The sequence below is a fragment of the Thermococcus gammatolerans EJ3 genome (assembly GCF_000022365.1).
Taxonomy (GTDB): Archaea; Methanobacteriota_B; Thermococci; order Thermococcales; family Thermococcaceae; genus Thermococcus; species Thermococcus gammatolerans.
In genome coordinates this window covers 112,483-168,069 of record NC_012804.1, presented here as the reverse complement: position 1 = coordinate 168,069, position 55,587 = coordinate 112,483, and the positions used below count along the sequence as shown (strand labels likewise).

Annotated in this window: 54 protein-coding genes and 2 tRNA genes (2 of these 56 cut by a window edge); 34 read left to right on the top strand and 22 right to left on the bottom strand. The window is 52.7% G+C overall.

Features of this window, described 5'->3' with window-relative positions; all coding sequences use genetic code 11:
• Positions 1–16, bottom strand: the start of a protein-coding gene (locus TGAM_RS00880) for a hypothetical protein (RefSeq protein ID WP_015857795.1). It extends 863 nt beyond the left edge of the window; only the first 16 of its 879 coding nucleotides appear in the window; its start codon is at positions 14–16; the stop codon falls past the left edge of the window.
• Positions 17–92: 76 nt separating this feature from the next.
• Here TGAM_RS00880 and TGAM_RS00875 point away from each other — a divergent pair, with 76 nt between their 5' ends.
• Together TGAM_RS00875 and TGAM_RS00870 are read left to right on the top strand one after the other, a co-directional pair.
• The gene (locus TGAM_RS00875) at positions 93–536 is read left to right on the top strand and encodes a molybdenum cofactor biosynthesis protein MoaE (protein WP_048810972.1); all 444 of its coding nucleotides are present in this window, start codon (positions 93–95) and stop codon (positions 534–536) included.
• Positions 537–631: 95 nt separating this feature from the next.
• Positions 632–1,579, top strand: coding sequence for an SPASM domain-containing protein (locus TGAM_RS00870; protein ID WP_048810971.1), 948 nt, complete (start codon positions 632–634; stop codon positions 1,577–1,579).
• Here TGAM_RS00870 and TGAM_RS00865 read toward each other — a convergent pair.
• A complete protein-coding gene (locus TGAM_RS00865; RefSeq protein ID WP_048810970.1) occupies positions 1,576–2,490 on the bottom strand; it encodes an Lrp/AsnC family transcriptional regulator in 915 nt (304 codons plus the stop codon). The genes TGAM_RS00870 and TGAM_RS00865 overlap by 4 nt on opposite strands.
• A gap of 57 nt (positions 2,491–2,547) precedes the next feature.
• Between TGAM_RS00865 and TGAM_RS00860 the strand changes: the two genes are divergently transcribed.
• The 7 genes from TGAM_RS00860 to TGAM_RS00830 all read left to right on the top strand — a co-directional run bounded on the left by TGAM_RS00860 (position 2,548) and on the right by TGAM_RS00830 (position 5,346).
• Entirely contained in the window at positions 2,548–3,036 is a 489-nt protein-coding gene (locus TGAM_RS00860; RefSeq protein ID WP_015857791.1) for an adenosine-specific kinase, read from the top strand.
• Between the two features lie 41 nt (positions 3,037–3,077).
• Positions 3,078–3,632, top strand: a complete 555-nt coding sequence (locus TGAM_RS00855) for an XTP/dITP diphosphatase (RefSeq protein WP_015857790.1) — start codon at positions 3,078–3,080, stop codon at positions 3,630–3,632.
• Between the two features lie 58 nt (positions 3,633–3,690).
• Positions 3,691–4,143 (top strand): Lrp/AsnC family transcriptional regulator, encoded by a 453-nt coding sequence (locus TGAM_RS00850; protein WP_048810969.1) that lies wholly within the window; start codon positions 3,691–3,693, stop codon positions 4,141–4,143.
• Between the two features lie 145 nt (positions 4,144–4,288).
• Positions 4,289–4,462 carry a zinc finger domain-containing protein gene (locus tag TGAM_RS00845; protein ID WP_050003902.1) on the top strand — a complete coding sequence of 58 codons (174 nt, stop codon included), beginning with the start codon at positions 4,289–4,291 and terminating at the stop codon, positions 4,460–4,462.
• Positions 4,463–4,479: 17 nt separating this feature from the next.
• Entirely contained in the window at positions 4,480–4,755 is a 276-nt protein-coding gene (locus TGAM_RS00840) for an elongation factor 1-beta (RefSeq protein WP_015857787.1), read from the top strand.
• Positions 4,756–4,835: 80 nt separating this feature from the next.
• Complete coding sequence (locus tag TGAM_RS00835; protein WP_238516225.1) at positions 4,836–5,132, top strand: DUF4258 domain-containing protein; 297 nt, start codon at positions 4,836–4,838, stop codon at positions 5,130–5,132.
• Positions 5,122–5,346: a DUF2283 domain-containing protein gene (locus TGAM_RS00830; protein WP_048810968.1), complete on the top strand. Its 225-nt coding sequence runs from the start codon at positions 5,122–5,124 to the stop codon at positions 5,344–5,346. The genes TGAM_RS00835 and TGAM_RS00830 overlap by 11 nt, the downstream gene beginning before the upstream one ends.
• On the opposite strand, the gene TGAM_RS00825 is transcribed toward TGAM_RS00830, so the two are convergent.
• A complete protein-coding gene (locus TGAM_RS00825; protein WP_015857784.1) occupies positions 5,343–6,365 on the bottom strand; it encodes a tetratricopeptide repeat protein in 1,023 nt (340 codons plus the stop codon). The genes TGAM_RS00830 and TGAM_RS00825 overlap by 4 nt on opposite strands.
• A 299-nt stretch (positions 6,366–6,664) precedes the next feature.
• Here TGAM_RS00825 and TGAM_RS00820 point away from each other — a divergent pair, with 299 nt between their 5' ends.
• The 5 genes from TGAM_RS00820 to TGAM_RS00800 all read left to right on the top strand — a co-directional run bounded on the left by TGAM_RS00820 (position 6,665) and on the right by TGAM_RS00800 (position 13,437).
• The gene (locus tag TGAM_RS00820; protein WP_048810967.1) at positions 6,665–8,509 is read left to right on the top strand and encodes an anaerobic ribonucleoside triphosphate reductase; all 1,845 of its coding nucleotides are present in this window, start codon (positions 6,665–6,667) and stop codon (positions 8,507–8,509) included.
• Between the two features lie 21 nt (positions 8,510–8,530).
• Entirely contained in the window at positions 8,531–9,271 is a 741-nt protein-coding gene (locus tag TGAM_RS00815; protein ID WP_015857782.1) for an anaerobic ribonucleoside-triphosphate reductase activating protein, read from the top strand.
• Between the two features lie 104 nt (positions 9,272–9,375).
• Positions 9,376–11,016: a thermosome subunit beta gene (gene thsB / locus TGAM_RS00810; RefSeq protein ID WP_015857781.1), complete on the top strand. Its 1,641-nt coding sequence runs from the start codon at positions 9,376–9,378 to the stop codon at positions 11,014–11,016.
• A gap of 143 nt (positions 11,017–11,159) precedes the next feature.
• Entirely contained in the window at positions 11,160–12,227 is a 1,068-nt protein-coding gene (locus tag TGAM_RS00805; protein ID WP_048810966.1) for a DUF1464 family protein, read from the top strand.
• A 91-nt stretch (positions 12,228–12,318) separates the two neighbouring features.
• Complete coding sequence (locus TGAM_RS00800) at positions 12,319–13,437, top strand: hypothetical protein (protein ID WP_015857779.1); 1,119 nt, start codon at positions 12,319–12,321, stop codon at positions 13,435–13,437.
• A 10-nt stretch (positions 13,438–13,447) separates the two neighbouring features.
• On the opposite strand, the gene TGAM_RS00795 is transcribed toward TGAM_RS00800, so the two are convergent.
• Complete coding sequence (locus TGAM_RS00795) at positions 13,448–14,818, bottom strand: DNA methyltransferase (RefSeq protein WP_048810965.1); 1,371 nt, start codon at positions 14,816–14,818, stop codon at positions 13,448–13,450.
• Positions 14,819–14,947: 129 nt separating this feature from the next.
• Here TGAM_RS00795 and TGAM_RS11095 point away from each other — a divergent pair, with 129 nt between their 5' ends.
• On the top strand, positions 14,948–15,163 hold the full coding sequence (locus tag TGAM_RS11095) for a hypothetical protein (RefSeq protein ID WP_148206239.1): 216 nt from the start codon (positions 14,948–14,950) through the stop codon (positions 15,161–15,163).
• A 10-nt stretch (positions 15,164–15,173) separates the two neighbouring features.
• Here TGAM_RS11095 and taw3 read toward each other — a convergent pair whose 3' ends face one another.
• Positions 15,174–15,758, bottom strand: coding sequence for a tRNA(Phe) 7-((3-amino-3-carboxypropyl)-4-demethylwyosine(37)-N(4))-methyltransferase Taw3 (gene taw3 / locus TGAM_RS00790; protein WP_048810964.1), 585 nt, complete (start codon positions 15,756–15,758; stop codon positions 15,174–15,176).
• 68 nt (positions 15,759–15,826) lie between these two features.
• Here taw3 and TGAM_RS00785 point away from each other — a divergent pair, with 68 nt between their 5' ends.
• The 5 genes from TGAM_RS00785 to TGAM_RS00765 all read left to right on the top strand — a co-directional run bounded on the left by TGAM_RS00785 (position 15,827) and on the right by TGAM_RS00765 (position 20,765).
• Positions 15,827–16,738, top strand: coding sequence for a radical SAM protein (locus tag TGAM_RS00785; RefSeq protein WP_015857776.1), 912 nt, complete (start codon positions 15,827–15,829; stop codon positions 16,736–16,738).
• 88 nt (positions 16,739–16,826) lie between these two features.
• The gene (locus tag TGAM_RS00780; RefSeq protein WP_015857775.1) at positions 16,827–17,852 is read left to right on the top strand and encodes an ABC transporter permease subunit; all 1,026 of its coding nucleotides are present in this window, start codon (positions 16,827–16,829) and stop codon (positions 17,850–17,852) included.
• Positions 17,845–19,215 (top strand): ABC transporter permease subunit, encoded by a 1,371-nt coding sequence (locus TGAM_RS00775; protein WP_015857774.1) that lies wholly within the window; start codon positions 17,845–17,847, stop codon positions 19,213–19,215. Before TGAM_RS00780 ends, TGAM_RS00775 begins: the two co-directional genes overlap by 8 nt.
• A 20-nt stretch (positions 19,216–19,235) precedes the next feature.
• The gene (locus TGAM_RS00770) at positions 19,236–19,898 is read left to right on the top strand and encodes a hypothetical protein (RefSeq protein WP_015857773.1); all 663 of its coding nucleotides are present in this window, start codon (positions 19,236–19,238) and stop codon (positions 19,896–19,898) included.
• 36 nt (positions 19,899–19,934) lie between these two features.
• A complete protein-coding gene (locus tag TGAM_RS00765; protein ID WP_015857772.1) occupies positions 19,935–20,765 on the top strand; it encodes a 7-cyano-7-deazaguanine synthase in 831 nt (276 codons plus the stop codon).
• Here the strand turns inward: TGAM_RS00765 and TGAM_RS00760 are convergent.
• Genes TGAM_RS00760 through TGAM_RS00715 form a run of 10 tightly spaced genes read right to left on the bottom strand, consistent with a single transcriptional unit; the run spans position 20,762 to position 30,711 of the window.
• Positions 20,762–21,979 (bottom strand): alanyl-tRNA editing protein, encoded by a 1,218-nt coding sequence (locus tag TGAM_RS00760; protein WP_015857771.1) that lies wholly within the window; start codon positions 21,977–21,979, stop codon positions 20,762–20,764. The genes TGAM_RS00765 and TGAM_RS00760 overlap by 4 nt on opposite strands.
• Before the next feature lie 38 nt (positions 21,980–22,017).
• On the bottom strand, positions 22,018–22,662 hold the full coding sequence (locus tag TGAM_RS00755) for a V-type ATP synthase subunit D (protein ID WP_015857770.1): 645 nt from the start codon (positions 22,660–22,662) through the stop codon (positions 22,018–22,020).
• A 24-nt stretch (positions 22,663–22,686) separates the two neighbouring features.
• On the bottom strand, positions 22,687–24,078 hold the full coding sequence (locus TGAM_RS00750) for an ATP synthase subunit B (protein ID WP_015857769.1): 1,392 nt from the start codon (positions 24,076–24,078) through the stop codon (positions 22,687–22,689).
• 5 nt (positions 24,079–24,083) lie between these two features.
• On the bottom strand, positions 24,084–25,841 hold the full coding sequence (locus TGAM_RS00745) for an ATP synthase subunit A (RefSeq protein ID WP_015857768.1): 1,758 nt from the start codon (positions 25,839–25,841) through the stop codon (positions 24,084–24,086).
• 6 nt (positions 25,842–25,847) lie between these two features.
• Positions 25,848–26,156: a V-type ATP synthase subunit F gene (locus TGAM_RS00740; RefSeq protein ID WP_015857767.1), complete on the bottom strand. Its 309-nt coding sequence runs from the start codon at positions 26,154–26,156 to the stop codon at positions 25,848–25,850.
• Positions 26,153–27,253 (bottom strand): V-type ATP synthase subunit C, encoded by a 1,101-nt coding sequence (locus TGAM_RS00735; protein ID WP_015857766.1) that lies wholly within the window; start codon positions 27,251–27,253, stop codon positions 26,153–26,155. The genes TGAM_RS00740 and TGAM_RS00735 overlap by 4 nt, the downstream gene beginning before the upstream one ends.
• A 5-nt stretch (positions 27,254–27,258) precedes the next feature.
• Positions 27,259–27,852: a V-type ATP synthase subunit E gene (locus tag TGAM_RS00730; RefSeq protein WP_015857765.1), complete on the bottom strand. Its 594-nt coding sequence runs from the start codon at positions 27,850–27,852 to the stop codon at positions 27,259–27,261.
• A 37-nt stretch (positions 27,853–27,889) separates the two neighbouring features.
• On the bottom strand, positions 27,890–28,375 hold the full coding sequence (locus tag TGAM_RS00725; protein ID WP_015857764.1) for a V-type ATP synthase subunit K: 486 nt from the start codon (positions 28,373–28,375) through the stop codon (positions 27,890–27,892).
• Between the two features lie 15 nt (positions 28,376–28,390).
• On the bottom strand, positions 28,391–30,397 hold the full coding sequence (locus tag TGAM_RS00720; protein WP_015857763.1) for a V-type ATP synthase subunit I: 2,007 nt from the start codon (positions 30,395–30,397) through the stop codon (positions 28,391–28,393).
• 2 nt (positions 30,398–30,399) lie between these two features.
• The gene (locus TGAM_RS00715; protein ID WP_015857762.1) at positions 30,400–30,711 is read right to left on the bottom strand and encodes a V-type ATP synthase subunit H; all 312 of its coding nucleotides are present in this window, start codon (positions 30,709–30,711) and stop codon (positions 30,400–30,402) included.
• Positions 30,712–30,856: 145 nt separating this feature from the next.
• Here TGAM_RS00715 and TGAM_RS00710 point away from each other — a divergent pair, with 145 nt between their 5' ends.
• Entirely contained in the window at positions 30,857–31,744 is an 888-nt protein-coding gene (locus TGAM_RS00710; protein WP_015857761.1) for an ADP-dependent ribose-1-phosphate kinase, read from the top strand.
• Between the two features lie 58 nt (positions 31,745–31,802).
• Positions 31,803–32,090, top strand: a complete 288-nt coding sequence (locus TGAM_RS00705) for a hypothetical protein (RefSeq protein ID WP_014122826.1) — start codon at positions 31,803–31,805, stop codon at positions 32,088–32,090.
• 2 nt (positions 32,091–32,092) lie between these two features.
• On the opposite strand, the gene TGAM_RS00700 is transcribed toward TGAM_RS00705, so the two are convergent.
• The 3 genes from TGAM_RS00700 to TGAM_RS00690 all read right to left on the bottom strand — a co-directional run bounded on the left by TGAM_RS00700 (position 32,093) and on the right by TGAM_RS00690 (position 34,786).
• Positions 32,093–33,367: an amidohydrolase family protein gene (locus tag TGAM_RS00700; RefSeq protein ID WP_048810963.1), complete on the bottom strand. Its 1,275-nt coding sequence runs from the start codon at positions 33,365–33,367 to the stop codon at positions 32,093–32,095.
• Positions 33,368–33,435: 68 nt separating this feature from the next.
• A complete protein-coding gene (locus TGAM_RS00695; protein ID WP_238516224.1) occupies positions 33,436–33,903 on the bottom strand; it encodes a thermonuclease family protein in 468 nt (155 codons plus the stop codon).
• 109 nt (positions 33,904–34,012) lie between these two features.
• Complete coding sequence (locus TGAM_RS00690) at positions 34,013–34,786, bottom strand: S-methyl-5'-thioadenosine phosphorylase (protein WP_015857758.1); 774 nt, start codon at positions 34,784–34,786, stop codon at positions 34,013–34,015.
• 151 nt (positions 34,787–34,937) lie between these two features.
• Here TGAM_RS00690 and TGAM_RS00685 point away from each other — a divergent pair, with 151 nt between their 5' ends.
• From TGAM_RS00685 to TGAM_RS00675, 3 genes are all read left to right on the top strand, one after another.
• On the top strand, positions 34,938–36,218 hold the full coding sequence (locus tag TGAM_RS00685; RefSeq protein WP_048810962.1) for a hypothetical protein: 1,281 nt from the start codon (positions 34,938–34,940) through the stop codon (positions 36,216–36,218).
• Between the two features lie 95 nt (positions 36,219–36,313).
• The gene (locus TGAM_RS00680) at positions 36,314–37,039 is read left to right on the top strand and encodes a proteasome assembly chaperone family protein (RefSeq protein ID WP_015857756.1); all 726 of its coding nucleotides are present in this window, start codon (positions 36,314–36,316) and stop codon (positions 37,037–37,039) included.
• A 9-nt stretch (positions 37,040–37,048) separates the two neighbouring features.
• Positions 37,049–37,432 carry a DUF473 domain-containing protein gene (locus TGAM_RS00675; RefSeq protein ID WP_015857755.1) on the top strand — a complete coding sequence of 128 codons (384 nt, stop codon included), beginning with the start codon at positions 37,049–37,051 and terminating at the stop codon, positions 37,430–37,432.
• Here TGAM_RS00675 and nucS read toward each other — a convergent pair.
• The 3 genes from nucS to TGAM_RS00660 form a co-directional block, all read right to left on the bottom strand.
• Positions 37,429–38,178, bottom strand: coding sequence for an endonuclease NucS (nucS, locus tag TGAM_RS00670; protein ID WP_015857754.1), 750 nt, complete (start codon positions 38,176–38,178; stop codon positions 37,429–37,431). The two genes, TGAM_RS00675 and nucS, sit on opposite strands and share 4 nt — an antisense overlap.
• Positions 38,179–38,218: 40 nt before the next feature.
• Complete coding sequence (gene radA / locus TGAM_RS00665) at positions 38,219–39,277, bottom strand: DNA repair and recombination protein RadA (protein ID WP_048810961.1); 1,059 nt, start codon at positions 39,275–39,277, stop codon at positions 38,219–38,221.
• Positions 39,278–39,458: 181 nt separating this feature from the next.
• The gene (locus TGAM_RS00660; protein ID WP_015857752.1) at positions 39,459–40,478 is read right to left on the bottom strand and encodes a potassium channel family protein; all 1,020 of its coding nucleotides are present in this window, start codon (positions 40,476–40,478) and stop codon (positions 39,459–39,461) included.
• Positions 40,479–41,394: 916 nt separating this feature from the next.
• On the opposite strand from TGAM_RS00660, the gene TGAM_RS00655 reads away from it, so the two are divergent.
• The 5 genes from TGAM_RS00655 (at position 41,395) to TGAM_RS00635 (ending at position 50,069) form a co-directional block, all read left to right on the top strand.
• Complete coding sequence (locus tag TGAM_RS00655) at positions 41,395–42,639, top strand: ORC1-type DNA replication protein (RefSeq protein ID WP_048810960.1); 1,245 nt, start codon at positions 41,395–41,397, stop codon at positions 42,637–42,639.
• Positions 42,639–44,621, top strand: a complete 1,983-nt coding sequence (locus TGAM_RS00650) for a DNA-directed DNA polymerase II small subunit (protein WP_015857750.1) — start codon at positions 42,639–42,641, stop codon at positions 44,619–44,621. The genes TGAM_RS00655 and TGAM_RS00650 overlap by 1 nt, the downstream gene beginning before the upstream one ends.
• The gene (locus TGAM_RS00645) at positions 44,622–49,001 is read left to right on the top strand and encodes a DNA-directed DNA polymerase II large subunit (RefSeq protein WP_015857749.1); all 4,380 of its coding nucleotides are present in this window, start codon (positions 44,622–44,624) and stop codon (positions 48,999–49,001) included.
• 39 nt (positions 49,002–49,040) lie between these two features.
• On the top strand, positions 49,041–49,727 hold the full coding sequence (locus TGAM_RS00640) for a hypothetical protein (RefSeq protein ID WP_015857748.1): 687 nt from the start codon (positions 49,041–49,043) through the stop codon (positions 49,725–49,727).
• 266 nt (positions 49,728–49,993) lie between these two features.
• Positions 49,994–50,069: transfer RNA gene (locus tag TGAM_RS00635), tRNA-Gln, on the top strand.
• A gap of 759 nt (positions 50,070–50,828) precedes the next feature.
• On the opposite strand, the gene TGAM_RS00625 is transcribed toward TGAM_RS00635, so the two are convergent.
• Positions 50,829–50,968 (bottom strand) — tRNA-Trp (locus TGAM_RS00625).
• Between the two features lie 78 nt (positions 50,969–51,046).
• On the opposite strand from TGAM_RS00625, the gene TGAM_RS00620 reads away from it, so the two are divergent.
• From TGAM_RS00620 to TGAM_RS00605, 4 genes are all read left to right on the top strand, one after another.
• Positions 51,047–51,295 (top strand): hypothetical protein, encoded by a 249-nt coding sequence (locus TGAM_RS00620; RefSeq protein ID WP_048810958.1) that lies wholly within the window; start codon positions 51,047–51,049, stop codon positions 51,293–51,295.
• 110 nt (positions 51,296–51,405) lie between these two features.
• Positions 51,406–52,533, top strand: coding sequence for a fructose-1,6-bisphosphate aldolase/phosphatase (gene fbp, locus TGAM_RS00615; RefSeq protein ID WP_015857746.1), 1,128 nt, complete (start codon positions 51,406–51,408; stop codon positions 52,531–52,533).
• A gap of 135 nt (positions 52,534–52,668) precedes the next feature.
• Entirely contained in the window at positions 52,669–54,627 is a 1,959-nt protein-coding gene (gor, locus tag TGAM_RS00610; protein ID WP_015857745.1) for a glyceraldehyde-3-phosphate:ferredoxin oxidoreductase, read from the top strand.
• Between the two features lie 45 nt (positions 54,628–54,672).
• A protein-coding gene (locus tag TGAM_RS00605; protein ID WP_015857744.1) for a phytoene desaturase family protein crosses the window boundary here: on the top strand, positions 54,673–55,587 show its 5' portion. The gene runs 348 nt beyond the window's last position; 915 of the gene's 1,263 nt are visible here — the first part of the coding sequence; the start codon lies at positions 54,673–54,675; its stop codon lies off the right edge, out of view.

Here is a 55,587-nt window from a genome sequence, read left to right as displayed (position 1 = left end):
TCACTTTATCACCCATTAAACCTCTCCCCCGACCTCAAAAATGTTGTGGGCAAATACTTAAAGGGAAAGACAAAGGTAAAACGGTGGTTGAGATGAGCAAGGTCAAGATCACGGGAGAGCCCTTCAGCGTTGATGAGGCCATAAAGCTCGTGGAGAGGGACGAGGCCGGTGGATACGTTGTTTTCCTTGGAAAAGTCAGAAACGAGAACAGGGGAAGGAGAGTGCTAAAACTTATCTACGAAGCGTACGAGGAGATGGCCCTGAAGGAGATGGAAAAAATCCGAAAAGAGGCCCTCGAGAAGTTCCCCATCCTGGACATGCTGATATGGCATCGCGTCGGTGAGCTGAAGGTTGGAGAGGACACCATCCTGATTGTGGCCAGCGCCAAACACAGAAGTGAGGCCTTTGACGCGTGCCGATGGGCAATAGACGAGGTGAAAAAGAGGGTCCCGGTGTGGAAGAAGGAGGTTACCGAGGAGGGCACCTTCTGGATCGAGGGCGAGCAAACGATTCCCGAGGATTACCACAAAGCTTAGTTTTCCAATTTTTGCTAACTACTTCTAGTAGTGTGCGAAATCTGCATAGAAAAAGTATATAACTCTTGGACGCGTACTCTTCTACGGTGGTGTTGATGGAGGAGATCGTGAAGGTTAGCACCATCTCCACACAGGAGATCAAACCGAGGGTAGAGGACATAGTCGTTGGAAAGCCCCCGTGGAGCGAGACACCCCACGCCGGAAGCGTCGAGAGGCTTATTCTTCAGCTCGGTGCTGGCAGAGGCAGGTTCAATGAGCTCTATGGGATTCCGCGCTCAATAGGCTGCATCGGGAACAACAGGTTCGTCCTGAGAAGGAAGAAGCTGGGGAGGGAGGAGATAGAGAAAATTCTCCGGGACTTCAAATCCATGGGTGGGACCGAGGTATGGATCACCAACTACGACTCCCCAGAGGAGCTTAACGAGGCCGTTGAGATGGCCTTCAAGGTTGGCATCGAGGAGATAAGGGCCGTCTTTCTCTTCGAAGACGCTGAGAAAATCCGCCCCCTTGACGGTGTGGAGTACATAGCTGAGCTCGAATACGACCCCGAAGCCATCATCTCTGCCGCCATGAGGCTCTGGATTCGGGGGATCCTTGTTATGGTGACCCCGGATAAGGTGAACGAGGCAAAGGAGTTCATCCAGAAGGTCAAGGGGGATGGTGACTTTAAGGCCTACGTGGACGTTCTCTATCCAAGATCCCTCCGGCACCTTGACTTCAACACCATAGAGCTCAGAAAGATAAACAATCCGACCACCAGCAAGTACCACGACTGCCTGGCAGGCACCGTCGCGGTCAGCGGGGACGGCTTCGTACTTCCCTGTCCTCTCCTCAGGAACCTGGTCGTCGGCGACGTCAGGGAAAAGAGCTTCAAGTGGATCGTTGGGAGGAGCAAAAAGCTTAGGGAGTTCTGGACCATGACTAAGGACAAAGTTGATGGCTGTTCAACCTGCCCGCTGAGGTATATCTGCCACGACTGCAGGGCCCTCGAATACCAGGCCAGCGGCGATCTAAGGGGAATCGAGTACTGCCCGCTGCTCTAAAATTCAAGTATGGATCTGTATCCCTCGCCGTCCTTTCTTACCATCCTTCTAAGCCTCTCCTTGGGGTACATCTCCTTTATGTCCGCTAGGAGGTCAAAGTACTCAATGCCAAGCTGCTCCACGTAACCGCTGAACTCAAAGAGCTTCTGGGCAAGATCCTCCTTTGATGAGAAGTACCACTCAAGGAGATACCCTCTGCCAACGAGTACGCCGACGTTTATCTCGTAATCTTTGAATTTCTCGAGAACCTCCTCGTTTAATTCGCTCGTTATTCCAGTCACCCCCCGATCGTGTTCAGTGTTCTCGATGGTGGCAATATAGCCGAGCAGAATGCCCCTGTGCTGGAGTGTCCTGATCATGAAGCGCACCGTTGGCCTGCTCTTCCCGAGCTCCCTTGCGATCTCTGAGAGCGGCGTTCTGGCGTCCCACTTGAGTATGTCCATTAAAATAGCGTACTGGTACGGAAGGTTCCACTCTCCAAAATTGTCATCGCCAGAAGGGGGGTAAGCTCGGACCTCGTAGTACTCGTAATCGTCGGAATACTTCTCCATCACCTGATCGAGGAGATCAACCTGTTCCTTGGGGACGTAAACGATTGCCGTAATGCCATTTTTAAAACCGAACATTGCGGTAATGTCAACAAAGAAGGGGTTTTGTTTCATCCTCAGGGCGACCTCACGAAGCCTCTCCCTGGGAACGGACAGGTAAGCGATATAACTCTTCAGGCCAATCTTTTTGATATCGTACATCGCGTTAACGAAAACGTACTTACCATAATACTTGTCATAGATCCGAGTGAGTTTGTGATAGTCCAGTCCCTCAAGTTCGGCTATCTTCTTCAGACTCTCTACGGGATACTTGTTCAACAGCTCAACGAGCAGTTCTATTTCATCAGGATTGACATCCTGCATACCCAACCACAAAAAAGTTAAATCAATGGGGCGTTAAATCTTTATCGGTGATGAGGCATGGTGAAGATAGAAGTCGTCGACATAGAAAAGCCAGAGGGAGTCGAGGTCATCATCGGACAGGGCAACTTCTCGATATTCACGGTCGATGACCTTGCCAGGGCTCTTCTCACAGCCGTTCCCGGGATAAAGTTTGGGATAGCAATGAACGAGGCAAAGCCACAGCTCACGCGTTACACAGGTAACGACAAGGAGCTCGAAGAGCTAGCAGCCAGGAACGCGGTCAGGATAGGGGCAGGGCACGTCTTCGTGATACTCATGAAGAACGCCTTCCCAATAAACGTGCTCAACACCATTAAGAATCATCCAGCCGTTGCCATGGTTTACGGGGCCAGCGAAAACCCATTCCAGGTAATCGTTGCCGAAACCGAGCTCGGGAGGAGCGTTCTTGGAATAGTGGACGGTAAAGCAGCGAACAAAATAGAGTCCGAAGAACAGAAGAGGGAGCGCAGGGAGCTCGTTGAGAAGATAGGGTACACGATTGACTAAACCTTTTAATGCCCAATTTTTCTCTATTCTCAGGTGGTTTAATGAGGCTCGCCTTTATTACCTCCAACCCCGGCAAGGTTGAGGAAGCAAAAAGATACTTCGAGCCACTAGGCGTTGAAGTTTACCAGCTCCACATGAGCTATCCCGAAATACAGGCGGATACGCTCGAGGAGGTCGCGGAATACGGGGCAAGGTGGCTGGCCGGGAGAATAGATGGGCCCTTTTTTCTCGACGACTCAGGCCTCTTCGTTGAGGCCCTCAAGGGCTTCCCCGGCGTTTACTCGGCCTACGTTTACAAGACGCTTGGCTATTGGGGCATCCTCAAGCTCCTCGAAGGTGAATCCAACAGAAAAGCCTATTTCAAGAGCGTTATCGCCTACTGGGACGGAGAGCTTCACATATTTAGGGGTAAAGTGGACGGGAAGATAACGGAAGAGCCCCGGGGAAGCGGCGGTTTTGGGTTCGATCCCGTTTTCATACCCGAAGGCTTCGACAGAACCTTTGCCGAAATGACAACCGAGGAGAAGAACGCGATCTCCCACAGGGGAAGAGCGCTGAAGGCCTTTGCCACTTGGCTCAAAGAAAACCTTAAATAACAAAGAGCGACCAAGATACAAAGGTTCAAGTTGTACAAATGACGGGGAGGGTAAGGGAATGCCCGGACTGCTCGACGACATAGACATGAAGTTGCTCGAAGAGTTAAGGAAGAACGCCAGGGAGAACATAGCGACCCTGAGCAAAAAAATCGGCATACCGAGGACGACGGTGCACTACAGGATAAAGAAGCTCGTTGAGGAGGGAGTTATAGAGAAGTTCACGATAAAGCCCAACTACAAGAAGCTCGACCTTGGAACCACTGCCTTCATACTGGCAAGGTACGACCCAGAATCAGGAATAAACCAGAGAGAAGTTGCCAAACGCGTTGCAACGCTCGATGGAGTCTATGAGGTGCACATAATCACGGGAGAATGGGACCTCCTGATAAAGGTCAGGGCAAAGAACTCGGAGGAGATCGGAAAGATCGTCATCGATAAACTAAGGGAGATAAAGGGGATCGGGCAAACGGTTACGATGGTTTCGTTCGTTTCGGTTAAGGAGGAGATCTGAAGGAGAGGGCGATGATTGGCGTTCTCCTTTCTGATTTTATGATGACGCGAGGTTTCCTGAGCCCTTTCGAAAGATTTATAAAAGATACCTTGAAACGGTGACCAGTGGGTAAAAACCACCTTTCTTGGAGGTGTTCGCAGTGGAGATGAAGTTCGAGATACCCGTATGCACCTCATGCGGAAAGGAAATAACCCCAAGGGAGCACGCCACCCACTTCGTCTGTCCGAACTGCGGTGAGGCGATAATCTGGCGCTGCGAATCCTGCAGGGTCCTCAGCGTTCCCTACAAGTGCCCCAAGTGCGGATGGGAGGGGCCGTGAATTAGGAGGTGAAGAAGATGAGCGACTACAATATGGTTGCGGTTGTTAAGGTCATGCCGACCGACCCCGAGGTCAACCTCGACGAGCTCGAGGCAAAGCTCAAGGAGGTTCTTCCCGAGAAGTTCGGTCTCGCCAAGGTCGAGCGCGAGCCCATAGCCTTCGGTCTCGTCGCCCTCAAGTTCTACGTCCTGGCCAAGGACGAGGAGGGCTACGACCTCGACCAGGTTCTCGAGGCCTTCAGGCAGGTTGAGAACGTCGAGTCAGCTGAGGTCGAGACCGTTTCGAGGATTTAAAACCTCTTTGTTCTTCTTTGTTATCACATTCTCACAGAACTTAGCGAAAATATTTTTAGAAGTGGGGTTAAACTTTGTTGATGTCAAAGATTATACTAAGTGAACACGCGAAATTGCGATTAAGGGAGCGCAAAATTGAAATCGACGAAGTACATAACGTCATGGAGTTCCCAGAGATGAAGTTCTATGATTTGAAATCCGGTCATTTTATCGCAATTGGTCGGAGGAGTGTCCCTAATCACTGGCTAATCCTTGCGTACGATGACTACGGAGATGTAATTGAGGTCATTACAATAATCGATACGAGCAAAAGTCTAGAAAGGGGATTGTTGAGAAAAGGACGTCGTCTAGGAGGTGGATTCGAATATGAAGATTAGATATGACCCCAAGGCGGACATTCTCTACATTCTCCTCAAGGAGGGCCCGGTAGCGGATACCGATGAAGTAGATGAGGACATCTGGTTCGAGTACGATGAGCAGGGAAACGTAATCGGAATAGAGATTTGGAACGCCGGCGAGAACGTAATTCGGAGGAGTCTCCTTGAGATAGAGCGTTATGCAAAGGGATTAAAAGAAGAGGCAAAAACCTAAAGCCCCAAACTCAAACTCAGCTTCGGCCTCTTCCACTCGTCGAGTATCGAGCGGAGCTCCTCGTTTTCCACCTTCGTGTAAAGCTCGTCGAAACGCTTCTTTGCTTCGTCGTCTCCGGCACGCCAGCGCGCCAGCTCGGCTATCGCCCTGAAGAAGTACGCCGTATCGTCCTCGAAGAGCTCGGCAAAGGCCTCCATGTTCCTCGCTATCGTGTCGTATTCCCCCTCATTGAACAGTCCCTCGATGAAGTCAACCAGCGTGTCGAAGACGACCCCGAAAATGTCGTCGCTCACGTTGATTGCCTTGAGCAAGGCCTCGCGGAGGGCCCTGAAAGCTTTGTCGTAGTCTTCTCTACCCGCGTGAATCTCGGCCTCGACCAGCTTGGCGTTTATCTCAATCTCGTCGTCGCGCGGGTTTCTGAGAACCTCATTAATCAGCGCCTCAGCGGTGTCGTAGTTCCCGAGCTCGTAGTGGAAATGAGCTAAGTCGAGGAGGCTTATGAGTCTGTTCTTCTCATCGCCGATGCGCTCGAATATCTCTTTCGCATGCTCCATCAGCTCTATGGCCTTCTCCGTTTCGCCGAGCTCGTCGTAGTTCACCGCGAGGTTCGCCAACGTCAGCGCTATCTCCTTGTCGTTCTTCAGGACGTTCTCTTCGTGCTCAAGGAGTTTCTGGTACGTCTCTATCGCCTTCTCGGGCATTCCGAAGTGCTCGTAGGCATCGGCAAGGTAGTAGAGCGCCGTCGCGTACTCCTCGGGGTCGTCCTTCTTCCTCTCGACAACCCGCCTGTAGAGTTCAATCGCGCTCTCGACGTCGTCGAGGTGAGCGTAAACGTGTCCAATCTCGTGGAGCAGGTCGTAGGGGTCGTCGCACTGAACCGCCACTTCTCCAAGCCTCTTGAGCTCTTCCCTGAGCTCTTCCTCGGTCTCTATCGCGTCAATGTAATCGTCAAAGAGCTCGAGCAATTTCTCGCAGTCCTTCTCGCTCAAAGCCCGTTCCCACTCTTCCTTGACGTTCATTTCACATCACCGCCCTTCGGTTGGCCGAACGGGTTAAAAAGATATGGTCAACACTTAAGTGTCTAAACGTTCAATTTTATGGTCTAATCTCGTCTAAATGACTAATATTTGTCACTATTTCTCTCCCACGCTGTCTCAATTGTCAGTATGGTGGTCATATGTTCATAATAGTTTGTTTATCTCGTTTAGCTGCCAAATTATCCTCCTTAAATGTTGCACAAACGACAGATGGTTCAAAGGGAAGTGTTATATCTTCCGCTATCCTTTTCACTGTTGGATAATTTATCCAGGTGGTTGAAATGGAGACTATGAAGCGTGACATCATTCAGGAGTACGCTGGCTGGAGCAGTCTGGACGTTCTTGAGAACGCGAACCGCTATCCCGGTCCGACCGGTTTCTTCGCCTATGTGATGGAGGAGGCATTGAAAGAGAGCCTCTCGCTCGTCCCAAAGGAGGGCAGGGAAGCGCACTTCTCTGGAGACATTTACATCCACAAGCTCCCTTACAGCCTCTACATCCCATACTGCACAGGCCACAGCACGGCAAGGCTCCTCGAAAAGGGTCTCAAGACTCCAACGATTGTCTCCCGACCGGCCAGGCACTTCGATACCTACGTCGACCACATAGCGAACTACCTCATTACGATGCAGCACTACTTCAGCGGTGCCCAGGCTTTGAGCTCGGTCGAGTGGTACGCGGGGCCTTTCATAAGGAAAGAGGGCTTGGACAGGCGTAAAATCAGACAGCAGATTCAGAGGCTGGTTTACAACCTCAACTACCCGAGCAGGGTGGGAATGCAGACTCCATTCACCAACTTCACCGTGACGCTCGACGCTCCCAAAAAGATGCTCGAGGGCGACCACGCGGTTTACGCTGGCGAGAGGGTTGAACCCCTCGGTGAGTACGAGAGGGAAGCTAAGGACTTCTTCATCGCCCTGACCGAGGTTCTCCGTGAGGGGGACGCCCTCGGCCAGCCATTCACCTTCCCGATTCCGACGCTGATGGTGACCGCCAAGATGCTCTGGGACGACCCTGAAATATTTGAGGCGGTCTTTGCGACGGCGTCGAAGCGCGGGAGCTTCTACTGGCTGAACACGAACGTTGTGGACCCCGACGCGAGCTACGCGATGTGCTGCAGGATTGCCATTGACAAGACTGAGATGGCGTTCGCCTTCGGCGTCTCCGGGAAGAGCGCCGAGGAGGAAGCGCTGGAAAGGCTTGAAAGGGGACGTTTCGGCGGGCTCTGGGCGATGCCCGACGTCACCGGCTCGGTGAACGTCACGACCGTGAACCTCCCGAGGCTCGCCCTTAAGGCCAGGGGAAACGACGATAAGTTCTGGGAGGAGTACGAGAAGGTTCTCGGGGTCGTGAGGAAAACAACCGACTGGTTCAGGGAGCGCTATGTGAGGCTTATCACGTCCTACAAGCACATGTACAGCATGATTCACCTCTACCTCGAGGAGTTTCCGGGGAGTCATTTCAACACCGTAGGAATCCTCGGCCTTCCGGAGGCGGCCTCGATTTACCTCAACGAGCCGAAGCTCTGGGAGGAGGGAACGAGAAAGGACTGGCTGAGAGCGGCCGAGCTGATGAAAGAGATGGTAGAGTTCGCGACGGCCAAAGCTAGGGAGTGGATGAGGGAAACCGGAACGCCCTGGAACGTTGAGGAGGTTCCTGGGGAGAGCGCCGCGGCGAAGCTCGCCATAAAGGACATGCGCGAGTTCCCTGAGCTTAAGGAGTACCTCAGCGACCCTGAGAACCCGATTTATTCGACCAGCGTGGCGCCATACTATGGAGCACTTGAGCTGGCTGACAGGATAAGGGTCGAGGAGAAGGTCCAGAAGAGCTTTACCGGCGGAGTGATGATGCATATCTTCCTCGGCGAAGAACCTGACCCCGAGGCGCTGGCAAAGCTCACGAAGAGGCTCATGAGGACAGAGCTGGTTTACTGGAGCTACACCCCAGCGATAACCGTCTGCAACGCCTGCGGCTACTCAACGACTGGTCTGTATACGCACTGTCCAAGATGTGGAAGTGAGAACGTCGAAGTGTGGAGCAGAATAATCGGCTACTACAGACCGCTCAAGAACTGGAACCCCTTCAGGAAGAAGGAGTTCTGGACGAGGAGGCACTACTCCTCTTGATTTCTTTTTGGAGGTGGTTGAATGCTCACGAGCGGGTGGAAGAGCGTCAGCATGGTCGACGTTCACGGAAAGGTTACCTTCACGCTCTGGCTCTGCGGGTGCAACCTGAGGTGCCCCTTCTGCCACAACTGGCGCATAGCTGAAGGTCTTGACTGCTTCCCCCTAGATGAAAAAGCCCTCCTCGACGAGCTTGAGGCGAGCGCGTTTCTCATAGACTACTTCCACGTCACGGGTGGGGAACCGCTGGTGCAGTGGAGAGAGCTGGGATCACTCTTCGCTGGGGTTAAGCTCCTCGACGTTCCCATAAGCCTCAACACGAACCTAACCCTCGTTGGACCCCTTGAAAAGCTCCTGAAGGCTGACCTGGTGAACCATATAGCAACCGACCTTAAGGCTCCTACTGCACTATACGGGCTCCCTGAAAAAGCTTCGCTAACGCTCTGGAAGCTCTTCCTGAGGGGTCTCGAAGTTGTTTCTGACTATGGAGTTCCGCTTGAGCTTAGAATTCCAGTGGCAAGGAATCTTGAGCAGTGGCCGTACATCGAGGAGGGTCTAAGAAGGATTAAAACGGACTTCTACGTGGTCTTGAACCCGCTCGTTGGGAGACCACTGACGAATCCAAGAAACGAGGCATGGTGCTCGGAACACTGCTGGCCAGCAAAAGAAGTCGAGGAACTGCGGGAGAAGCTTGAGGGACTCGGCATTGAGGTTTACGTGAACCAGTTTGGAACACCTAATGATACCAAGCTCAAGGGGATATGACCGAAAACTTTATAAATAGGCCAAAGGAATGATAACGCGGAAGCACTTAAGGTTACTAAAAGACCTCATCCCGTGAAAAAGAAAAAGGGAGGGGGTGAGGGGAGATGGCCCAGCTCGCTGGACAGCCGGTCGTTATTCTGCCGGAGGGAACCCAGAGGTACGTCGGAAGGGACGCTCAGAGGCTCAACATCCTCGCCGCCAGAATCGTTGCCGAGACCATAAGGACCACCCTCGGCCCGAAGGGTATGGACAAGATGCTCGTCGACAGCCTCGGCGACATCGTCATCACCAACGACGGTGCCACTATCCTCGACGAGATGGACATCCAGCACCCTGCTGCCAAGATGATGGTTGAGGTTGCGAAGACTCAGGACAAGGAGGCCGGTGATGGTACCACCACCGCCGTTGTCATTGCTGGCGAGCTTCTCAAGAAGGCTGAGGAACTGCTCGACCAGAACATCCACCCGAGCATAATCATCAAGGGTTACGCTTTAGCTGCCGAGAAGGCCCAGGAGATTCTTGAGGGCATGGCCAAGGACGTTAGCCCAGAAGACGTCGAGACCCTCAAGAAGGCCGCCGTCACGGCCATCACCGGAAAGGCTGCCGAGGAGGAGCGCGAGTACCTCGCCGAGATTGCCGTCGAGGCCGTGAGGCAGGTCGCCGAGAAGGTCGGCGACAAGTACAAGGTCGACCTCGACAACATCAAGTTCGAGAAGAAGGAGGGCGGAAGCGTCAAGGACACCAAGCTCATCAGGGGTGTTGTCATCGACAAGGAGGTCGTTCACCCCGGTATGCCGAGGAGGGTTGAGAACGCCAAGATTGCTCTCATCAACGAGGCCCTCGAGGTCAAGGAGACCGAGACCGATGCCGAGATCAGGATTACCAGCCCGGAGCAGCTCCAGGCCTTCCTTGAGCAGGAGGAGCGCATGCTCAAGGAGATGGTCGACAAGATCAAGGAGGTTGGAGCGAACGTCGTCTTCGTCCAGAAGGGCATCGATGACCTCGCCCAGCACTACCTCGCCAAGTACGGCATAATGGCCGTTCGCAGAGTCAAGAAGAGCGACATGGAGAAGCTCGCCAAGGCAACTGGAGCCAAGATCGTCACCAACGTCCGCGACCTGACTCCTGAGGACCTTGGTGAGGCGGAGCTCGTCGAGCAGAGGAAGGTCGCCGGCGAGAACATGATATTCGTCGAGGGCTGCAAGAACCCGAAGGCGGTAACCATACTCATCAGGGGCGGAACCGAGCACGTTGTCGATGAGGTCGAGAGGGCCCTTGAGGACGCCGTCAAGGTCGTCAAGGACATCGTCGAGGACGGCAAGATACTTCCGGCCGGCGGAGCTCCCGAGATTGAGCTCGCCATCAAGCTCGACGAGTACGCCAAGGAGGTCGGCGGCAAGGAGCAGCTCGCCATCGAGGCCTTCGCAGAGGCCCTCAAGGTCATCCCGAGGACCCTGGCAGAGAACGCCGGTCTTGACCCGGTCGAGACCCTCGTTAAGGTCATCGCCGCCCACAAGGAGAAGGGTCCGACCATCGGTGTCGACGTCTTCGAGGGCGAGCCGGCCGACATGATGGAGAAGGGTGTCATCGCTCCGCTCAGGGTCACCAAGCAGGCCATCAAGAGCGCCAGCGAGGCCGCAATAATGATACTCAGAATCGACGACGTCATCGCCGCCAGCAAGCTCGAGAAGGACAAGGAAGGAGGCAAAGGCGGAAGCGAGGACTTTAGCAGCGACCTCGACTGAAGGCGCTGAGTTTTGACCCTTCTCACTTTTCTAATTCTGTTGATTTTCTGACTGATTGTGAGTGTTCTGCGTTCTGGGAGCAATTTTTTAAACTGTTTTCGTCGTCTGAATATGATCAAAAAATACGGGACGGAGGGTTTCTAGTGAGGGTCATAGGTGTTGACCCTGGAACCAAGAGCTTCGATGTTATAGGCCTTGAAGATGGAAAGATAAAGCTCGATTTAACGTTTCCGAGCGAGGTCGTTGCCGAAGACCCAGGGAAGATCGTTAAGGCCATCGAGGACTTCAACGCCGAGCTCATAATCGGCCCCTCGGGCTACGGGGTTCCTCTGAAGCACATAAGCGAGCTGACCGAGAGAGACCGCTTCGAGATGACCCTCGTTAGAGAGGAGGAAATGAAGGAAATCCCCGTTCTCCTCGGACTGCAGGAGATGGTCGACCAGATGGCACAGAAGGGCATGAACGTCTGGTTCATTCCAGGGGTCATTCACCTTCCGACCGTCCCCGAGTGGAGGAAGTACAACAGGGTGGACATGGGGACGGCCGATAAAATGGCGATAACCGTGCTCGGCATCTACGACCAGGCAAAGAGGCTTGGACTTGAGTACAGCGAGGTTTCCTTCGTCCTCCTCGAGGTGGGCTTCGGCTACAACTACGCGGGAGCCGTGAAGGGAGGAAAAATCGTTGACGGCATCGGCGGGACGATATTCCCTGGCCCAGCTTATGTAAACAGCGGTGCCCTCGACGGGGAAGTAGCTTATCTGATGGGGAGGATAAAGAAGTGGCACCTCTTCTGGGGCGGGGCAACGGTGATAGCGGCCAACGAGATACTTCCACCGGAGGAGTTTGCCAAGCGTCTCGACGAGGAGCCCTTCTCAAAGGCCTGGGAAGCCATGAAGGACGGTTTTATCAAGGCCGTTGCCTCAGAACTTGCCGTCGTTGGGGACGCTAAGGAGATAATCCTCTCGGGCAGGCTGATGCGCATAGACGAGCTCCGGAAGGACGTGGAAGACACATTCGAGGAGCTCTTTGACCTTCCCGTCGTCAGGCAGAGGGGCCTTGAGGGTAAGGCCAAAGAAGCCGCCCAGGGGAGCGCTATAATCGGCGACGGCCTCGTGGGGGGCCAGTTCAGGGAGCTCGTGGAGCACGTGGAGATAAAGAAGAGCCGCGGGAGCGTCCTCGACTACGTAAAGCTCCCGCTCGATGTTTAAATTGGCTGGTTTGGTATCCCTTCGGTTTATGGAGCTTGAGGGGTGAGCTTTTTAAGTATATTTGCCAATTAGTCCATAGGGATGTCTTACAATGAGGGGGTGTTATGAAGAGGTTAGAGAGACTCTTGAAGAAGCTATTAGCAAACTAAATAATAAAAATATCCGTATTAATAAAGATCCCCCTTGGATCATTGTCTCTTTACGAAGTCAACCAAAAGCATATCTTTATGTTAATTGTAATAAAGAGATACTCAAAGTATTTCTATGCCTCAATAAAGAAAAAACTCCAGATTGTATACTTGTATATGATACAAAATCTGAAGTTAATAAAGAAGTACTTAGTAACAGGCTTAAAATTTTACTTAAAGTTGCAACTAATAGCAACTATGCTTCTACACTGGGAGAAGATTTAGGTAGAATACTTGAAGATTCTATTCATGAAATATTATTGGAGTTTTCCAAGAAACATAAAAATGTTAAAGTGTCAAGAGAAGAAAAATGGAAAGACCGGGATGGCGATGAGCATAAGTTGGATTTTATAATATATGTGAACAATAAGCCTGTTGTTGTTTTAGAATCTAAATTCCTTAGATATAAAAAGCATATGCGAGATAAAGGTAGTAGAGTAATAGACTCTTTGACTGAAATTCGCAAACGGTATCCTTCTATTGCTATGGCTATTGCAATATTAGTTGGAAATTGGACAAAAGGATCACTTAAAGCTATGGATCATAAAAAAATAAAAACAATAACACTTCCTCTTGAGAAATTTTCTGAAATCTTCAAAAAATTCAAAATAGAAATTAACTGGGATGAAAAAGACAGAGTTACCCCTTTTTTATCTCTCTTAAAGCTTAAGATGATTTTAAACAAAGAAGAATTTTCTGATGTAGTACTACTGGATAACATCTCCTATACCTCTGATCCCTTAACAAATATCAAAGAAGATATTAAAAAACAGATCAGTAAGCCACTTTTTAAATTATTAGACGAAGCAATCAACCCAGATAACGAAAAAATTGAAAAAATAAATATTGATATATATACTAACATTGGTAGGATAATCTCGTTGGATACCCAAAATATCAACGAAGCTAGGATGTTTCTTGATTGTATTGCAGACACTAAAAACATTTCCTCTCTTATTGATAAAATAACCAAGCAAAAATTAAAAACTCAACAAGAAAAAATTGACAAATATCTAAAATAAAAAAGCTATTCTATTTTTTTAGCACTACCATGTATTCTCCTAAATCTATGTTGTGCCTCCGTATACCCTTAATTGCTTTCCATCTTTTGCCCCTTTCTCGTAGTAGTAATATCCTATAGTCAGAGAAACCTACAAACTTGGATATTTTTGCTATATATTCATGTGTAGGAATATATACCCCATACGGGGCAGAATCTCCAACAATGATTACTGCGTATTTTTTGGGTTTTAATACTGCATACATCTGAGATAGAATTCTAGATATATCATTAAAATATCCAAGTACCATGAGATCATAGTCTTTTTTACCACTTCTTTTTTCTCGTTCTTGAGCCAGCTGACTTATTTTTTCATTTAGTTCATCTGTAACTTCTGGAGGTATCAGACCACTTAGTTTTATATTTCTCATTTTTGATCGCTGAACTTGTGTGGTGGCCGCTATCATTAATCTTCTCCTAATTTTCTCAGTTATATCTCTCCAACTAGTACACCATCCCAAAAAATACAGCTCAAGTCGTGTTCTATCAGCATAGTCATAATTGTTTAAATAAGGAGGAGAAGTAAAAATAAAATCAATGCTATTTTCGTTTATTATTTTGGCCAGAAATCGAGAATCAAAGTTATATATTTCTGCCATTGCCGGGTTCTGTACTTGTTCTTTGACTTCCTTTAGATCATGGTACATAAGAAGAACTCTTTCCCTAAATGCTTCCATTACAGGTTTTGCTATTCTTTTTTTCTTCTTGGGCAAGATATATGGCCATCCAACATCGACATCTGTAACTTCTCTCAAAATACCTAATAGTGCCAACAGTAAAAAGTCTCTAATGTGATCGTCAATATTAGTATGTGTTATGTAGTCTCTAATAAAATATAATCTTGCTAAAGTTTCAGGAGGATATACTTTTAGCAATAATTTTGGGGATTTCATTATCTGATCTTCATAATCATGAAGTATGCGTTTAGAGTTTAATTTTCGTTCAATGTCATTTATAATTGAAGTAACATGAGTGTATAATTCTTTTGGCTCAAATTCCCAATAAGTCTTTATCTGGGCAATTTTAGCTACGAGAGGATGTGCCTCAACACCAACAGAAGTTATTCCGAGTCTCTTCGCTTCTACATTTACAGTTCCAGAACCTGTAAAAGGATCAAGAATAGTATCTTTAGATGTGATTCTAAAAATATTAATAGAATTTCTCACTAACGACGCAGAAAATCCTGCAGGAAATTTAAACCATCTATGAATGGGTTCATTAGCATTGTTAACAAAAGTAACTTTTTGAGAAACTTTCCTAGATAATTCCGTCAGAATACTATCAATGTCTTTTTTTTCACTAACGGAGGATGACTTAAAGTGAATCCATTTATCTAGTGTCATTGTTTCCCACCTTCCTCTTAGATGCAATCTTTTATATTTTTTGGATGTGCAGCCTTGTTGTTAAGTATGGTTAAATATATTTAAAATTTATGGTTACCTTTAAATCATCAATTAATTGACTTGATTATGGTGAATGACAACATGACGCGAACCTCTAAGAAAAACAATGTAGTTCTCGGAACTCAAGTTCCCTCAAAATGGGTTGATATAATAGAAAATGAGCTCATTGGAAATGAATACGTAAGTATAAGTGACTACATTCGTTCATTGATAAGAAAAGATTTAACTGAAAGAGGATTGCTAAGCAATGTACAAAAATCCAAAAAATCAAGCACCAAGCACTAATTCTACTTCTCTATTCAATTTCTTCCTCCAGCCTCTTCAGCTTTCTCTTAAACCTTCTCAGCTGGTCGTTCGCTATGGTAACGATTTTCTCGATGTAGGCCTCATCGACCCAGAGCTCCCCATCAGAGCCGAGCGGAACGTCCATTCTCTCCGTCGAGCGTATCTCAACGAGGAGCTTCTTATGGCTCACGCTTTTAATGTTCGAGTACTTGAAGCCCAGCCCTATCGCGAGGTTGAGCAGTTTAACCGCGTCCTCCAGAGTTCTTGCGCCGACGTGAAGGATTGGGCTCCTGACCAAGAACCAGAGCTGACCCTTGGAGTGCCTCACAACCGCCTCAAGAACCTCCTCGACGGTGACTTCTCTGTGCCACTTGCCGAGCCAGACTGAATTAACCTTGTCGCCGAAGTGGGGCATCTCCATGACCGAGATTCTGCCCGAGCATGAGGAGGTTGTGAAGTAGTTCTCAAGCGCGTTGATTTTCTCGAGCAGGGTTATTATGTCCTCATCAACCTTCCCCTCTTCTAGGGCCCGCCGGAGGCCCTCCATTGCTCTGGCCTTCTGCTCGTCGAAGTTCTTGATGTAGAGGAAGCCCATGTTCTCACTTCCCACATCAGTCCAGCCAACCTTTTAAAGAGCTTTTCGATTCGGGTGTAGGTGGTGACATGGGCATAAAGATGAGCTGGGAAGACTTTGCGAGAAGCATGGGTGTAGAGCCTCAGATCCTCGAGAACAAGGAGGCAAGGCTTCTCAAGAAGTTTGTTATGGATCTAAAAATTCCAACCCACTGTCAGGGCTGTCAGGGCCTCGATCTGAGCAATCCAAACCCGGTTCATCATCCGAGCTACGAGCTGACCCCAGCGTGCAACCACGACTGCATATTCTGCTACTCGAACGTCGCTGTGAAGCTTGGAAAGGCTCCAAAGCCCGGCTACTACGGCTGGGAGAACCCGAAGGCAATAACAGTCTCGCAGTACGGGGAACCCCTTCTCAGCCCGCGCATCGTTGAGGTAAACAAAATGCTCCGCGAGCGCTTTCCAGAGGCGAGACTTGACCTCCAGACCAACGGCTCGCTTTTGACCGAGGAGCTGTGGGAAAAGCTCGACTTCGACCTCGTCATGATAAGCCTCGACGCTTCAACCAGAGAAAAGCACCTCAAAATAACGAACGCAGATACCTTCGACGCCGTTGTGAATGCACTGAGAATAGTTGGCTCGGACGAGAGCGTTCGCTCGGTCGTTAGAACGATCTTCATGCCCGGGATAAACGACGAGGACATACCTAAAATAGCCGAACTTGCATCTTCCCTTGGCGTCGACGAGATGATGCTCCAGCCCCTCACGATCCATGAACTCAACGTGGAAAGGCTGAGGAAGGCGGGCCTCGACTTCGATAGGGCTGAGAGCGTGAGGGAGTTCTTGAAGGCCGCGATGGAGGCCAAGAAGTACATCGACGTTCGCATAAGCGGCTGCCAGCTAGTTTTGTACCAGAAGATGGATCACCTCACCCTCTTCAGCGCGCGGCGTGTCGCGAGGGACGTTGTTCCGCTGGTAAAAAGGGAACGAAATGTAACGTGATGTTACACATAACTTCATTTTATCAAGATGTTCCCATTTTCTACAAAAATTTATAAATTTTCAACCGCATTTCTTCAAGGGTTGAATTATGAGGATCGTTAGGGACCTCCTGTTCAACCTCGTTCTGATATCACTGGCACTCCTGCTCACGGCGACTGTGGTTGCCATCGCAGAGGAAAAGGCAGACAGAGTGACATTAAACACACCCGTTGATCTGAAAACACTGTCGCCCGAAGAAATGGCCCAGTACGAGAAGTACGTTAACGAGATAACAGAGCTTAAACAGAGGATGGACATCGAATCAATAAAGACGAGGGTTAGGGCCTACTTCAGATACTTAATCAAAGAGTTCAGGGGAAAGAAACTCTGGAAAACCCTGAAGACAATCGGACTCAGCTTCGCGGTTCTGACTATGACCACGCTCCTGATATTTGCCTTCGGCCTCTACTGGGGTCTGAAAGCTGGTTACAAAGGAGGGTTCTGGGATAGGGTTCTGTCGGCACTGGCACCCCTCTTCTCCGGAATTCCAGCCTGGTTCTGGGCCCTGCTCTTCGTGTGGACGCTGTGGTGGAAGTGGGACATAGGTGACATCAGCTACACAAACTCCCTGATGAGGGCAAAGGCTTACGGGGGAGCTGGGATCATGGCATACCTGAACGCCCTCCTCCTGCCGGTTATAGCGCTGACGCTCTCAAACGTCGTCGTTTACGCCTTCAACGTCAGGAACCTGGTCAAGAGGGAGGCCTTCGAGGAGTACTTCTTCATCGACGGACTCAAGGGACTGCCGGACAGGAGGATCATGAGAAAGCTTCTGAGGACCGTTTTACCCTCCTTCCTGACCTTCACGAGCTACAACTTCCTCAACCTTATGATGAGTGCTATGGCCGTTGAGAAGCTCTTCGAGGTTCCCGGGATTGGAAAGGTTCTGGCGGATTCGGTCGAGGTTATATACCTCCCAAACGAGTTCGGGGAGCCGAAGATACCACACCTCCATTTCGACGGCTTCAGTATCTTCTTCGTGGCCTTTGTCATGGCGGCCTTCTACTTCCTGAACTCAACAGTTCTGGAGGCCCTTTACCTCTACCTGGATCCAAGGAGGGAGATCAATGACTGAAAAGGGAGAGAGGAGATCCGGAATTCCGAGAAGGGTCTCAATTGCGCTCCTCATAGTGGCCGCTTACATAATTGCGTCTCTCGTCGGACCCCTCACAATCCGGGCAGAGGACCTGAAAAACTGGAACAACCTCGATTACTGGGACAGAAACCCCAAAGCGAAACCCCCTGAGTGGTACGGGGCCTTTAAAGGGCTACCCCCCTCGGAGTGGGTGAGGGGAGAATACCGAGACGGAGTTTTCAGGTTCACGTACGATTTTCACTACAGCCTGGCCCCGGAGGACATAGTTGTCATCATGAACACCACCAAATCCATCGAGATAACCATGACAACACCGGACAACGAGACAATAAAGCTATTTGCCGGCTCCCCAAGTTTGATGAACTACACGCTGCACCTGAAAAAGAACTATCCCCTCTTTGAGGAACTTGCCGAGAAAAGGTGCGGCACAAAGCTAACAGGGGAGTCCTTCTTCGGCAAGAACGTCTTCAACACAGTTTTCTCGGAACCAAAGGAGGACTGCCTTACCAACCCGAAGCCCCTTCACGGGAAGTACGTTATAACGATAAAGGCTCAGGACTCCCCGATAATCAGGGCAATGTACGGGGGAAAGATCCCCAAACTGGAACCCAACGAGACGATCAGGGTTTTCATTGCGGGCCAGAGTCACGGTTTCCTCGGCACGGACATCTTCGGAAGGGATGTCTGGGTCGGCTTCCTCGGGGGGATGGGGGAAACCCTGCTCATAGCCTTCGCCGGGGCTTTGATCTCCGTGAGTCTCGGCCTCCTCCTGGGAACCCTCGGGGCAATAGGGGGGAAAGTTGGCACCGGTTCGAATCTCGCCTCGCGCTTCCTCACGGTTCTTCCAACTCTCCCCTTCGCCATGGTCACGATAATAGCCCTGGGAACCATCGAGCTGGAGAACAGGGTCTACGTGATCAAAGTCCACTCCCTCTCGGTGGCGCTCGTACTCGGGATCCTCCTGATCGGGAACATCTCAAGGAACGTCCGCTCAATAGTTAAGGAAGAACTCCGGAAGGGCTACATCGAATCGTCGAAAGCCCTCGGCGGAAACCTCCCCTGGATACTGAAAAAGCACGTTTCCCGGATTCTCGTGCCCTACGGTCTCGAACAGCTCGCCATAACAATCCCGGGGGTCATAGCCCTCCTCACCCTCCTCGGCTTCTTCAACATCTCACCTGGCTTCAACTGGAGCTCCCTCATGAGTCAGACCATAGTCTACAACGCCCAGTATCAGTTCCTGTGGTGGCTCGTCCTCCCCATAGGGTTCTCGATGGCCCTCCTTGCGATTTCCTTCGTTGTGATAGCCAACTGGATCGAGGAAGAGTTTATTAAGATGTAGTTCATGAGATAAAGTGCGAGATGATGACCATGATAGTGGAAAAGGCCCTCTCTCTGGCGCTTCTCTCCGTATTCCTTGGCCTGAACGTGATGGTAGGGGTTGCAAGGTTCACTGTGGGAATGGGGAGCTCGGTCTGGAGAAGGGTCCTCAGGGTGGAGATACCTGAGAACGAGAAGAAGGGTTATGAGATACTCTACACCGTGATCTGGATTGCAATAGGCCTATGGGCCTTCTGGAAGCTCAAGGACAAAACGCTGCTCGGAGCGGTTCTGGGCATTTTCACGTTCAGGAGCGGCTCAAACCTCTCCAAAACTCTAATTTACACCGTTCACGACCAGAGGATCGTCAGGGAATACTCAAATGAGGGGAGATTGCTCTCGATAATAGGCAGGGCCTCCACACTCTCGCTTCTCATCGAGGCCCTCTTCGTGGTAACCCTTGGCATAGCGTATAAAACCCTGTCCATAACTCTCAAATCCGGCATGAGCGCCGGAAACTTTCTCCTCTACCTCTGGGGAGCAGGCTTTCTGTTCGGGCTGCTCTTCGGGTGGTTCGTGGGAAGAAACAACCGCGGGATCCTCATGAGCAACGCCTTTCCCATCCTGGTCTTCTTCATGGCCAGAACAGGAAAGAAGAAAACCGAAGAAGTCGTCAGGAAACCCCTTGAAAGGTTCAGACGATGACCTAAGGTTTTTAACTGCTCTCTCCTTCTCCCTCCCATGCTGAAGTGCTCGCTCTGCGTTAACGATGAGAGGACGGCCAAAATAGACATTATTGACGGGAAGCCGATATGCCGTGAATGTCAGGTTTACCTAAAGCACCCGGTTGAGGGAGAGAGAATCAGGAAGGAACTCGACGAGCTCATGAAGAACGTTGACAAAGCGATAGTCGCCTACTCCGGTGGAAAGGACAGTGTCGTCGCACTCTACCTTGCAAAGGAGGTCTACAAGGTCCCAGAACTTGAAGCGGTCATGATAGATCACGGGCTCATGGCGGAGGAAGCCATAGAGAACGCGAGACGAATAGCCGAGCACCTTGGGGTTCCTTTCAGGGTTCTGCGGTACGACTACTCGGACATTTTCAGGAACGCGCTTTTGAAGGGCCAGAGCCCGTGCAGGGCCTGTTCGAGGAGAACAATGGAAAAACTGAGAAAGTACGCCATCAGAAAGGGATACAGGTACATAATAACCGGCCATGAGCTACCCTTCGGCCACCATCCGTATAGGCTCATGAGTGGCGGAGTCATTCAAATAAGACTCCTATCAATGATGACCGAGAAAGAGCGCTTTGAAATCCTGAAAAAGCTCCCCTTCGAGTTTCTGGAATTGCCGGGCTACACCACCAATTGCCTCGTTCTCGGGCCCGCTCTGGAGCTCTACTGGGAAAAGCACGGCCACAGCTTTGAACACAGGCGGATAGCAGCCCTCGTCAGGTACGGCCTCATGAGCAGGGAGAGGGCGGAGAAGGAGCTTCAAAAGCCAAAAGTCCCCGAGTGGCAGTGGGAAATCGTGAAGAAAAAGCTTGGAATAGATTTCCCCCGAGTTCCCTAGAGCAATTCCCCGAGCTTTTTGACCGCAATATCGAGGACTTCCCTTGGGGAAACCCTGAAGCCACCCCCCTTGGCGAGGTTGTCGCTTCCACCGCCTCCGCCGCCGACTTCCGCCAAAACGGCCCTCAAAAGCGATCTCATTGAAACGTCGAGTTTCTCGCTCTTGGCGAAGACAACGTAGTTTTCGCCCGCGATGAGTACCACCGTACCGGGGTTGTGTTCGACGAGGTAAATTGCGAAGGCCTGCGCGTCCTTCATCGGCCACTCCTCGACGAGGGTAATAACCCTGACCCCATCGATTTTCCGGGCGTTTTTGATGAGGGCCTCAGCCTTCCAGCGCCAGAGTTCACGCCTCAGTTTTGATTTCTCCTCCTCAAGTTTTTCGAGTTCACTCCTGAGCTCAATGACTCTCTCCCTGAGGGGCCGGTTCTTGTTGGGCATCTCCTCCAAAGACCCCCAGTAGTCTTTGAGAATCTCGTTCAAAGCCCTCAAAGCCCTGTTCCCGGTAGCGAACTCTATCCTCCACAGCTTTCTGCTCTTGCGGTAGAAGTTGAGAACCTTGAGGACGCCAACCTCGCGCGTGCTCCTCACGTGGGTTCCGCCGCAGGGAGTCACATCAACCGTTCCAATCTTGACTATCCTTATCGGGGGCTTCACTTTCTCGGAGAGGGGCTTCCTGAGTCTCTCAGACAGCTCTCCGGGAAGCTCTTCGTAGACCTCAACTTCCACCTCCACGTCGCCCCAGATTATTTCATTGGTTTTCCTCTCGATCTCGTTTACCAGCTCCCAGCTCAGCTCCCCGGGGTAGTCGATCTCGATCTTGCCGTGCTCGGGGAATATCTGGAAGCCCGTCGTGTCTGCCCCCAGGAGACCCTTTATGACTGCCGAGAGAATGTGCTGGCCGGTGTGGGCGCGCATGTTCTCGTAGCGCCATTCCCAGTCGAGGGTTAGCCTCACTTCATCGCCCTTCTCCGGAAACCTGCCCTCGAGCTTTCCCTCGTGCCAGATCTTGTCCTTTCCGTAAACCCTATCAACGAGAACTCTGAAGCCGTTTCCCTCTATGAAACCCCTGTCAGACGGCTGGCCGCCTCCCTCGGGATAGAAAATAGTCCTGTCGAGGAGAAGCCTAACCCTATCTCCGAGCTTCTCAACGTGAAGAACTTTGGCCCTCGTTTCCCTCAGGTAGGGATCCCTGTAAAAGAGCTTTTCCGTCATGTCACCACCAGAGGAGGATGGAAAGGTAGAATAAAAGGTTAACTTCCCGAGCGGGCCTCTATGAGGGCCTTGACCCTCTTGAGCCTGAAGAAGTTCTCGCGCTCCATCTCATCGAGACGCTGCTTGATGAACTTAACCGTTGCCTCCATGCGCGGGATTATGATGTACTCAAGCGCGTTAACGCGCCTCTTTGTGGTCTCTATCTCCCTCGCGAGCCTCTTAAGAGTCTCCTCGACCTCGGCGAGGCGAACGGCCAAATCAAGAACCTCCTCGAACTTTTCCGCTGCGATATCGACGAATGGACTCGTCGAGACAAAGGCGTAGCCGCGTTCGCTGGCCTTTCTCTTAAAGCCCTCGGCTTCGATCAGCGGAACCGAGACTCCCATGACGTTCCTCCGCTTTATCTCAACCTCTTTGTTGGGCTTGACCGCCAGTGCGGCTTCCCTGAGCGGAAGTGTTCCAGCCTCGATCTGGGCTCGCGTGAGGGTTTCAAAGGCCACTCCCATCTTTTCGTTGAGCTCCCGTCTGAGCTGGAGGGCCTCATCGTAGATGGTGAAGAACTCCATTATCAACGCATCTTGCTTGTCCTTGAGGAGCTTGTGGCCCTTCTTTGCCAACTGGATGCGCCTCTTCAGGTTGAGGAGCTCCATTCTGGTAGGCTTGACGTTGAGCAGTTCTGCCATCTCGACCACCTAAAAAGTTGAAAGTTAAGAGCCCCTCTTCCTGTACTTGGGGTGGTACTTGAGGATGTACTCCTTCCTGACACGCTTGAGCTCGCTCTCCGGAAGCTCCGCCAGGAGCTCCCAGCCGAGGTCGAGGGTCTCGAAGATGCTCCTGTCCTCGTCGTAGCGCTGGGCGACGAACTCCCTCTCAAACCTGTCCGCGAACTTGAGGTACTTCCTGTCAGTCTCGCTTAAAGCTTCTTCACCGACGACGGCGACGAGGTCCCTAAGGGAGCGTCCCTCGGCGTAGGCGGCGTAGAGCTGCTGACTGAGCTGCGGGTGGTCTTCCCTCGTCCTTCCCTTACCGATACCGTCCTTCATCAGACGGCTGAGCGACGGAAGGACGTCAATTGGTGGATAGATACCCTTCCTGTGGAGCTCCCTGCTGAGGACTATCTGACCCTCGGTGATGTAACCGGTCAAATCGGGAATCGGGTGGGTGATGTCGTCGTCGGGCATCGTGAGGATCGGCATCTGGGTTATGCTTCCCTTCTTGCCCCTGACACGGCCGGCACGCTCGTAGATTGTCGCCAAATCGGTGTACATGTAACCCGGATATCCGCGCCTTCCTGGAACCTCTTCTCTAGCAGCGGAAATCTCACGCAGAGCTTCCGCGTAGTTGGTCATGTCCGTGAGGATAACCAGAACCTGCATGTCGTAGTCGAAAGCGAGGTACTCTGCAACGGTCAGGGCCATACGCGGGGTGATGATACGCTCGATGGCCGGGTCGTCGGCAAGGTTGAGGAAGAGGACGGCCCTCTCAATTGCTCCGGTCTCCTCGAAGCTCTTCTTGAAGAAGTTGGCCTCCTCGTAGGTGATACCCATCGCCGCGAAGACGACGGCGAACTGCTCCTCCTCACCGAGGACCTTTGCCTGCCTCGCTATCTGCGCTGCCAGCATGTTGTGCGGCAGACCAGAACCGCTGAAAATGGGCAGCTTCTGACCGCGAACGAGGGTGTTCATACCGTCTATGGCTGAGATACCGGTCTGGATGAAGTCCCTCGGGTAGGCTCTCGCGACCGGATTGAGCGGTGCACCGTGAACGTCCCTCCTGTCCTCGGGGATGATTTCCGGTCCACCGTCGATGGGCTTGCCGATACCGTTGAATATCCTACCCAGCATGTCCATTGAAACCGGAACCTTGAGGGTCTCGCCGGTGAAGCGGACGCGCGTTGTTTTGATGTCCAAATCGCGGGTTCCCTCAAAGACCTGGACTATCGCGAGGTTCTCCCTGGCCTCAAGCACCTGCCCCTTCCTCTTTTCCCCGCTCTCTGTCTCTATTTCCACGACCTCACCGTAAGCTACGCCTTTAACGCCCTCGACGATCATCAGCGGGCCGTAAATCTTGCTAACGGTGGAGTACTCCATTCCCGGCATGAGCATCACACCCCGTACTTCTTGAAGAGCTCCTCAAACTGGGCGTTGGTTTCGTCTATGAGCGCCCTAATCTTCTCAACGTCGGGCTCGAACTTCATACGTCCGATCTTCTCCCTGACCGGGAGCCTGGCTATCTCGTCAACGGGAACGCCCCTGTCAACGGCCTCCATCGTCCTGTTGTAGAAGTTGAGAATTACACGCATCATGGTTACCTGCTTCTTCGGTGGGCAGTAGGTGTCGACCTCGTCGAAAGCGTCCTGCTGGAGGTAGTCCTCACGGAGCATCCTGGTGACTATGAGTATGGCCTTCTCCCTGTCGGGCAGTGCATCTGGACCGACGATTCTAACGATCTCCTGGAGCTCGGCCTCCTTCTGGAGGAGGGCCATAGCGGTGTCGCGCATCTTCCTCCATTCTGGGTCAACGTTCTTATGCCACCAGTCCTGGACGGCATCGAGGTAGAGGGAGTAACTCCTCAGCCAGTTGATTGCAGGGAAGTGCCTCCTCCTCGCGAGGTCTGCATCTAGGGCCCAGAAGACCTTGACGACACGCAGGGTGTTCTGAACGACGGGTTCGCTGAAGTCTCCACCCGGCGGTGAAACGGCACCGATGACGGAGACGCTACCAACCCTGGGCTCGCTTCCGAGGGTAACGACGCGACCGGCACGCTCGTAGAACTCCGCTATCTTGCTCGCGAGGTAGGCCGGATAACCCTCCTCACCGGGCATTTCCTCAAGCCTTCCGGAAATCTCACGCAGGGCCTCGGCCCACCTGCTCGTTGAGTCGGCCATCAGAGCGACGTCGTAGCCCTGGTCGCGGAAGTACTCGGCGATGGTGATGCCGGTGTAGATCGAAGCCTCACGGGCAGCGACCGGCATGTTTGAGGTGTTAGCTATCAAAACCGTTCTCTCCATGAGCGGTTTTCCGGTCTTCGGGTCCTTAAGCTTGGGGAACTCCTCAAGCACATCGGTCATCTCGTTTCCGCGCTCACCGCAACCGATGTAAACTACCACCTGTGCGTCACTCCACTTCGCCAGCTGGTGCTGGGTGACGGTCTTTCCTGAACCGAATGGACCCGGAATGGCGGCGGTTCCACCCTTGGCTATCGAGAAGAAGGTGTCTATCGTCCTCTGCCCCGTGATGAGCGGAACCTCGGGTGGGAGCTTGTTCTTGTAGGGCCTCTTGACACGGACGGGCCACCTGTGGTACATCTTGAGCTCCTCGATGGTTCCGTCCGGCTTCTTGACCTTTGCTATGACTTCCTCAACGGTGTAGTCGCCCTCCTCGGCTATCTCGACTATCTCACCCTCGACCCAAGGTGGAACAAGGATTTTATGCTCGATGATGCTGGTTTCGGGGACGACACCAAGGATGTCTCCACCAGTGACCCTGTCCCCAACCTTAACGGTTGGCGTGAAGTGCCACTTCTTGTCCCTCGGCAGGGCCGGGGCGGTAAGACCCCTCGCTATGAAGTCACCACTGAGCTCGCGGAGCTTTTCGAGAGGTCTCTGGATTCCGTCGTACATCGAGGTGAGCAAGCCAGGGCCGAGCTCGACGCTGAGCGACGAACCCGTTCCGATAACCGGCTCACCGGGCTTTATGCCTGCTGTCTCCTCGTAAACCTGGATGACCGCCCTGTCCCCTTCGAGACGGATTATTTCTCCGATGAGACCCATCTCACCAACGCGAACGACCTCGTACATCTTGGCCCCTTTCATTCCGTCCGCAACGACGAGTGGTCCCGTAACCCTAACTATCCTTCCCATTTTCCTTCACCTCTTGAGCTCAACACCGATGGCCCTCCTAACTATCTCCCTAAGCTGGGCCTCTCCAAACCTCGAACCGGACTTGTCCGGAATCTGAAGGATGATTGGAAACTCCACCTCTGGAACCTCAACCCTCTGGGCCAGGGTCTCGGTGATGAGTATTATACCTATATCGTCCCGCTCAACGAGCTCCTTCAGCTTGTTGTTGGCCCTCTCTATCTCCAGGGGGCTTGAACCGAATGAATAAACCTCATGGGCCCCTGCAAGCTTAAAACCCAGGGCAGTATCCGGGTCCCCCATGACCGCTATCTTCATGCCAACTCCTCCCCGATTATTTCCTTGATCTTCTCAGGTTCAAAGCCATCGGCTATCAGCTTGGCCATCGCCCTCAGCTTCTTTATCTCCCGCTCCTTTTTCAGGATGTAGCTCAGGGGTGTTGCAACGCTGAGGGGGTAGAACCTCGTGAGTTCCTCCATTCTCCTAAGCAAGTGGTTCTGGAGCACGGGTTCGACGAGGGTGAGATCTTTCTCTATCTTTTCCCTTTCGTCCCTGAGAACCTTGCCGTACTTGGTTGAATCGAGCTCCGCCAGGGCCATGCCCAGGTCATCGACGTTCAAAGCTGTGTCGAGCTTCACGCTGCCCCCGGGGATAAGGTGCCTCTTGATGACCTCTCCCGGAAGACCGGCGCGCTTTGCCCTGAGTAGCGTCACGATGTTCCTTATGTCTATTTTAGTCCTGACGAACTCCTCAAGGATCAGCCTCTCCTCTTCCTTTCTGGATGTGGCGTACTCGAGAAGGCGGGAGTAGTAAACCTTGTAGAGCTCGGTTTCAAACTGATCGACGTCTATTTCACCGAGGAGAAGCCTCTGGTAGTGCTCCTCGTAGGGTGTTCCCTCAAGGATCACCAGGATTTCCTCCATGGTCTTCGCCTCTGCAATAGCCTTGACCTTTGGTACCATAGTCCCGATCTCGACCACGTAGTCGATCGCTGGCTCTCCCCTGACCTTTGCCTTGACAACGCTCGCTATGTTCCTGACGTCCCACTCCTCGAGGAGGAGCCTGAAGAAGCCGCTGACCCTCTTCGGAAGGATCTCCTCCATCAGGAGGTACGTCGAAGCGAGTGCCCTCTCAAAGGCCCTCTCGATTTCAAGGGGATCCTCAGTCACGCCCGAGAGGTGAACCTTGTAGTCAGTGTCCTCCAAGTTCACGATGAAGTTCTGAAGCGTCCTGCTCTCGGCCAGCTCGTTGAACCTCTGCCCAGTTAACAGCTTGGCCTCCATCGCATTGATCCTCGCGTTGGGGTAGGAGTAGGGGGTGTACTTCCTGATTATCTTGGCAGTCTTCCAGCCAAGCCAAGTGAAGACCACGCCCAGAGTAGTGTCAAGGATGGCCGTTACTGTCTCGGCTCCCATGGTCCTCACCCGAAGAGGGCCTTGGCAACGGTAGCCCTAAGCTCGCTCTCAAGCCTCTCTATCCTCGCGTCAAAGGTGTTGTCCACCCTAACCGTGCCGTCCGGGCTCTCCACGAGGACGCCGCCGATGCACTCGATGGGCTCACCTAAGGAAACCTCAACGCCCACCTTCTCCGAGAACTCTTCCATTCTGGAATCAATGAGCTTGAGCGTCCTCTCGTTCGAGCGGAGGACGATCTTCTTGGTCCCGAGCTCTTCAATTGCCTCTTTGGTGAGACTGACGAGGGCCTCGAAGTACTCGTCGTCCGGAAGGGCGGCCAGCTTCTCCCTCATTGCCGAAAGAACCTCTCCTATGAGCTCCTCCTGAACGGCGAGCTTTTTCCTTCTGACCTCAAGCTTGGCGTTCGCTATTATCCTCTGCTTCTCTATCTCGGCCTGGGTCTTAGCCTTCCTGAGTATCCACTCGGCCTGGGACTGAGCCCTCTTTCTCGCCTCCTCCTTGAGCTTCTCCGCTTCGCGCTGTGCCTCACTGAGTATGTACTGAATCTTCTGCTCCGCCTCCCTGTGTATCTCCTGAATGATGAGTTCTGCACCCTCCATTTTCCTTCCTCCGTACGAGTAATGAAAGGAAAGGGGCTCAGAGACCAACGCCGGTGGCGATCATGATGAGCGCACCGACGAGACCGAAGATGGCCATGGTCTCTGCCATAGCGGCAAAGATGATACCCTGAGTGAAGGTCTTCGGGTTCTTGGCAACGGCACCGATGCTGGCACCGGCGATGATACCCTGCGGTATAGCGGAGAGGCCCGTGAGGCCGACGGTGAGACCGGCACCGAGCAGGATAGCGCTCTTAACGATGTTGTCCATGTTGGGCTTAGCAAACTTGAAGCCGCCGCCTATGATCCCCGCGCTGAGCAGGATCAGGAACAGCGTAATGAGGCCGTAGATACTCTGGGTCATTGGCAGGCCCTCGAGTATCAGCGCGTTTTTGAAGTTCTTCTCGTCTTCTGCAACAGCTCCTGCAGCTGCAGCACCTGCTATACCAACTCCAAAGGCAGAGGCTGCCCCAGCCAGTCCCGCCGCGAGGGCGGCTCCGAGGGATACGTAAACTATCGGATCCATACTCCATACACCTCCTCATTCGCTTCCACTTTCGAGCTTAAGCTTTGAAAACACCCTCCTCGCCCTGAAGGGCTCGAAGGGCTTTCCATCACCGGAATAAAATGTTCCGAAAAATTCAACGTACTGAAGACGGAGAGAGTGAACGAAGGCACCGAGGGCGTTTATGGCGGTCGAGAACAACTGGCCCCCGATGAAGATAATCAGCCCTATGACGATTCCGAGCGGAACGACGCTTATCTTAATTCCCCAGACCATTCCAGCTAAGACGTTGATGACCATCGCTATTCCGCTGGTTGCCAGTGCCAGGGCCATAAGCCTTGCGTAGCTAAGCCACGTCCCCACGAAGCCGAAGAAGTCCGAGATTATCAGCAGCGCTGCTAGGCCACCGTTGGCGACTATTTCACCGATTGCGAAGAGGACTATGCCGATTCCAAAGAGTACCTTGGCAGGCGTTGCAAGAGAGGCGTTCTTGGTCGCGAAGAGGACTACGGCGATTATAACCAGCATCCAGGGGAGCTGTTCAAGGATGGCCCCTTTGACGTCGCCGTTCTTCCACTTGACTATGAAGCCTAGGGTGTAGCCCGTGAACAGGTGCGCCAGGCCTATGGCAAGGGCAAGGATCAGGACGAACATCGGATCTTTCAAAGCGTCAGCAATGCGCCAGAACTGGGCGTTCGGGTTGCCCGTGACGTACTGAAGGACGATGTCTCCCGCGTTGCCGAAGTAACTGCCGAAGAGGATTCCCATGAGCATAGTGAAGACCGAGCTCCAGAGAAGGGTGTAGGCGAACTTGTAGGTTCCGTCGTTGAACTTCTTGTGGCCTTTGACGAGCAGGGCCGCGATTATGCCGACGATGAGACCGTAGAGGAAGTCGGTGAGCATGAAGCCGAAGAAGAACGAGTACGTGAAGGCTATAATCGGAGTCGGGTCTATCTCGTCGTATCTCGGAACGCCGTACATCTCGGTGAGCATCTCGAAGGGTCTCGCCCAGCCGGGGTTCTTGAGCTTAATTGGAATCTCCTCGATTTCCTCCTTCTTGGGCTTCTTGAAGGAAATGTAAACCACTCCGTTCGTTATCTCTTTGACGCCCTCCTCAACCTTCTTAGCGTCCTCCTCGGGAACCCAACCGCTCAAAGCGAAGGTCATGTTGGTTCTGGCGAGCAGGTTGAGGGCGTTGGCCTTGTTGCGCTCGTTCTCAACGAGCTCAAGGTAGAAGAGAACATCACGGTAGTACTTCTCCGCTATCTCGCTGGCTTCCCTGTGAACCCTCTCCAGTTCATCGAGTTTCTTGGAGAGCATCCTGCGGTACTCCTTGAGGAGCTCAGAGGGCGTCCCTTCACCCCTTGGAATCTCAAGCCTCTCAAAGGAGTGCTTCGCGAGAACAGGGTTGGCCCTGTCGTAATCCTTCGTCAGGAAAGCGAGGACCATGACAACGGTGTCCTTGAGATCCCTGTGGACAATGGCAACCTTTCCCTCGAGAGCCGAGGAGAGCTCCTCCCTGAGGGAGGGGAACTTAGCCCTGTCAACCGTCCCAACGAGAACCGTGACGGTTCCGCTGTGTCTGAGGTAAGAGACGTCGATGTTGAAGGATGACAGGATTTCAAGGATCTCCATATCGGCCTTGATCCTTTCTATCTCAGTGTTTATGGAGCTTATCCTGCCTTCAACGGCCTTGATAAGGGGCTCTACCTCCGCGAGAAACTTTTCCGTGTCCTTTATGAGCTCCTCTATGCCCCGGTAGTGATACTCCTTTCTCTCCGGCTCCTTGGGAAAGATGAACTCCTTAATCCCCCCTCCCCTGGCCGGCAGATGGGCCTTCAGAAAGTCGGCCATCCTGGAGATCGTGATCGCATAGGAAGCGGCCTTGCGGTAGAACTCGTTGGGAGCGTCCCTCTGGGCGATTTCGACGTCAACTTCCCTGATCTCCACGACTCCGGCCTCGTGGAGGTAAGTGAGCAGTTTGTCCCTGTATCTCTCAAGGGTTATCAGCTCAACCTTGAGCATCTCAGCCGGCCGGAACATGCTCAACTCCCTCTCACGAGTTGTACTGCGGCAGAAACGGCCTTCTCAAAGTTCTGGGTGGCTTTAACTTTCATCTCCTCGATCTCCTTTTCTCCAGCTTCGGTGATCTTCCTAGCCTCCTCTTCGCCTTCCTTTCTGGCCTTCTCGACGAGTTCCTCTCCCTCAGCCCTCGCCTTTTCGATGATCTCCTCCTCGATGAGCTTTGCCTCTGATTTTGCTTTTTCAATGATTTTCTTTGCTTCCGCCTTCGCTCCTTCAATTCTCGCCTCTGCTTCTTTTTCGGCATCAACAATGCGCTTGATGACGTCCTCCATGATTGGCCCCCCATGAATATTGAAAACAGGTTCCAGCTTCCGCTTTGGCTAACCTAATTCACCTTAAATAATTTGTGGTGGGGGAAACCTCGAAACCCAAAACCAGAAAAGGACAAATGACAAAGACCGATGGGGGGATGACCGAATGTTCGACGTGATTGGAATAGGAAACCTCAACTACGACATAATAATGCTAGTGGATCGCTTTCCAGAATTCCATGAAAAGATTTCGGCCAAAAAAGCCGTCTTCGGGCTGGGAGGTGCAGCGGGGAACACGATTACGTGGCTTGCCCATATGGGGCTGAAAACTGGCTTCATAGGTGCCGTTGGAAACGACGAGGTCGGACGGGCTCACATTGAGTACTTCAAAAGAATTGGAGTTGACACCGGTGGAATAAAGGTGGTAGATGTCCCATCGGGCATAGCCGTCGCGATAATTCACGGGGAGGATAAAAGGATCGTTAAATACCTCGGTGCTAACGAGAAACGGGAGCTGGACTTCGACTACATGAAGAGGGCAAGACACATCCACCTTTCGTCCAATCCACCCAGAATAATCAGAGAGGCCATTGAATTCGCAAGTGAGAACGGGATAACGGTCTCCCTAGACATTGGAGAAGCCCCCCTCCCCGAGGACGTGGAGGAGAGGATAGACTACCTCTTGATGAACGAGGACGAGTACAGGCGGAAGTTTGGTTCACTAGATCCAAGCCTATCAAAGGCCAAGAACCTCATAATAACGCTGAACGGCGGCGGGGCAATTGTCAGGGACCAACAGGGCAGGATAAAGGAGATCCGGGGGCTCAGCGCGAAGGTCGTGGACTCAACGGGTGCCGGCGATTCCTTCGCTGCGGGAATCATCTTCGGAGTGCTGAAGGGCTGGTCTCTGGAGGATTCCGCAAAGCTGGGCATGTTGCTGGCCTATCTGACCGTCCAAAAGGTCGGGGCCAGGAGTGCGGTTGTGCCGCTCGAAAGGATAGTGGAGAAGAGCAGGGAGCTCAATCTGAACCTTCCGTTCGATGGGAACCCTTAAAAATTCAAAGGGCTAAAGGTTAGAGAACCTCAAGGTCATCGAGCGCGGAGGTGATCGCGTGGAAATAATCGTTGAGAACTTCAAGCCCAAGGTGACGAGGCCGTTCAAGAGGAAGAACGAGTACTGGATCAAGCTCATCCTTCCGGACGGCGAGGAGTACATAATGAAGTTTAAAACCCCTCTTGAGGCAGAGGACGCCATTTACGGCATGCTGGACGATCTTCAGGTTTACGGGGGAAAGGTAAAGCTCAAACTCCGCGAGGGAAACGTCATCGAGGACATTGAAGTTCTGGAACTTTACAAGCCCTCCGCGAAGGAGCTCGTGGAGGAGTACTTTGGAGGATAAAGTCAGGAGAGGCTTTCAACGGCCTCCTCCACCCTCTGGAATATCTTTTCTTCGTCGAGCGTCAGAACCTCGCGATCCAACATCAGGATTTTGCCGTCAACTATTGTCGTCTCGACGTCGTTGCCGTTTGCGGAGTAGACAAGATGGCTAACAACGTCGTTTATCGGCCTCAGGTGAGGCTGATTGAAGTCGAAGATAACCACGTCGGCCAGATAGCCGGGCTTTATAACGCCGGCGTTGAGGCGGAGCGCTTTTGCACCATTCTGAGTGGCCATCTTGAAAACAGTCCTTGCATCTGCCACCGTCGGGTCAAGGTTGTGGACCTTGTGGAGCAACGCAGCTAACTTCATCTCCTCTACCATGTCGAGGTTGTTGTTGCTCGCCGAGCCATCGGTTCCAAGGCCGACGTTAACCCCGGCGTTGAGAAGCCTCTGGAGAGGCATGACACCGCTGGCCAGCTTCATGTTGCTCGCTGGATTGTGTGCAACAGTGACGCCGTTCCTCGCGAGAATCGCTATGTCCCTGCTGTCTAGCCAGACGCCATGCGCTATGATAACATCGCTCCCGAAGAAGCCGATTTCGTCGAGCAGAACGACGGGGCTCTTTCCATACCTTTCTTGGATCTTTCCGAGCTCGGCCATCGTCTCGGCCACGTGAATCGTTATCAGCTTATTGTGTTCGTCCGCGAGCTTCCTAACTTCCTTCAGAAGGGCAAGGGAGCAGGTGTAAGGCGCATGCGGCCCAAAGACGAAGTGAACCCTGTCGGAGTTGAGCTTTTCTATCGCCCTCATCTCGCGGATGGCTTCGCTGAGCTCCTTCTCCGTCCTCTCGGGGTCGCCGAGGTCTATCATGCCATAGCTCAGGTATCCACGAAGGCCCGCCTCGAAGATTGCCTCTGCAACGGCGTCCATCTGGAAGTACATGTCGAGGAAGGTTGTCGTGCCGGTCTTAATCATTTCAAGCGCTCCGAGATAAGCCCCGACCTTGATGTGCTCGCGCGTTAGCTTCGCCTCCCTTGGCCAGATGTGCTTTTCCAGCCACTCCATAAGCGGCAAATCGTCTGCTAAGCCCCTAAAGAGCCCCATCGGAGAGTGGGTGTGCAGGTTAACGAATCCAGGGGAAACGACCTTTCCGGTGGCGTCTATGACCGTGTCAGCGGGTTCGTTGATTCCCCTCTTGACCTCGACGATTCTGTTGCCCTCGATGAGGACGTCTGCTTTAATAACCTCGAGGTTTTCACCGTAAACCACGTAACCGTTCCTGATGAGAACGCTCATGGCGATCCCTCCTTTTAAAGGGGTGTGTTTCCGCTGGAAGTTAAAAAGATGTCGGAAAAGAAGAGTTCTCAAATCGGAACCCAGAGACCCCATGAATAGGGGTTAAACTCGTTATAATGGTTCCAGATTCTCGCGTAGCCGCTCTCCACCAGCCATTCGTTGACGTTGAGGGCATAGCCATAATACCAGAAGGGGAGGTACACAACGGCCACAACCCTGCCATAGTGGTCGGTTTCGTAAACGTCATCAACGTCGAGGTAAACGTGACGTCCGTAGGTATCGAAGAGCCATTCCAGGGCAGCCTTGGACTCCTTACCTTCCGCCGTGTAGAGTTCGGGAGCGTTTATGTCGGCGAAGCGAACCTTGAAGGTTTCTCCGGCCCTATAACCATAGTAGGAGTGGAACCACACTGTATCGCCGTCAACCACCTTTGTTACATAGCCATAGGCCTGGAACTCGTAGGCCGAGACAAACCCCGAAATCAGGAGAAAGAACACCACCGGAGCAATCGCAAGGGCTTTCCTCACGGCGACCACCACTCTAAGAGGGAACTGAAGATTTTAAAGTTTTCCAAATTCCCGGCTAAATTGTGATGAGCTAAAGCAGAGTTCAACATAAAAATAGAAAACAGAGTAACCACCCAGCTCAAACAAACATCGTCTTCAGCACATCGGCGCAGCCGCAGTTCCTCTCCTCAGGAATCCTCGGGATGCCCTTCTTAAGAAGCTCCTGAACCTTGTAGTTGTTCTCGGCCATAACCTTGAGGACCTCTTGCGCATCGACCGGCTTCTCGGCCCAGACGTCGTAGTCTGTAACAGTTGCGATGTTGACGTAGCACATTCCAAGCTCCCTAGCCAGGTTTACCTCTGGGACGAGCGTCATTCCTATTATGTGGGCGTACTGCCTAAACATGAAGCTCTCCGCTCTAGTAGAGAACCTCGGGCCTTCAATACAGACGTAGGTTCCCTTCTCGTGGACGGGGAAGCCAAGTTCTTTGGCCGTCTCGTAGAATATCCTCCTCATCTCCGGGCAGAAGGGGTCGGCCATCGAGACGTGGGCAACCCTGGGCCCGTTGTAGAAGGTGTAGTCGCGCTTCTTGGTGAAGTCAATGAACTGGTCGGTTATGACGATGTCTCCCGGTTTATACTCCTCGCGAAGCGAGCCAACTGCCGTAATGCCTATGACCCTCTCAACTCCCAGCTCCTTGAGCGCCCAGATGTTCGCCCTGTAGGGAACCTCGTGCGGCGGGAACTCGTGGTGCTTGCCGTGCCTCGGTATGAAGGCAACTTCAACGCCCTCGATTTCGCCGATTTCCACCGGAGCGGAAGGCCTTCCGTAGGGCGTGTGGACCTTCACGGTTTCTTTCGGCTCGAAGACACCGTAAACCCCGGAACCACCTATAATGCCTATCCTCGGCATGGTCATCACCGTGTTAAATGCTTGCTCCACTCATATAAGGGTTGCCTTTCCGGTGGAGAAGTACTATCGAAGATGGTGCTCTTAATGAGGGATGAGAGCGAAAAGAATATAATCTCCGCAGAGTATAATCCCTAGGCGGCAGGTGATAAGCATGGAGCGAAAATGGATCGCTGCGGTCGTTATCGTTTTCCTTATCTCATCCATCGCCCTCGCCTACGAGCGGCACTCTGGGGAAATGGAAAACCCCTCCACGTTCGCCCTCGCACTCCAGCCCCTTCCCAACGGAAAGCTCACAGTCCTTGAGAAAGGATCCCTCGGAAAGGTTCTCGGGGCAACGGTCCGCAACGGAGAATGGGTAACCTATCTAAAGGAGGACTCACACGTTCTGAAGAGCGTTCCAGCACCAATAGTTCTTTACTTCACCAGCGACAACAGGATCGTTGTGGGAACGTTAAAGGACGGAAAGTTAGGCCAAACCGTCGAACTCAACCTAACCAAACTGCTGGAGCGCGCAGGGAGCGGAAACGCCGGAAAGGGAGTTTCTGAGTGCCCCAAAGGATACGTACAGGTTTCAGATAGGTACTGCATTGACGAAAACGAGCCTGTGGTTAAGGGACGTGTGAAGCTGGTTCAGGAGTGGGTACCGTTCATGGGCATGAAGATCGACACCGTCCGCGAGCCGATCAACGTGGTCAGCCTCTCCTGGGGGATAATCCTCGACAGTACGGCCGTCGCGGATTACACCCTCAACGTGGCGGGTACACCGGCGGCAGTGCCGGGCAACGAATACGATGGGGAGAAGCTCAGGATAGCGTACAGTCCCGAGGGCATAGGGCTTCGGACTTCGAACGGCAGCATCGAACGCTACGTGAACCTACCCCTCAGGTACCTCACCTTCCAGATGGAGGTCGCGTGCTACGATAGATACACCGGAGAGTACACCCACATTCCGATTTCGGGCACCTATCCCGTTGAAATCCAGCTGACGGGAGAGTACAATCTCACCGAAGGACAGCTCAACAAGAAGATCACATCCAGCACAGGTATGGAGGGTTCTATTCTCACGGATCACCCCATCAAAAAAGGCCTGTTCCCGACGATGAACTCAAGCAGACAGATAAGGGTGGGACAGAATGGCTACTACACAAACATCGTTTTTGACTTTCAAGGAGGTAGAGGGTATTTCTACACCTTTCCCGTTGGCGGGAGCGATGATAACCCATCCGGAGAAGCCAGCGCTCAGCGTTTCCTCACCATAAGCTACTCCCCACATGCAAAGTCCTTCCTGACGTATTCTATCACGATAATAAGGGCAACACCCAACGCCACTTACATAGTGGCAACCCCTGAAATCCCAATCAAACTACCCGGCGGCGAAGACGGGGGAGAAGTGGCCACTTACTTCACCGTGATAACGGCAATGAGAACCTAAATTCGGCATCCTTTTCCATTTTGGTTCTCTTCTTCCAGCACGGCACGCAAACTTTAATAACCTTTTGGAAATAAATATTCCGGGGGTGGTGAGAGATGGAGGAGAAACCAGTCAAGCTCGTCCTGCCGGAGGTAAAGAACCCGATATTCATCGAGGGTTACCCCGGGATAGGTCTCGTCGGCCACATAGCGGGCAACTTTTTGGCCAAAGAACTCGGAATGGAAATGATAGGCTACGTCGAGAGCCCGTTCATCCCGCCGATGAGCATAGTCCTCGAGGGGAAGCCCAACCCTCCGCTCCGCTTCTACGGCAAGGACAACGTAATCGTGGCGGTAGCGGACATCTACGTTCCACCAACGCTGGTGAACGAGATAGCGAAGGAACTCGCAAGCTACCTCAGCGAGATGAAGGCCGAGAAGGTAATCTCCATCGGCGGAATCGGCATAGGATTCTTCAAGGAGAAGATGGAAGTGTGGGGCGTCGGCGCGAGAGAAGAGCTCAACAGGGAGCTCGAAGAGGCCGGAGCGAAGATACTCCAGTACGGCTCGATTATGGGAATGAGCGGAAAGCTTCTGTGGGAAGCTGGGCGGAGGGGCCTTAACGCCTACGTCCTCCTCGGCGAGACCTTCGGCGACAGGCCAGACCCGAGGGCAGCTGCCAACGTTATCGAGGTTCTCAAGAAGCTCACGCCGATTGACGTCTCAACCGAACCTCTCATCAAGGAGGCCGAGATGATTGAGGAGCAGCTCAGGAAGATGCACGAGCAGATGGAGCAGGCGAGGAAGAAGGAGATGAAGCAGTACGAGAGCATCTACCTGTGAGGTGGTAGCATGGAGGCGGTAATCCTCGCTGGAATCGCGAGACGGGTTTTAGACGAGCTCCTGAGGAACCCTTACAGGACGATAGAGCTCAGGAGCGCGAGGAACGTTTTAGCAATAGAGGAAGCAATGGAAGAAGCCCTCAGACTGTTCCTCACCTACGATCCCCTTGAGGACGTCTCCACAGGAACCGAAGGTCTCCTCGCGGAGCTGATAGAGGCCAGAGAACTTGAGACGAGGGTCCCCTGGGAGGAGAGCGACGAGAGGGAAATCACAGTCTGCAGGGCAAAGGTGAAGCTGGTGGGACTTGGGAGGGTCGTTGAGGTCGAGAGAAGGGACGGAATCCTCGTGGCGAGGGTTAGAGAGTTATTCCCGCAGGAGATGAGCATGGGCTAAAACAGCCTGAGCTGTCTTCCCCTCGATTTTCCATCCCTCTTCGGCGGTTCGAGCTTCCTGAACTCAAGGCCCTCCTTTTCGAGCAGTTTTTTGGCGCCGGAGGTGAGTGAAGGCGCAACCAGTATCCCCCGGACGTTTTCGTGCTCCTCGCGGAGGGTTTCGACGTAGCGCTTGAGCTGGCTGACCGCGTGCAAATCCGCTCTCCTGCGCTTCAACTCGAGAACTACAAGGTTTCCGTCCCTGTCAACCCCCAAAACGTCAACTATGCCGTGCCTTATTGGCTTCTCGCGGTAGAGGGGCTTGAAGCCGAGCTCTATCACCTCGGGGTTCTCGAAGATGAGCTCGGCCATCTCGGCCTCACTACCGGTCAAAGCGAGCTCCTCGTAGTCCTCTGCGTGGAAGACGGTGATTAGGTAAACCTCGTCGAGCTCGACCTCCAGTGTTTCCCTCGGCTTCCTTCTAACTGAGATGAGAACGGGCTTTTCGCGGAGCTCCAGCCTGACGACGCTCCCAGGAGGTTGCCAGTTGACAGGCTCGCGCTTCTCCTTCTGGTGTATCAAGAAAGAGCCGTCGGGTTTAACTATAATCACCCTGTCACCGGGGCCAAGTTCGCTTTTGGCCCTGCCGTCGTAGTGGACCCGACAGCGGGCGAAGATGGTGAGCACTCCCTCGGAGGAAATGGCCAAATCGACGAGGAGTTTTATTTCCTCTGGAGATGGGTTCTCCCTAAGCTCAACCTTGGGCATGGAGAAGAGTTGGGGAGGGGATTAAAAAGATTAATCCAGATTAATCCTCAACTCCCTTCTCGGTAATCCTAAAGACGGCCTCGCCCTCGGGCAGGTGCGGGCTGTCTATGAGCCTGGCGACGCGCTTTCCGGCCTTGCCCTTCCTGAGGTAGACCCTCAGCGTTGCGGAATGGGCGAGTATGTGGCCGCCGACGGGCCTCGTCGGATCGCCGAAGAAGGCATCTGGTTTGGCCTGCACCTGGTTCGTCACGAAGACGGCTATGTCGTAGAGGTCCGCGAGGCGGTGCAGGTCAGCCAAATGCTTGGCGAGCTTCTGCTGTCTCTCCGCAAGCGAACCCCTGCCGACGTACTCGCTCCTGAAGTGGGCCATGAGCGAGTCAACGACGAGGAGCTTAACCGGTCTGTCTGTTGAGGCCTTCTCCTTGATTATCTCCTCGGCCTTCTCGACGAGGAGCATCTGGTGGTTGCTGTTGAAAGCCCTCGCAACGTAGATGTTCTTGAGAACCTCGTCGGGGTCCAGACCCCTTGCCTCGGCTATCTGCCTTATCCTCTCGGGCCTGAAGGTGTTCTCGGTGTCAATCCATATCACCGAACCGCCGAGGCCCCCTTCCTCCGGCGGTTTCTGGACCATGACGGCGAGGGTGTGCGCGAGCTGAGTTTTGCCGCTTCCGAACTCACCGAAAACTTCTGTTATCGCCTGCGTCTCTATTCCTCCGCCGAGGAGCTTGTCGAGGCTCTTGCTTCCAGTGGAAATCTTGCCTATGGTCCTCCTCTTCTCCATGTACTCGTCGGCGCGCATGAAGGTCCCTATGTTCGCGGCTTCCCTTGCGGCCTGGATTATCTTAAGCGCGGCGCCCTCACTTATTCCCGCTATCTCCTTGAGCTCGAGGGGCGAAGCGACTGCTATGGCCTCGATGCTGTCATAACCGGCTTCGCGAAGTTTTTCAGCTGTGGCAGGACCGACACCCGGCAGATCCTCCAGAGTTTTGATCTCCTTCCCTTTTTTCTTCTTTGAAGACGATGACTGTGAGCTCTCGGCTATTTCAAGCTCCTCAAACTCCTCAAGCTCCTTAACCTCATCAACTTTCTTCTTCGCCATGAGACTCACCCGGGAATACCCTTAATGGAGGTAAAGTTTGGGGGTTAAATAGCTTTTCCCGGAAAAATCGAGAAGACAATCTTTTAAGATTTTCGCCCTTTTCGAAAAACAAACCTTAAAAGCCCCCAGATCTTACTGGAAAACCCAGAAAAAAGAAAACTTCGCAAGATAAGCTCAAACATCACAGTTTTCTAGTGGAAAGAGAACTCCTCAATACTATCAGTCTGGCACCCTCAGGAATCGGCTCGTCGAGCGGGGGATTGAGAACCGGGCCATCACGGTAGTAACCGAGGAGAAACAGGTTCTTTGTCTCCTTGAGCTCTCGAAATACCTCTATGTACGGTCTGCCCCAGAAGTTCCGACCGTCAATCACGGTGATGTCGTAGCCCTTAACCGAACTCGTTATGTCGTCTATGACATCAACTACTTCCGGTTCGAAGACGGAACTCGCGAGAAGTCTTCCTGCCAAGCTTCTGCTCACGATGACCCTGTCGGCTCCGGCACCCTTCAGGAGCTCAACGCTGTCCTCGCTCAGAACCTCAACGAGAACCTTTGCATTGGACATCCTCTTCACCATGAGGGTCACGAAGACCGCCCTGGAGTCGTCTTCGAGGGCCAAGATTACGTGAGAAGCCCTGTCAACTCGGGCCCTCTCAAGGGTCTCCCGGTTTGTTGGATCCCCTATGAGGACTTCGATTTCCTCAGGAAGCTCAACCTTCTTGCGCTCCTCCTCGCTGGGAAAGAGGACCACTATCGGGGCAAGTTTTAGCTCACCGCGCTCGATTGCACCCATAAGTTCGTTAACGCAGGTTGAAACGCTACTTCCTTGACCAATTATCAGATAATGGCTGGAGTAACTAACACGGTGCATGCCCATCATCCTCCTCAGGGACGAGGAAATGAAGTTCTCGGCCAGAAGGGAAACGAGGGCCGTAAAAGTCGAGATCCCCGCGACAGAAGCTACCATTGCAACGATTCTTCCCCCTTCTGTCGAGGGAGTGACATCACCGTAGCCAATGGTCGCCATCGTTATAACCGCCCAGTAGAAGGCAGTGAAGAAGTCAACGCCCTCAAAGTACTCAAAGGCAACTGCAAAGGCGACTGCCAAAAGGAGAACCACAAGCGCTATCTGGATTAATCTGTTTCTGCTCACCTTGATCCTCATTCGAAGCAGTCGCCTCACGACGATTACAGGTAGCATGTAGTGAAATCGAGAAGAGAGCTTAAAAACGTTGATACACCACACCCCCGGGATGAGCCCTAGTGAACATTTAGTTCCAGTGGAAACAAAGGTCTTTTTCGATCGTTATCGAAAAGACCCCCCAGAGTTTCATTTCCACTGGAACCGGGATACGGAAATGGACGGGTTAAAGGGGCATTGCATTTGAAAAAGTCGTTTTGGTTGGGGTTTTTAGTACGTAAATGATATACTGTTCAGCTTGCTTTTGAATTTAATTTGAACATGTCCAGATATTCTTCATATTCTTTTAAACTATCGGGTATAGTCTGAACATTGTTCATGCAAAAGATTAAAAGCTCAAGACGTAGAAAAAATGGGAGTGTTTTCACCAAAACTACGAAGAAAAGATAGGCGTAGCCTTTCCCCGGTTCCAGTGGAAACAAAACCCTGGGGGACTACAAGTTCATTTAACTATCTTGGAATTTTAACTGTTTTCACTTATCTCACTTGCTCAAAACAATACATTGATGAACTAAAGCTGATAGCCATTTTTGTTCATTTTTCTTTCAGTGGAAATTCAGAACGCACCGCTTCGTTCACTTTACGTTTGTATAGTTTGATGTCCATTTATGGTCATCCGGAGTTCCCGTTTCCTTTGGAACATCTTGCCTATCCAGTGGAAACTTCCCTCTCGTTTGAACAGGTTCCTGACAAGCAAAGGCTATAAACCCCTCATCGTAGATTGGTTAGCTTTCCACTGTGTCCGGTGCTTCGGGTGGAAAGTACTGTAGCATTCGCCCAATATTTAGGAAGTTTGTGGGTATAATGTCATGATGTCTCATTAAAATGTGCCAATAATGTATGAAAATCAGATTTGGCGTGCCCTAGTGTGGCAGGAGGAGTTTCGTTTCCACTGGAAGTAAAATCGGTGGTGCCTATGGATGACTACCTTGGCTCAATATTCGAAAAGTACCTTCACGCCAAGAAGATCTTCAAGAACAAAGAGGTATTGCGACACAGCTACACCCCTAAAGAGCTCCCTCACAGGAGGGAGCAGATAGAAGAGCTGGCCCATATTCTAGTTCCAGTTTTAAGGGGTGAGACGCCTTCGAATGTTTTCGTGTACGGTAAGACCGGTACAGGAAAGACCGTCACAATCAAGTTCGTCACTGAGGAACTCAAAAAGATCTCCGATAAGTACAACGTCCCCGTTGAGGTCATTTACATCAACTGTGAGATCGTGGACACCCAGTATCGCGTTCTGGCGAACATCGTCAATTATTTCAAGGAGGAGAGCGGCGTTGAGGTGCCCCTCGTTGGCTGGCCGACTGATGAAGTGTACGCCCGGCTTAAGGAGGTAATTGATTCTAAGGAGCGCTTCGTGATAATAGTCCTCGACGAGATAGACAAGCTCGTGAAGAAGAGCGGGGACGATATACTCTACTCGCTCACGAGGATCAACACCGAGCTTTCCAAGGCGAAGGTCAGTATAATCGGCATCTCAAACGACCTCAAGTTCAAGGAGTATCTAGATGCGCGCGTTCTATCAAGTTTGAGTGAAGAGGAGGTTGTTTTCCCACCTTACGATGCCACACAGCTCAGGGATATACTCATGCAGCGCGCAAAGGATGCCTTTAATGAAGGCGTCCTCGACGACGCGGTAGTTCCCCTGTGTGCGGCTCTTGCCGCTCGCGAGCACGGCGATGCGAGAAGGGCATTGGATCTGCTCCGTGTTGCCGGTGAGATCGCTGAGCGCGAAGGTGCGAGCAAGGTAACCGAACGGCACGTATGGCTCGCACAGGAGAAGATAGAGCAGGACACCATGGAAGAGGTCATAAAAACGCTTCCCCTTCACTCCAAAGTTCTGCTCCACGCGATCGTTCTCCTGGACGAGAACGGTGAACTGCCGGCAAACACGGGGGACGTTTACTCCATCTACAAATCCCTATGCGATTACATTGACCTCGACCCCCTCACCCAGCGCAGGATAAGTGATCTGATAAACGAACTCGACATGCTTGGTATAATAAACGCCAAGGTTGTGAGCAAGGGCCGCTACGGTAGAACCAAAGAAATCCGCCTGAACGTTACCCCCCACAAGGTTAAGAAGGTTTTCAGTCAGGACGATCAGCTCAGGCCCCTCCTCACCCTTAACCTCTCCCGTCAGAGGAGGTTGATCTGATGCTGGTTGAAGATCTAATGCGGAACAAGTACCTCATCACCCCTTCCGCATACTACCTCCTCGAGCAGTACTACAAAAAGGATTTCTCTCTCGCTGAGCTGATAAAATTTGCCAAGGCCCGGGGATCATTCGTTATCACATCCTCCATAGCGGAGGAGTTTCTTTCGTCCAAGGGCCTCATCACCAGTGCTCCTCCCGAGGCATCCGAAGTTCCTTCCGAAACGGGGGGACTAGAGACCTATATTTCCACTGGAAACCCCGTTGAAAAAGGCCCTTTAGAATCCTCTAATGATGAAAATATGGTTGAAACAGAGAGTTTTTCCGGAGGGGAGAGTTTCGTTTCCACTGGAACCGATCTAAACGAATCCCCCGTTGAAGTCGTTGTTGATTCCGAGGAATCCGCACAAGAGGAGGTTTCCTCAGGGCCTTTTCCAGTGGAAACGGGGGAGAACGTCGTTGATGTCCCTGACCTTTATGGTGATGAACCCCTCGATGCCGACTCAAATGGAGAGCTGAACGGTGTTTCAGTGGAAAACGGGAACGGGGTCACGCCGAAGATAATCTACGGGGACTACGGCATTCCGATAGCCTACGTTGGTGAGGAGGTGCCCGAGGAAGAAAAGAGCTACTCTGTTTACGATGACGTTGTTATAACCCCAAACCCCGCTTTTCACTACCGTGCCGCGGAGATGCCCGACGAATCGGAGGTTGTGTTTGATGTTAAGAATGTGAGGCTCTCCCCTCCCAAGGCCAACAACGCGGCCGGTAAAGAGGGGGAGTTTCTCGTTGAGGCTTATCGCCTTTATTTCCGCTCTCGCCTGAAGAAGATGCGCCGGATTTTCCGGGAAAACCCCGAGATAGGTGGGATCATCGATATAGGAAAGCTCAGCTATGTCCAGCCAGGTTCAGAAGTAACGGTCGTGGGTTTGCTCACCGACAAGAGGGAGACGAGCAAAGGGTACGTGCTTGAGCTCGAGGATGCAACGGGCAGGATAAAGGTCTTCATCAACAGAAACAGAGAGGATGCCAAGCTTGTCATGAGTATAATGCACGACGCAGCGATTGCTGTTTCCGGTAAGTACTCGGGTAAGGGTATGATATTCGCGGATCACATATACCTCCCTGACGTTCCAAAGGTTCGCTCTCCCAAGCCGCCCCTCAAGGAGAAGGTTTATGCAGTTTTACTGAGCGACATCCACGTCGGCTCAAACAAGTTCTGCGAGAAAGCCTTTGAGAAGTTTCTCGAATGGCTTAACGGCAACGTCGAGAACGAGACCCATGCAGAGCTCGTAAGCAGGATAAAGTACATGATCATAGCTGGCGACGTGGTCGATGGTGTGGGTATCTACCCCGGTCAGTACGAGGAACTTGCGATTCCCGACATCTTTGATCAGTACGAGGCCTTGGCTAATCTCCTCCGCAACGTTCCGGATCATATTCACGTGTTCATCGGACCCGGCAACCACGACGCCGCGAGAACTGCCCTGCCGCAGCCCGGCTTTTATGAGGAGTACGCCCGCCCGATATACCGTCTTAAGAACGTCACCATAATCAGCAACCCCGCCCTCATAAAACTTCACGGCAGGGAGTTCCTTATAGCTCATGGCAGGGGAATAGAGGACGTCGTCACCGAGATACCCAACAGGAGCCACCACCGGCCGGCGGAGGCGATGGTTGAGCTTCTCAAGCTCAGGCACTTAGCCCCGACCTTCGGTGGGAAGGTACCCATCGCCCCAGACCCCGAGGATCTGCTCGTCATCGAGAGCGTTCCCGATCTTTTCCAGGCCGGCCACGTCCACGTTATGCAGTACAAGATTTACAACGGTGTCTTCGTCATAAACACGGGAACATGGCAGGCCCAGACTGAGTTCCAGAAGATGGTGAACATAGTTCCGACGCCCGCGCGCGTGCCGATAATAGACGTTGAAACCGCCCGTCTGCGTGCGGTTATAAACTTCGAGCAGTTCTGCGAGGGGGTTTGAATGGGGGATGAGCTCTACTCACCCGGGATGAAGGCTTACTTCGAATCACTCCAGAGGGAGATTGACAGGGCCTATGAGATAGCAAGAAAAGCTCGCTCTCAGGGAAAAGACCCAAGCCTCGACGTTGAGGTTCCCCAAGCAACCGATATGGCCGGCCGTGTTGAGAGCCTCGTGGGTCCGCCGGGCGTCGCCGAGAGGATCAGGGTTCTTGTGAAGGAGTACGGCAAGGAATTGGCTGCGCTGAAGGTTGTTGATGAAATCATCGAGGGCAAGTTTGGCGACCTTGGGAGCAAGGAGCGCTATGCTGAGCAGGCCGTCAGAACTGCCCTCGCGATACTCACCGAGGGTATAGTCTCAGCTCCGCTCGAGGGAATAGCTGATGTAAAAATCAAGCGCAACACCTGGGCCGACAACAGCGAGTACCTGGCCCTCTACTACGCCGGCCCGATAAGGAGTTCCGGCGGAACCGCTCAAGCTTTAAGCGTCCTCGTCGGCGACTACGTGAGGAAAAAGCTTGGCCTCGACCGCTTCAAGCCGAGCGAGGAGCATATAGAGAGGATGGTCGAGGAGATAGACCTCTATCATAGAGCCGTTACGAGACTGCAGTATCACCCAGAGGCCGATGAGGTAAGGCTCGCGATGAGGAACATCCCCATTGAGATAACCGGTGAAGAGACCGATAAGGTGGAAGTGAGTCACAGGAACGTTCCCGGTGTCGAGACCAACCACCTGCGCGGTGGAGCGATTCTCGTTTTGGCGGAGGGTGTCCTCCAGAAGGCGAAAAAGCTCGTCAAGTACATAGACAAGATGGGCGTGGAAGGCTGGGACTGGATAAAGGAGTTCGTGGAGGCCAAAGAGAAGGGCAAATCCGAGGAACCCAAGGCCGACGAATCCAAGGCCGAAGATTCCGGAGCGAGGGAGGAAATCACCGAGAAGGTCGAGAAGGGCTTCTACTACGAGCTCTACGAGAGGTTTAAAGCCAACATCGCCCCCAACAAGAAGTACACGAAGGAGATAATCGGTGGCAGGCCCCTCTTTGCCGAGCCTTCAGAGAACGGTGGCTTCCGCCTGCGCTACGGAAGGAGTCGCGTCAGCGGTTTCGCGACGTGGAGCGTTAACCCGGCCACCATGCTAATCCTCGACGAGTTCATAGCGATAGGAACGCAGATGAAGACCGAGAGGCCTGGGAAGGGCTGTATCGTTACCCCCGCAACCACTGTTGAGGGGCCAATAGTCAAGCTCAAGGACGGGAGCGTCGTACGGGTTGACGACTACGAGACGGCTCTTAGGGTTAAAAACGAAATTGAGGAGATTCTCTACGTCGGAGATGCCCTCGTGAACTTCGGCGACTTCGTTGAGAACAACCAGACGCTTTTGCCGGCCAACTACGTCGAGGAATGGTGGGTTCAGGAGCTGGTGAAGGCAATCGAGGAACTCTACGAAGTCGAGCTCAAGCCCTTCTCCGACAACCCGCGCGAGGCAATAGAAGAGGCCGCCGAGTACCTCGAAATAGACCCCGATTTCCTTGAGAGTCTTTTGAGAGACCCGCTCCGCGTCAGGCCGAGCGTCGAGCTGGCGATACACCTCTCAAAGGTTCTGGACATACCCTTCCACCCCTACTACACCCTCTACTGGAACACGCTGAAGCCTGAGGAAGTGGAGGAACTCCAGAGGGCTTTGCTAAACGCCCAAATCGAGTGGGACGAGTTCAGGAAGCTGAAGTTCGCGAGGAAGGTAATCCTTGACAACGACCCCAGAATCAAGCGCTACCTCGAGCTCCTCGGCCTGCCCCACAGGCTCGAGAGGACAGAGGACAGGAGGAAGGTCATCGTCGTTGACTACCCGTGGAGCGCCGCTCTGCTCACGCCTCTCGGCAACCTTGAGTGGGAGTTCAAGGCTAAGCCGTTCCACACGGTCATTGATATAATCAACGAGAACAACCCGATAAAGCTCCGCGACAGGGGAATAAGCTGGATAGGGGCCAGAATGGGCAGACCCGAGAAGGCCAAGGAGAGGAAAATGAAGCCCCCTGTTCAGGTGCTCTTCCCGATTGGCCTCGCTGGCGGGCAGAGCAGGGACATTAAGAAGGCCGCTGAGGAGGGCAAGACCGCCAAGGTCGAGATAGCCTTCTTCAGGTGCCCGAAGTGCGGACACGTTGGCCCCGAGCACCTCTGCCCCGTCTGTGGGACGAGGAAGGAGCTCCTCTGGCACTGCCCCAAGTGCAACGTTGATTATCCTGAAAGCGAGGCTAAGGAGTTCGGCTTCCGCTGTCCGCGCTGTGACGTCGAGCTGAGGCCCTACGCTGAGAGGGAAATAAAGCCCTCCGAACTGCTCAGAAGGGCAATGGAGAACGTCAAGGTCTACGGCATCGACAGGCTCAAGGGCGTCAAGGGTATGACCTCCGGCTACAAAATGGCCGAGCCCCTTGAAAAGGGCCTCCTGAGGGTTAAGAACGACGTTTACGTTTTCAAGGACGGCACAATCCGCTTCGACGCCACCGACGCCCCGATAACCCACTTCAAGCCGAAGGAGATAGGGGTCAGCGTTGAAAAGCTTCGCGAACTTGGCTACACCCACGACTTCGAGGGCAAGCCCCTTGAACGGGACGACCAGATAGTCGAGCTGAAGGTTCAGGACATAATCCTCTCCTACGAGGCGGGTAAATACCTTCTCAAGGTCGCGCGCTTCGTTGATGACCTGCTTGAGAAGTTCTACGGTCTGCCGAGGTTCTACAACGCCGAGAAGATGGAAGACCTGATAGGCCACCTCGTCATCGGTTTAGCACCCCACACCTCGGCCGGAATCATCGGCAGGATAATCGGCTTCTCCGACGTTTTGGTCGGCTACGCGCACCCGTATTATCATGCGGCGAAGAGGAGGAACTGCTTCCCTGGTGATACGAGAATTTTAGTTCAGATTGATGGAAAACCCGCGAGGATAACGCTCCGCGAGCTCTACGAGCTGTTTGAAGGGGAAAGCTACGAGAACATGGTCTACGTGAGACGGAAGCCGAAGAGGGACGTTAAGGTTTACTCTTTCGACCCCGAGAGAGGGAAGGTCGTTCTCACCGATATCGAGGACGTTATAAAAGCTCCAAGCACCGACCACCTGATTCGCTTCGAGCTCGAACTCGGGAGGAGCTTCGAAACGACCGTCGACCACCCGGTTCTCGTCTACGAAAATGGGAAGTTCGTGGAAAAGAGGGCCTTCGAGGTGAAGGAAGGGGAGTTAATTGGAGTTTATGAGAATGACTCCATAAAACCATTCAAAATTGAACGCATTAAATACGTCAAGCCTAAAGATGACTTTGTGTTCTCATTGAACGCTAAAAGCTACCATAATGTACTAATAAATGAGAATGTTGTAACACATCAATGCGACGGAGATGAGGACGCTGTCATGCTCCTCCTCGATGCGCTACTAAACTTCAGCAAGTATTACCTCCCAGAGAAGCGCGGCGGTAAAATGGACGCACCGCTGGTCGTCACCACGAGGCTCGACCCGCGCGAGGTTGACAGCGAGGTCCACAACATGGATGTCGTCCGCTATTATCCCCTCGAATTCTATGAGGCCACCTACGAGATGAAATCGCCGAAGGAAATCAAGTTCATCGAGCGCGTTGAAGACCGCCTTGGAAAGCCCGAGATGTACGAGGGGATAAAGTTCACTCACGATACGGACGATATAGGCCTGGGCCCGAAGATGAGCCTGTACAAACAGCTCGGCGACATGGTCGAGAAGGTCGAGAGACAGCTCGCTTTAGCTGAGCGGATTCGCGCGGTCGATGAGCACCACGTGGCTGAGACGATACTCAACTCCCACCTGATTCCCGACCTAAGGGGCAACCTGAGGAGCTTCACGAGACAGGAGTTCCGTTGCGTGAAGTGCAACACGAAATACAGGAGGCCGCCCCTTACCGGCCGCTGTCCGAAGTGCGGTGGAAAAATCGTCCTGACGGTTAGCAAAGGCGCGGTGGAAAAGTACCTGCCCACTGCAAAGATGCTGGTCACCCGCTATAACGTCAAGGACTACACGAGGCAGAGGATTTGCCTGACCGAGAAGGACATAAAGACGCTCTTCGAGACCGTTTTGCCCGAAAAGCAGAGGACTTTGCTCGGCTTCTCTGCGGACGTCTGCGAGAAGATGATTAAGGAGAGGACTGGTTCTTCCAACGGAAAGAACGGCTACCTCGACGGCTTCAACGGAAAGAACGGGAAGGTGGGGAAAGCGAAGACTAGCAAAGAGGTTGAAAAGAAGAATGATGCAGAATCCCGGACAAAGAAAAAGCCCTCGGAGAACCTCAAGAAGGAAGTCAAGAAGGAGAAGGCGAAGGCCAAGAGGAAGAAGCGCATAAGCCTCGACGAGTTCTTCGGGAGTTGAGGGGTTAGCTATTTATAGGCCTTCCGCCTATTTCTCTTGATGCTCGACCAGTTCAAGCTCCTCCCCAGCGTTGCCTACCTGCGCGTCGAGAGGCAGGCCTTCATAGGCTACTCCATGCCCCTGGCGGGGTGGATCGGGGAGTACTTGATTAATTATCAGAAGCTCCCCAGGCCGAACTTCCTCGGAAGGGCGATGAGAAAGCTTGGGTTCTCCTTGGTAGGGGAGGAGAGAGACGACCGTTACATCACTCAGTTCTTCACGAAGAAGGGCGTTTCAATAAGCGCGAGCTGGGACGTCGAGAGGGAAAGTCTGTTTCTCCAGCTTATTCCGCTCCGTTCGAGGCTCTCCCGCGGTTTAACCGTCAGGACGGAGCACATAGAGTTTTACGACCAGTACGTGGTTGGGATAGAACCCGCCGGTAAGCTTCCGCCGGGAATCAGGGGGATAGGGATTAAGGCCCTAATCCTCGAGGATTTCTATCCCGTTGAGACCCCTTATTGGGGAATGCTCCACGAGGACTGGGAGAGCGAGCTCAACCTGCTCGTGATGAGGGATGAAGTTTACGACTCTCTAAAGCGAGAGGAGTATCGTTGTCCGGTCTGCTTCTCTCCACTCACCGAGGAGAACGGCGTTTTGAAGTGTACCCGCTGTGGTTTCGTTTACACCCCCGAGACTGACTTCGAGAGGGTCATCGAGCAGTTCAGCGTCGAGGAGTTTGCGTTCTAGAAACTCTGCTGGGCAAAGTTTCATCAAAGTTTCGTGATTCCTCCCAGAAAGCCAACTGAGAAAAAGGCTTGCAGTCCCAACAGGCATTTTCAAAGGAATTCTTCCCTAAAACTCCACACTTAAAAAGGTAAACCTATCAAAAGAGCACTTCACAAAAGAATCACAAACTTGGTCAAACTAGGAGAGGGCTACGAATTTTGATAAATCCCTATGGGGTGACTTTTCACTAAACTTTATAAGCCTCTTCTCAGCTTTTCATAACGGGCAGCCCCGTGGTGTAGCGGCCAAGCATGCGGGACTTTGGATCCCGCGACCCGGGTTCGAATCCCGGCGGGGCTACCATAGAAACTTTGCTTTCGCAAAGTTTCATCAAAATGAGAATGCATTTTCAAAAAAGGGTTGATTTTTAGGTGGTTTACTTCTAAACTCGCCTGTTTAGGCGTGTTTTCTCTTGGTGGTGTCCATCGGGCGCTTTCGATGAAGCAAAACCTCTGCCGGCAATCAACTTAAAAACAACGTACAACACTTTCCGCCAGCGCTGGAGCTTTTTTCCAAAAGCTTCACCAAAAGTTAGTAGCTTCTCGCCAAAGACCCCCATAAAATCGATTTTACTCACGAAATTGCTTTTTCCAAATGGAGAACACAAAAACAGCACCCTACAAAGGGGTTTGCTCTCTTCTTGACGCCCTTCGGGCGTCGATTTAAATGTCAAACCCTTCCAAAAGGGGCAATTTAAAAAGTTCTCTTACTCAATACGGCCAATTAAATGGAAAATCTCTTGAAATATGGCCTTCCAAAAGGAGCTACAAACTTTGATGAAACTTTGTAACAGCCTTTGGGAAAGGCTGGCGAAATGAGCGCCCTTCTCGCCGAAGAGCAAGAAGTCAATCGTGCACTAACAAAAGAGCGAGTCTATAAATGGGTTCACCCTATAATAAAACCCTTGAGATAGTTTCAACTTATCATCGGCGTCCGAAGGACGCCTTCTTAGAGTGAAACACTAATCAAAGGGCAAGTTGAGTTAGAACCTCTCTTAGAACTTGCCACTCCGTAGAAAAGCACCTACTCTTCCGCCAGCGCTTTCGTCAGAAAGGGCTGTAATGGTGGGGGCGCGGGGATTTGAACCCCGGTCCGCGGGTTTCTCCGGGTCAGAGCTCCAAAGGCTCATCCCCGCTCAGCAAACCCGCAAGTCCTCATACCTCTGGAGCCCGCGATGATGGACCAGGCTACACCACGCCCCCGTCCGACCAACCTTAGCGAGGGGAGGTTTATAAATTTTGTGATGGCAAATTTTATTAAGTTTGACATTGACAAGTCTAATGGTGGTCCTAGTGGGTGAGCCAATTGTCATCGGTAAGGATAAATTTAAGATAGGGGAGGACGAGACGGCAAGGAGAGAACTCAGGGTTGTCAGGGTTCACGACGACGTTATACAGGTTCAGGAGGAAGTTCATGGTATAATAGCGCTGGTTGGTGCCAGTTCAAGCGTCAACATCAAGAAGGAGGAGCTCAAGAACCTCATCAAGGTGGTCAGGGAGCACTTCGGCTGGACTGACGTATGCGAATGAGTTCATAAGTTCATTTCTGCTTCCCTAATTTTGACGGATTCGTGTGTATCATCGGCGGTGATATTAACGTTTTATAAGCATAAAACTCCCAGTTCTTATCGGTGGTTGCCATGGCCGTTGGAGAGAAAATAACGATTAGCGTGATTAAGGCTGACATCGGTGGCTGGCCGGGGCACTCCAGGGTGCACCCCCAGCTCATAGAGACCGCCGAGGAGATTCTCGCCAAGGCCAAGGAAGAAGGGACGATAATCGACTTCTACGTGGCTTACGCGGGTGACGACCTCCAGCTGATCATGACCCACAAGAAAGGCGTTGACAGCCCCGATGTTCACGGACTGGCCTGGAAGGCCTTCGAGGAAGCAACCAAGGTCGCCAAGGAGCTTGGCCTCTACGGCGCCGGACAGGACCTCCTCAAGGATGCATTCAGCGGAAACGTCCGCGGAATGGGCCCGGGCGTTGCGGAGATGGAGATTACCCTGAGGAAGAGCGAGCCGGTTGTGACCTTCCACATGGACAAGACTGAGCCTGGAGCCTTCAACCTGCCGATATTCAGGATGTTCGCCGACCCGTTCAACACCGCTGGCCTGGTCATCGACCCCAAGATGCACATGGGCTTCCGCTTCGAGGTCTGGGACATCCTCAAGCACAAGCGCGTCATCCTCAACACCCCCGAGGAGGTCTACGACCTTCTTGCACTCATAGGGGCAAAGAGCCGCTACGTCATCAAGCGCGTTTACCCGAAGGAGGGCCACCCAATTCCGAAGGACGAGCCGGTAGCTGTGGTCAGCACTGAGAAGCTCTACGAGATTGCTGGAGAATACGTGGGCAAGGACGACCCGGTCGCTATAGTCAGGGCCCAGAGCGGCCTTCCGGCCCTTGGAGAAGTCCTTGAGCCCTTCGCCTTCCCGCACCTCGTCAGCGGCTGGATGAGGGGTTCGCACAACGGACCGATAATGCCAGTTCCGATGCACCAGGCCAATCCGACCAGGTTCGACGGTCCGCCGAGGGTTGTCGCTCTAGGCTGGCAGATAAGCCCAGAAGGAAAGCTCGTCGGTCCCGTTGATCTCTTCGACGACCCGGCCTTCGACTACGCCAGGCAGAAGGCCCTTGAGATAACGGATTATATGCGCAGGCACGGTCCGTTCGAGCCACACCGCCTGCCACTCGAGGATATGGAATACACCACCCTGCCCGGCGTGTTGAAGAGGCTTGAGGAGCGCTTTGAGGACATTGAGTGAGCCCCTTTCGTTTTGCTCCCCCCTTCCTTGCTGTTTAGGAGTGTCCATTTCTTTTGTGTTCCCCGTGAAACAGGAAAAACTTAAATACGCTCCTTATCTTACCTAACACTTGGAGTGATACAACGGGGTGAGATCATGAGGTTCACGGTTCTCAAACTCAAGCTGGACGAAAACAGAGTTGAGAGCGAGGAGTTTGAGAAGGACGACGTCTACGGCGTCATAGATTACGGTCTTGAGCTTCACGAAAGCCTTGAGACCCATTCCATCGACCCCTACGATCCTCGGAACATCATTGTTATGGGCATGGGGCCCTTTGCGGGCTCGGTTCTTCCCGGAGCGCATAGATTGATGTTCTTCTTCCGCTCACCGCTCTACGGCACACTCTTTCCCTCGGCAATGGGTGGTGCCGCCTACGCCTTCAAGAACGTCGGCGTTGATTTCGTGACCTTTGAGGGCAAGGCCGAGAAGCCCGTCGTGGTTCTCCTCTACAACGATGGTGAGAGCGTAAGGGTCGAGCTCCACGAGGTTGAGCTTGAAAAGGTCATAGAGGTCTGGAGGGGCTACAAGGGCGAGGAAGGTGTCTATGCACTCACTCAGTACCTCATAGACGCCTTCGGAAGCCGCTTTGACTTCGAGTACAGGATAGCAGTCGTTGGTCCTGCCGCGCTGAACACTAACTACGGAGGCATATTCTCTCAGGCGTTGAGGAAGGGCAAGCGTCTCGTGGGTAGTGAGGACTGGGCGGCTCGTGGAGGTTCAGGAAGCGTTCTGCTCAGGGCTCATAACGTCATCGGAATTATCTTCGGCGGCAAGCCGAGGAAGAGGAAGTTCCCGGGCGAGGACATCTCGAACTTCAAAACCGCCAAGGAGATAGTCGAGGGTGTCCACAAGAAGCCCTACAACGAGATTATTGCCGAGAAAACGGTCAAGTACAGGTACAACCCCAAGCTAAAAACGGGGGGAACTTTTGGAGGCAACTATCCGGCCGAGGGCGACTTCGTCCCGATTCTCAACTGGCAGATGCCCTACATCCCGAAAGAGGACCGCATAAAAATCCATGAGAACATAATGAAGCACTACTGGGAGCCCTTCAACGAGGAGGCAATAAAGCCCAAGAACTGGACGACCTGTGGTGAGCCCTGTCCTGTGGTCTGTAAGAAGTATGCCAATGGCCACCACATTGAGTACGAACCGAGGGAAGCCAACGGCCCGCTCAGCGGCGTCATAACCCTCCGGGCCAGTGACATAAGTGTTCCTGCAGTGGATGCTATGGGCTTCGACGCGATAGAGTTCGGTGGAACGGCAGCGTGGGTTCTTGAGCTGATCCACCGCGACCTGCTCAAACCTGAGGAGGTTGGCCTCAGTGGTAAGCCTGAGTTTACGAAGGACGCTTTAATCGAACGCCCCGTTGAGACGAGCGAGGTCAACGCCAAGCTCGTGGCAGAGCTGGCCCACCGCGTGGCCTTCGGCGAGAACGAGATTGCTAAAATACTCGGCCTCGGCAAGAGGAAGGCGAGCGTAATCTTCGACGAGCGCTTTAAGGACAGGCTCAAGTACGGCGAGAGCTTCAAGGACTACGCGGTCTTCACTCCGCTTGGCGAGGACGGCGAGATTACGCCGACGATGTACTGGGCGATAGGCAACTACATCCCGCTCCCGATTCAGGGTCGTTACTGGACCTTCTACCAGTTCGGCGTCTTCCTCGAGCCGGAGGAGCTCGCCCAAAAGATAATCGCTTCAGCTCTCTGGGAGTTCTGGTACGACAACGTCGGCTGGTGCCGCTTCCATAGGGGCTGGATGAAGCCAGTGCTCAAGGCCCTGTTCATGGACGCCTATGGGATAAACATCGACATGGAGGAGCACGCGAAAAAGCAGATCAAGAGGCTCATCGAGTACGCGAGGAAAGCCGGTTATGTCCCAGTCTTCTGGGACAGCATGCGCGTCATAGACCTCGTTGCAGCGGGCAGTGAGGAGTTCGGAAACGAAAAGTGGGCCGAGAAGTTCAGGCTCGACAAGGTCGGCACGGCCAAGGAGTATCTGAGCAAAGTCTTGGATGCCTACAGCGAGATTTTGGGGGTTGAGTGGAGGCTCTGACGACACCCTTTTATATCCCCCCTCTCTTCTCTTCCCGGTGGTAGAATGAGGGCTGTGGTCATAGGCTCTGGAATCGGAGGCCTTCTGACGGCTTCATTTCTCGCTAAAAACGGCTATGAGGTTATGGTTCTCGAAAAGTCCCCGAGAATCGGTGGCAGGTTCGCGAACCTTCCATACAGGGGCTTCGGCCTCTCCACTGGTGCCTTCCACATGCTCCCGCACGGCGAGGACGGGCCTCTGGCCTATCTCCTGAAACTGCTCGGTGCGAAAGTCCGAGTAGTCGACTCCAACCCGAAGGGCATGATTTTCTATGAGGGCAAAACGTTCCACTACCGCGAGGGCTGGAAGTACTTAAGCTTCACCGAGAAGGCCAAAGCGACGAAGTTGCTCCTCGACGTGAAGAGGAACAAACTCCCAGAGGGAGAAGAGGCCGAGATGAGCGGGCGCGAGTGGATTCGGGAAAAGATAGGTGATAACGAGTTCGTTGACCTCTTCATCAAGAGCTTCCTCGGCTGGGCCGACAGCGTCTTAGACGTCCCGGCCGGAGAGCTGGCGAGGGAAATTAAAGCGGCACTTAAATGGGGCGGGCCTGGGCTGATTAAGGGCGGGTGTAGCGCCGTAACCGATGAACTCGCGAGAATAACCGAGGAGAACGGGGGCAGAGTGCTCACGAGAAAGCGGGTCGTTGAAGTCGATGTTGAGGGGAAGAAGGTCATCGCCGCCGAAGGCGAGGAGTTCCCCTACGACGTCCTCATCTCGAACGCAGGAATCAAAGAAACTGTCGAGCTGATAGGCCGGGACAACTTCGACCGCGATTACCTGAGGCGCGTCGATTCGCTGAAGCCGAGCGAGGGCATAAAGTACAACGTTGCCTTGAAGGGAAAGCCAAGGGTTGGCAACACCGTCGTCTTCACCCTCGACACTGAGAGGATAAACGGCTACAACGAGCCGTCATCGCTC

Excerpts from the sequence above, each read along its gene's own strand:
- TGAM_RS00875 (WP_048810972.1), top strand. The coding sequence starts at position 93 with ATGAGCAAGGTCAAGATCACGGGAGAGCCCTTCAGCGTTGATGAGGCC.
- TGAM_RS00870 (WP_048810971.1), top strand. The coding sequence starts at position 632 with ATGGAGGAGATCGTGAAGGTTAGCACCATCTCCACACAGGAGATCAAA.
- TGAM_RS00865 (WP_048810970.1), bottom strand. The coding sequence starts at position 2,490 with ATGCAGGATGTCAATCCTGATGAAATAGAACTGCTCGTTGAGCTGTTG.
- TGAM_RS00860 (WP_015857791.1), top strand. The coding sequence starts at position 2,548 with ATGGTGAAGATAGAAGTCGTCGACATAGAAAAGCCAGAGGGAGTCGAG.
- TGAM_RS00855 (WP_015857790.1), top strand. The coding sequence starts at position 3,078 with ATGAGGCTCGCCTTTATTACCTCCAACCCCGGCAAGGTTGAGGAAGCA.
- TGAM_RS00850 (WP_048810969.1), top strand. The coding sequence starts at position 3,691 with ATGCCCGGACTGCTCGACGACATAGACATGAAGTTGCTCGAAGAGTTA.
- TGAM_RS00845 (WP_050003902.1), top strand. The coding sequence starts at position 4,289 with ATGAAGTTCGAGATACCCGTATGCACCTCATGCGGAAAGGAAATAACC.
- TGAM_RS00840 (WP_015857787.1), top strand. The coding sequence starts at position 4,480 with ATGAGCGACTACAATATGGTTGCGGTTGTTAAGGTCATGCCGACCGAC.
- TGAM_RS00835 (WP_238516225.1), top strand. The coding sequence starts at position 4,836 with ATGTCAAAGATTATACTAAGTGAACACGCGAAATTGCGATTAAGGGAG.
- TGAM_RS00830 (WP_048810968.1), top strand. The coding sequence starts at position 5,122 with ATGAAGATTAGATATGACCCCAAGGCGGACATTCTCTACATTCTCCTC.
- TGAM_RS00825 (WP_015857784.1), bottom strand. The coding sequence starts at position 6,365 with ATGAACGTCAAGGAAGAGTGGGAACGGGCTTTGAGCGAGAAGGACTGC.
- TGAM_RS00820 (WP_048810967.1), top strand. The coding sequence starts at position 6,665 with ATGGAGACTATGAAGCGTGACATCATTCAGGAGTACGCTGGCTGGAGC.
- TGAM_RS00815 (WP_015857782.1), top strand. The coding sequence starts at position 8,531 with ATGCTCACGAGCGGGTGGAAGAGCGTCAGCATGGTCGACGTTCACGGA.
- thsB (WP_015857781.1), top strand. The coding sequence starts at position 9,376 with ATGGCCCAGCTCGCTGGACAGCCGGTCGTTATTCTGCCGGAGGGAACC.
- TGAM_RS00800 (WP_015857779.1), top strand. The coding sequence starts at position 12,319 with ATGAGGGGGTGTTATGAAGAGGTTAGAGAGACTCTTGAAGAAGCTATT.
- TGAM_RS00795 (WP_048810965.1), bottom strand. The coding sequence starts at position 14,818 with ATGACACTAGATAAATGGATTCACTTTAAGTCATCCTCCGTTAGTGAA.
- taw3 (WP_048810964.1), bottom strand. The coding sequence starts at position 15,758 with ATGGGCTTCCTCTACATCAAGAACTTCGACGAGCAGAAGGCCAGAGCA.
- TGAM_RS00785 (WP_015857776.1), top strand. The coding sequence starts at position 15,827 with ATGGGCATAAAGATGAGCTGGGAAGACTTTGCGAGAAGCATGGGTGTA.
- TGAM_RS00780 (WP_015857775.1), top strand. The coding sequence starts at position 16,827 with ATGAGGATCGTTAGGGACCTCCTGTTCAACCTCGTTCTGATATCACTG.
- TGAM_RS00775 (WP_015857774.1), top strand. The coding sequence starts at position 17,845 with ATGACTGAAAAGGGAGAGAGGAGATCCGGAATTCCGAGAAGGGTCTCA.
- TGAM_RS00770 (WP_015857773.1), top strand. The coding sequence starts at position 19,236 with ATGATGACCATGATAGTGGAAAAGGCCCTCTCTCTGGCGCTTCTCTCC.
- TGAM_RS00765 (WP_015857772.1), top strand. The coding sequence starts at position 19,935 with ATGCTGAAGTGCTCGCTCTGCGTTAACGATGAGAGGACGGCCAAAATA.
- TGAM_RS00760 (WP_015857771.1), bottom strand. The coding sequence starts at position 21,979 with ATGACGGAAAAGCTCTTTTACAGGGATCCCTACCTGAGGGAAACGAGG.
- TGAM_RS00755 (WP_015857770.1), bottom strand. The coding sequence starts at position 22,662 with ATGGCAGAACTGCTCAACGTCAAGCCTACCAGAATGGAGCTCCTCAAC.
- TGAM_RS00750 (WP_015857769.1), bottom strand. The coding sequence starts at position 24,078 with ATGCCGGGAATGGAGTACTCCACCGTTAGCAAGATTTACGGCCCGCTG.
- TGAM_RS00745 (WP_015857768.1), bottom strand. The coding sequence starts at position 25,841 with ATGGGAAGGATAGTTAGGGTTACGGGACCACTCGTCGTTGCGGACGGA.
- TGAM_RS00740 (WP_015857767.1), bottom strand. The coding sequence starts at position 26,156 with ATGAAGATAGCGGTCATGGGGGACCCGGATACTGCCCTGGGTTTTAAG.
- TGAM_RS00735 (WP_015857766.1), bottom strand. The coding sequence starts at position 27,253 with ATGGGAGCCGAGACAGTAACGGCCATCCTTGACACTACTCTGGGCGTG.
- TGAM_RS00730 (WP_015857765.1), bottom strand. The coding sequence starts at position 27,852 with ATGGAGGGTGCAGAACTCATCATTCAGGAGATACACAGGGAGGCGGAG.
- TGAM_RS00725 (WP_015857764.1), bottom strand. The coding sequence starts at position 28,375 with ATGGATCCGATAGTTTACGTATCCCTCGGAGCCGCCCTCGCGGCGGGA.
- TGAM_RS00720 (WP_015857763.1), bottom strand. The coding sequence starts at position 30,397 with ATGTTCCGGCCGGCTGAGATGCTCAAGGTTGAGCTGATAACCCTTGAG.
- TGAM_RS00715 (WP_015857762.1), bottom strand. The coding sequence starts at position 30,711 with ATGGAGGACGTCATCAAGCGCATTGTTGATGCCGAAAAAGAAGCAGAG.
- TGAM_RS00710 (WP_015857761.1), top strand. The coding sequence starts at position 30,857 with ATGTTCGACGTGATTGGAATAGGAAACCTCAACTACGACATAATAATG.
- TGAM_RS00700 (WP_048810963.1), bottom strand. The coding sequence starts at position 33,367 with ATGAGCGTTCTCATCAGGAACGGTTACGTGGTTTACGGTGAAAACCTC.
- TGAM_RS00690 (WP_015857758.1), bottom strand. The coding sequence starts at position 34,786 with ATGCCGAGGATAGGCATTATAGGTGGTTCCGGGGTTTACGGTGTCTTC.
- TGAM_RS00685 (WP_048810962.1), top strand. The coding sequence starts at position 34,938 with ATGGAGCGAAAATGGATCGCTGCGGTCGTTATCGTTTTCCTTATCTCA.
- TGAM_RS00680 (WP_015857756.1), top strand. The coding sequence starts at position 36,314 with ATGGAGGAGAAACCAGTCAAGCTCGTCCTGCCGGAGGTAAAGAACCCG.
- TGAM_RS00675 (WP_015857755.1), top strand. The coding sequence starts at position 37,049 with ATGGAGGCGGTAATCCTCGCTGGAATCGCGAGACGGGTTTTAGACGAG.
- nucS (WP_015857754.1), bottom strand. The coding sequence starts at position 38,178 with ATGCCCAAGGTTGAGCTTAGGGAGAACCCATCTCCAGAGGAAATAAAA.
- radA (WP_048810961.1), bottom strand. The coding sequence starts at position 39,277 with ATGGCGAAGAAGAAAGTTGATGAGGTTAAGGAGCTTGAGGAGTTTGAG.
- TGAM_RS00660 (WP_015857752.1), bottom strand. The coding sequence starts at position 40,478 with ATGCTACCTGTAATCGTCGTGAGGCGACTGCTTCGAATGAGGATCAAG.
- TGAM_RS00655 (WP_048810960.1), top strand. The coding sequence starts at position 41,395 with ATGGATGACTACCTTGGCTCAATATTCGAAAAGTACCTTCACGCCAAG.
- TGAM_RS00650 (WP_015857750.1), top strand. The coding sequence starts at position 42,639 with ATGCTGGTTGAAGATCTAATGCGGAACAAGTACCTCATCACCCCTTCC.
- TGAM_RS00645 (WP_015857749.1), top strand. The coding sequence starts at position 44,622 with ATGGGGGATGAGCTCTACTCACCCGGGATGAAGGCTTACTTCGAATCA.
- TGAM_RS00640 (WP_015857748.1), top strand. The coding sequence starts at position 49,041 with ATGCTCGACCAGTTCAAGCTCCTCCCCAGCGTTGCCTACCTGCGCGTC.
- TGAM_RS00620 (WP_048810958.1), top strand. The coding sequence starts at position 51,047 with ATGGTGGTCCTAGTGGGTGAGCCAATTGTCATCGGTAAGGATAAATTT.
- fbp (WP_015857746.1), top strand. The coding sequence starts at position 51,406 with ATGGCCGTTGGAGAGAAAATAACGATTAGCGTGATTAAGGCTGACATC.
- gor (WP_015857745.1), top strand. The coding sequence starts at position 52,669 with ATGAGGTTCACGGTTCTCAAACTCAAGCTGGACGAAAACAGAGTTGAG.